General features: G+C 69.1%; 54 protein-coding genes and 1 other RNA gene (1 of these 55 cut by a window edge). 20 read left to right on the forward strand and 35 right to left on the reverse strand.

Annotated features, from left to right (window positions below):
• Together ABF401_RS13755 and ABF401_RS13760 are read left to right on the forward strand one after the other, a co-directional pair.
• The coding region (locus ABF401_RS13755) for a lipoyl synthase (protein WP_353510133.1) at positions 1-807 on the forward strand (807 nt) is incomplete at its 5' end.
• Between the two features lie 5 nt (positions 808-812).
• Positions 813-1,544 (forward strand): DUF4191 domain-containing protein, encoded by a 732-nt coding sequence (locus ABF401_RS13760; protein WP_353510134.1) that lies wholly within the window; start codon positions 813-815, stop codon positions 1,542-1,544.
• 24 nt (positions 1,545-1,568) lie between these two features.
• Here the strand turns inward: ABF401_RS13760 and ABF401_RS13765 are convergent, their stop codons facing one another.
• Entirely contained in the window at positions 1,569-2,051 is a 483-nt protein-coding gene (locus ABF401_RS13765) for an RDD family protein (RefSeq protein WP_353510135.1), read from the reverse strand.
• A 141-nt stretch (positions 2,052-2,192) separates the two neighbouring features.
• Here ABF401_RS13765 and glnA point away from each other — a divergent pair, with 141 nt between their 5' ends.
• A complete protein-coding gene (gene glnA, locus ABF401_RS13770; protein ID WP_353510136.1) occupies positions 2,193-3,617 on the forward strand; it encodes a type I glutamate--ammonia ligase in 1,425 nt (474 codons plus the stop codon).
• A gap of 15 nt (positions 3,618-3,632) precedes the next feature.
• The gene (locus ABF401_RS13775) at positions 3,633-5,072 is read left to right on the forward strand and encodes a carboxylesterase/lipase family protein (RefSeq protein ID WP_353510137.1); all 1,440 of its coding nucleotides are present in this window, start codon (positions 3,633-3,635) and stop codon (positions 5,070-5,072) included.
• Positions 5,073-5,184: 112 nt separating this feature from the next.
• Here ABF401_RS13775 and ABF401_RS13780 read toward each other — a convergent pair whose 3' ends face one another.
• The 3 genes from ABF401_RS13780 to ABF401_RS13790 are packed head-to-tail and all read right to left on the reverse strand — an operon-like array spanning position 5,185 to position 10,854.
• Entirely contained in the window at positions 5,185-6,459 is a 1,275-nt protein-coding gene (locus ABF401_RS13780) for an MFS transporter (protein ID WP_353510138.1), read from the reverse strand.
• Positions 6,456-9,494, reverse strand: coding sequence for a bifunctional [glutamine synthetase] adenylyltransferase/[glutamine synthetase]-adenylyl-L-tyrosine phosphorylase (locus ABF401_RS13785; RefSeq protein ID WP_353510139.1), 3,039 nt, complete (start codon positions 9,492-9,494; stop codon positions 6,456-6,458). Before ABF401_RS13785 ends, ABF401_RS13780 begins: the two co-directional genes overlap by 4 nt.
• Before the next feature lie 22 nt (positions 9,495-9,516).
• Positions 9,517-10,854, reverse strand: coding sequence for a glutamine synthetase family protein (locus tag ABF401_RS13790; RefSeq protein WP_353510140.1), 1,338 nt, complete (start codon positions 10,852-10,854; stop codon positions 9,517-9,519).
• A gap of 74 nt (positions 10,855-10,928) precedes the next feature.
• On the opposite strand from ABF401_RS13790, the gene panB reads away from it, so the two are divergent.
• Positions 10,929-11,798: a 3-methyl-2-oxobutanoate hydroxymethyltransferase gene (gene panB, locus ABF401_RS13795; RefSeq protein ID WP_353510141.1), complete on the forward strand. Its 870-nt coding sequence runs from the start codon at positions 10,929-10,931 to the stop codon at positions 11,796-11,798.
• Between the two features lie 6 nt (positions 11,799-11,804).
• On the opposite strand, the gene ABF401_RS13800 is transcribed toward panB, so the two are convergent.
• Entirely contained in the window at positions 11,805-12,005 is a 201-nt protein-coding gene (locus ABF401_RS13800; protein WP_353510142.1) for a methionine aminopeptidase, read from the reverse strand.
• Between the two features lie 77 nt (positions 12,006-12,082).
• On the opposite strand from ABF401_RS13800, the gene map reads away from it, so the two are divergent.
• On the forward strand, positions 12,083-12,946 hold the full coding sequence (map, locus tag ABF401_RS13805) for a type I methionyl aminopeptidase (protein ID WP_353510143.1): 864 nt from the start codon (positions 12,083-12,085) through the stop codon (positions 12,944-12,946).
• A 52-nt stretch (positions 12,947-12,998) separates the two neighbouring features.
• Positions 12,999-13,760, forward strand: coding sequence for a polyphosphate--glucose phosphotransferase (gene ppgK, locus ABF401_RS13810; protein WP_353510144.1), 762 nt, complete (start codon positions 12,999-13,001; stop codon positions 13,758-13,760).
• A 68-nt stretch (positions 13,761-13,828) separates the two neighbouring features.
• Here the strand turns inward: ppgK and ABF401_RS13815 are convergent, their stop codons facing one another.
• The 3 genes from ABF401_RS13815 to ABF401_RS13825 are packed head-to-tail and all read right to left on the reverse strand — an operon-like array spanning position 13,829 to position 16,882.
• The gene (locus tag ABF401_RS13815) at positions 13,829-15,400 is read right to left on the reverse strand and encodes a hypothetical protein (RefSeq protein WP_353510145.1); all 1,572 of its coding nucleotides are present in this window, start codon (positions 15,398-15,400) and stop codon (positions 13,829-13,831) included.
• Positions 15,376-16,182: an ABC transporter ATP-binding protein gene (locus ABF401_RS13820; protein WP_353510146.1), complete on the reverse strand. Its 807-nt coding sequence runs from the start codon at positions 16,180-16,182 to the stop codon at positions 15,376-15,378. The genes ABF401_RS13815 and ABF401_RS13820 overlap by 25 nt, the downstream gene beginning before the upstream one ends.
• A 43-nt stretch (positions 16,183-16,225) precedes the next feature.
• Complete coding sequence (locus tag ABF401_RS13825; RefSeq protein ID WP_353510147.1) at positions 16,226-16,882, reverse strand: MBL fold metallo-hydrolase; 657 nt, start codon at positions 16,880-16,882, stop codon at positions 16,226-16,228.
• An 80-nt stretch (positions 16,883-16,962) separates the two neighbouring features.
• On the opposite strand from ABF401_RS13825, the gene ABF401_RS13830 reads away from it, so the two are divergent.
• The gene (locus ABF401_RS13830; RefSeq protein WP_353510148.1) at positions 16,963-17,526 is read left to right on the forward strand and encodes a sugar O-acetyltransferase; all 564 of its coding nucleotides are present in this window, start codon (positions 16,963-16,965) and stop codon (positions 17,524-17,526) included.
• On the opposite strand, the gene ABF401_RS13835 is transcribed toward ABF401_RS13830, so the two are convergent.
• The 7 genes from ABF401_RS13835 to ABF401_RS13865 all read right to left on the reverse strand — a co-directional run bounded on the left by ABF401_RS13835 (position 17,523) and on the right by ABF401_RS13865 (position 24,125).
• Positions 17,523-18,071 (reverse strand): nitroreductase family deazaflavin-dependent oxidoreductase, encoded by a 549-nt coding sequence (locus ABF401_RS13835; protein WP_353510200.1) that lies wholly within the window; start codon positions 18,069-18,071, stop codon positions 17,523-17,525. The two genes, ABF401_RS13830 and ABF401_RS13835, sit on opposite strands and share 4 nt — an antisense overlap.
• Before the next feature lie 205 nt (positions 18,072-18,276).
• Positions 18,277-19,242, reverse strand: a complete 966-nt coding sequence (locus ABF401_RS13840; RefSeq protein ID WP_353510149.1) for a sugar kinase — start codon at positions 19,240-19,242, stop codon at positions 18,277-18,279.
• Positions 19,242-19,880, reverse strand: a complete 639-nt coding sequence (locus ABF401_RS13845) for a bifunctional 4-hydroxy-2-oxoglutarate aldolase/2-dehydro-3-deoxy-phosphogluconate aldolase (RefSeq protein ID WP_353510150.1) — start codon at positions 19,878-19,880, stop codon at positions 19,242-19,244. Before ABF401_RS13845 ends, ABF401_RS13840 begins: the two co-directional genes overlap by 1 nt.
• Before the next feature lie 5 nt (positions 19,881-19,885).
• Entirely contained in the window at positions 19,886-21,034 is a 1,149-nt protein-coding gene (gene dgoD / locus ABF401_RS13850; RefSeq protein WP_353510151.1) for a galactonate dehydratase, read from the reverse strand.
• Positions 21,035-21,040: 6 nt separating this feature from the next.
• Entirely contained in the window at positions 21,041-21,856 is an 816-nt protein-coding gene (locus tag ABF401_RS13855; RefSeq protein WP_353510152.1) for a carbohydrate ABC transporter permease, read from the reverse strand.
• A complete protein-coding gene (locus ABF401_RS13860; protein WP_353510153.1) occupies positions 21,856-22,770 on the reverse strand; it encodes a carbohydrate ABC transporter permease in 915 nt (304 codons plus the stop codon). The genes ABF401_RS13855 and ABF401_RS13860 overlap by 1 nt, the downstream gene beginning before the upstream one ends.
• Before the next feature lie 98 nt (positions 22,771-22,868).
• Positions 22,869-24,125: an ABC transporter substrate-binding protein gene (locus ABF401_RS13865; RefSeq protein WP_353510154.1), complete on the reverse strand. Its 1,257-nt coding sequence runs from the start codon at positions 24,123-24,125 to the stop codon at positions 22,869-22,871.
• A gap of 151 nt (positions 24,126-24,276) precedes the next feature.
• On the opposite strand from ABF401_RS13865, the gene ABF401_RS13870 reads away from it, so the two are divergent.
• From ABF401_RS13870 to ABF401_RS13895, 6 genes are all read left to right on the forward strand, one after another.
• The gene (locus tag ABF401_RS13870) at positions 24,277-25,044 is read left to right on the forward strand and encodes a FadR/GntR family transcriptional regulator (protein WP_353510155.1); all 768 of its coding nucleotides are present in this window, start codon (positions 24,277-24,279) and stop codon (positions 25,042-25,044) included.
• A 62-nt stretch (positions 25,045-25,106) separates the two neighbouring features.
• The gene (locus ABF401_RS13875; protein ID WP_353510156.1) at positions 25,107-26,561 is read left to right on the forward strand and encodes a DUF3375 domain-containing protein; all 1,455 of its coding nucleotides are present in this window, start codon (positions 25,107-25,109) and stop codon (positions 26,559-26,561) included.
• Positions 26,558-27,196 carry a DUF4194 domain-containing protein gene (locus ABF401_RS13880; protein WP_353510158.1) on the forward strand — a complete coding sequence of 213 codons (639 nt, stop codon included), beginning with the start codon at positions 26,558-26,560 and terminating at the stop codon, positions 27,194-27,196. The genes ABF401_RS13875 and ABF401_RS13880 overlap by 4 nt, the downstream gene beginning before the upstream one ends.
• Entirely contained in the window at positions 27,189-30,560 is a 3,372-nt protein-coding gene (locus tag ABF401_RS13885; protein WP_353510159.1) for an ATP-binding protein, read from the forward strand. Before ABF401_RS13880 ends, ABF401_RS13885 begins: the two co-directional genes overlap by 8 nt.
• The gene (locus ABF401_RS13890) at positions 30,557-31,795 is read left to right on the forward strand and encodes a Wadjet anti-phage system protein JetD domain-containing protein (RefSeq protein ID WP_353510160.1); all 1,239 of its coding nucleotides are present in this window, start codon (positions 30,557-30,559) and stop codon (positions 31,793-31,795) included. The genes ABF401_RS13885 and ABF401_RS13890 overlap by 4 nt, the downstream gene beginning before the upstream one ends.
• Before the next feature lie 9 nt (positions 31,796-31,804).
• Complete coding sequence (locus ABF401_RS13895) at positions 31,805-32,050, forward strand: DUF8836 family protein (RefSeq protein ID WP_353510161.1); 246 nt, start codon at positions 31,805-31,807, stop codon at positions 32,048-32,050.
• Positions 32,051-32,053: 3 nt separating this feature from the next.
• Here ABF401_RS13895 and ABF401_RS13900 read toward each other — a convergent pair whose 3' ends face one another.
• Positions 32,054-32,665: a TetR/AcrR family transcriptional regulator gene (locus ABF401_RS13900; RefSeq protein ID WP_353510162.1), complete on the reverse strand. Its 612-nt coding sequence runs from the start codon at positions 32,663-32,665 to the stop codon at positions 32,054-32,056.
• Positions 32,666-32,861: 196 nt separating this feature from the next.
• On the opposite strand from ABF401_RS13900, the gene ABF401_RS13905 reads away from it, so the two are divergent.
• The 3 genes from ABF401_RS13905 to ABF401_RS13915 all read left to right on the forward strand — a co-directional run bounded on the left by ABF401_RS13905 (position 32,862) and on the right by ABF401_RS13915 (position 36,827).
• Entirely contained in the window at positions 32,862-34,472 is a 1,611-nt protein-coding gene (locus ABF401_RS13905; protein ID WP_353510163.1) for an MFS transporter, read from the forward strand.
• A gap of 161 nt (positions 34,473-34,633) precedes the next feature.
• The gene (locus tag ABF401_RS13910; protein ID WP_353510164.1) at positions 34,634-36,409 is read left to right on the forward strand and encodes an immune inhibitor A domain-containing protein; all 1,776 of its coding nucleotides are present in this window, start codon (positions 34,634-34,636) and stop codon (positions 36,407-36,409) included.
• Positions 36,410-36,476: 67 nt separating this feature from the next.
• Entirely contained in the window at positions 36,477-36,827 is a 351-nt protein-coding gene (locus ABF401_RS13915; protein ID WP_353510165.1) for a VOC family protein, read from the forward strand.
• A gap of 14 nt (positions 36,828-36,841) precedes the next feature.
• On the opposite strand, the gene ABF401_RS13920 is transcribed toward ABF401_RS13915, so the two are convergent.
• Positions 36,842-37,333, reverse strand: a complete 492-nt coding sequence (locus ABF401_RS13920) for a VOC family protein (RefSeq protein WP_353510166.1) — start codon at positions 37,331-37,333, stop codon at positions 36,842-36,844.
• A 136-nt stretch (positions 37,334-37,469) separates the two neighbouring features.
• Between ABF401_RS13920 and ABF401_RS13925 the strand changes: the two genes are divergently transcribed.
• Complete coding sequence (locus tag ABF401_RS13925) at positions 37,470-38,132, forward strand: VOC family protein (RefSeq protein ID WP_353510167.1); 663 nt, start codon at positions 37,470-37,472, stop codon at positions 38,130-38,132.
• On the opposite strand, the gene eda is transcribed toward ABF401_RS13925, so the two are convergent.
• The 9 genes from eda to ABF401_RS13970 are packed head-to-tail and all read right to left on the reverse strand — an operon-like array spanning position 38,102 to position 47,736.
• The gene (gene eda, locus ABF401_RS13930) at positions 38,102-38,752 is read right to left on the reverse strand and encodes a bifunctional 4-hydroxy-2-oxoglutarate aldolase/2-dehydro-3-deoxy-phosphogluconate aldolase (RefSeq protein WP_353510168.1); all 651 of its coding nucleotides are present in this window, start codon (positions 38,750-38,752) and stop codon (positions 38,102-38,104) included. The two genes, ABF401_RS13925 and eda, sit on opposite strands and share 31 nt — an antisense overlap.
• Positions 38,742-39,971 carry a D-mannonate dehydratase ManD gene (gene manD / locus ABF401_RS13935; protein ID WP_353510169.1) on the reverse strand — a complete coding sequence of 410 codons (1,230 nt, stop codon included), beginning with the start codon at positions 39,969-39,971 and terminating at the stop codon, positions 38,742-38,744. Before manD ends, eda begins: the two co-directional genes overlap by 11 nt.
• Positions 39,968-41,503: a UxaA family hydrolase gene (locus ABF401_RS13940; RefSeq protein WP_353510170.1), complete on the reverse strand. Its 1,536-nt coding sequence runs from the start codon at positions 41,501-41,503 to the stop codon at positions 39,968-39,970. Before ABF401_RS13940 ends, manD begins: the two co-directional genes overlap by 4 nt.
• Complete coding sequence (locus ABF401_RS13945) at positions 41,500-42,459, reverse strand: PfkB family carbohydrate kinase (protein ID WP_353510171.1); 960 nt, start codon at positions 42,457-42,459, stop codon at positions 41,500-41,502. The genes ABF401_RS13940 and ABF401_RS13945 overlap by 4 nt, the downstream gene beginning before the upstream one ends.
• A gap of 37 nt (positions 42,460-42,496) precedes the next feature.
• Complete coding sequence (locus tag ABF401_RS13950; protein WP_353510172.1) at positions 42,497-43,393, reverse strand: ABC transporter permease; 897 nt, start codon at positions 43,391-43,393, stop codon at positions 42,497-42,499.
• Positions 43,390-44,310, reverse strand: a complete 921-nt coding sequence (locus ABF401_RS13955) for an ABC transporter permease (protein WP_353510173.1) — start codon at positions 44,308-44,310, stop codon at positions 43,390-43,392. Before ABF401_RS13955 ends, ABF401_RS13950 begins: the two co-directional genes overlap by 4 nt.
• The gene (locus ABF401_RS13960) at positions 44,307-45,464 is read right to left on the reverse strand and encodes an ABC transporter ATP-binding protein (protein ID WP_353510174.1); all 1,158 of its coding nucleotides are present in this window, start codon (positions 45,462-45,464) and stop codon (positions 44,307-44,309) included. The genes ABF401_RS13955 and ABF401_RS13960 overlap by 4 nt, the downstream gene beginning before the upstream one ends.
• The gene (locus ABF401_RS13965) at positions 45,461-46,690 is read right to left on the reverse strand and encodes an ABC transporter substrate-binding protein (RefSeq protein WP_353510175.1); all 1,230 of its coding nucleotides are present in this window, start codon (positions 46,688-46,690) and stop codon (positions 45,461-45,463) included. Before ABF401_RS13965 ends, ABF401_RS13960 begins: the two co-directional genes overlap by 4 nt.
• 17 nt (positions 46,691-46,707) lie before the next feature.
• A complete protein-coding gene (locus tag ABF401_RS13970) occupies positions 46,708-47,736 on the reverse strand; it encodes a LacI family DNA-binding transcriptional regulator (RefSeq protein WP_353510176.1) in 1,029 nt (342 codons plus the stop codon).
• 264 nt (positions 47,737-48,000) lie between these two features.
• Between ABF401_RS13970 and uxaC the strand changes: the two genes are divergently transcribed.
• Complete coding sequence (uxaC, locus tag ABF401_RS13975) at positions 48,001-49,446, forward strand: glucuronate isomerase (RefSeq protein ID WP_353510177.1); 1,446 nt, start codon at positions 48,001-48,003, stop codon at positions 49,444-49,446.
• Positions 49,447-49,476: 30 nt separating this feature from the next.
• Here the strand turns inward: uxaC and ABF401_RS13980 are convergent, their stop codons facing one another.
• The 9 genes from ABF401_RS13980 to rnpB form a co-directional block, all read right to left on the reverse strand.
• Positions 49,477-49,617 (reverse strand): hypothetical protein, encoded by a 141-nt coding sequence (locus ABF401_RS13980; protein ID WP_353510178.1) that lies wholly within the window; start codon positions 49,615-49,617, stop codon positions 49,477-49,479.
• A 6-nt stretch (positions 49,618-49,623) separates the two neighbouring features.
• Complete coding sequence (locus ABF401_RS13985) at positions 49,624-49,863, reverse strand: hypothetical protein (protein WP_353510179.1); 240 nt, start codon at positions 49,861-49,863, stop codon at positions 49,624-49,626.
• Between the two features lie 38 nt (positions 49,864-49,901).
• Entirely contained in the window at positions 49,902-51,284 is a 1,383-nt protein-coding gene (locus ABF401_RS13990; RefSeq protein ID WP_353510180.1) for a M1 family metallopeptidase, read from the reverse strand.
• Between the two features lie 239 nt (positions 51,285-51,523).
• A complete protein-coding gene (locus tag ABF401_RS13995) occupies positions 51,524-52,129 on the reverse strand; it encodes a response regulator transcription factor (RefSeq protein ID WP_353510181.1) in 606 nt (201 codons plus the stop codon).
• Positions 52,126-53,253: a histidine kinase gene (locus ABF401_RS14000; RefSeq protein WP_353510182.1), complete on the reverse strand. Its 1,128-nt coding sequence runs from the start codon at positions 53,251-53,253 to the stop codon at positions 52,126-52,128. The genes ABF401_RS13995 and ABF401_RS14000 overlap by 4 nt, the downstream gene beginning before the upstream one ends.
• A 13-nt stretch (positions 53,254-53,266) precedes the next feature.
• A complete protein-coding gene (locus tag ABF401_RS14005) occupies positions 53,267-54,097 on the reverse strand; it encodes an ABC transporter permease (RefSeq protein WP_353510183.1) in 831 nt (276 codons plus the stop codon).
• Complete coding sequence (locus tag ABF401_RS14010) at positions 54,094-55,032, reverse strand: ABC transporter ATP-binding protein (RefSeq protein ID WP_353510184.1); 939 nt, start codon at positions 55,030-55,032, stop codon at positions 54,094-54,096. Before ABF401_RS14010 ends, ABF401_RS14005 begins: the two co-directional genes overlap by 4 nt.
• Positions 55,033-55,234: 202 nt before the next feature.
• Positions 55,235-55,924, reverse strand: coding sequence for a DUF981 domain-containing protein (locus ABF401_RS14015; protein ID WP_353510185.1), 690 nt, complete (start codon positions 55,922-55,924; stop codon positions 55,235-55,237).
• A gap of 198 nt (positions 55,925-56,122) precedes the next feature.
• Positions 56,123-56,492: RNase P RNA component class A (gene rnpB / locus ABF401_RS14020), an RNA gene on the reverse strand.
• 169 nt (positions 56,493-56,661) lie between these two features.
• On the opposite strand from rnpB, the gene ABF401_RS14025 reads away from it, so the two are divergent.
• Positions 56,662-56,680, forward strand: the beginning of a protein-coding gene (locus ABF401_RS14025; RefSeq protein ID WP_353510186.1) for a hypothetical protein. Its footprint extends 740 nt past the window's final position; the window shows 19 of its 759 coding nt (coding positions 1-19); its start codon is at positions 56,662-56,664; its stop codon lies beyond the right edge, outside the window.

Raw genomic sequence — 56,680 nt, forward strand, 5'->3', positions numbered from 1 at the left:
TTCCTCATCGGCGGCGACACGTGCACGCGGCGCTGCGACTTCTGTGACATCGCGACCGGTCGGCCGCAGGCCCTCGACCTCGACGAGCCGCGTCGCGTCGCGGAGTCCGTGCAGCGGATGGGCCTGCGCTACTCGACGGTGACGGGCGTGGCGCGCGACGACCAGCCGGACGGCGCAGCTGGGCTGTATGCGGAGACGATCCGACAGATCCACCGGCTCAACCCCAACACCGGGGTCGAGATCCTCCCACCGGACTTCGGTGCGAAGCCCGAGCTCGTCGGCCAGGTCTTCGACGCACGACCCGAGGTCTTCGCGCACAACCTCGAGACGGTGCCCCGGATCTTCAGGCGCATCCGTCCCGCGTTCACCTACGAGAAGTCGCTGCGGGTGCTCACCATGGCCCGGGAGGCGGGGCTCGTCACCAAGTCGAACCTCATCCTCGGGATGGGCGAGACGGACGCCGAGATCGAGTCGGCCATCGGGGACCTGCACGACGCCGGCTGCGACATCCTCACCATCACCCAGTACCTCCGGCCCTCGAAGCTGCACCACCCGATCGACCGCTGGGTCAAGCCAGAGGAGTTCGTCCACTGGTCCGACGTGGCCGAGGACCTGGGTTTCAAGGGCGTCATGGCCGGCCCGCTCGTCCGGTCGTCCTACCGTGCCGGGCGGCTCTGGGCCACCGCGATGCGCAAGTGGGGTCGGCCGATCCCCGAGCACCTGGCGCACCTCGCCGAGGCGGCGGAGTCGCCCGCCCGGCAGGAGGCGGCGTCATTGGTGGCCCGCGCTGCGGGCGCCGTATCCTGATCCGCATGGCACGCAACAAGGACGGCGACACCAAGGCGCCCAAGGAGAAGAAGCAGGGGCGAATCGCCCAGATCCGGGACGTCTACCGGATGACGAAGCGGGCGGACCCGCTCGTCGGGTGGTACATGCTGCTCGCCTTCCTGCTCACGTTCGGCGTCCTGCTCATCGCCGGCCTGTTGCTCGACATGGGCTGGATCTTCGCCATCTTCGGCGTGATGAGCGGCATCCTCGTCGCGACGATCGTCATGAGCCGACGAGCCGAGCGGGCTGCCTATCGCCAGATCGAGGGCCAGACCGGCGCTGCGGGCGCGGCCCTCACGTCGATCCGCCGCGGTTGGTACACCGACCGCGAGCCGGTGGCCGCGGACGTCAACCGTCCCGGTGACGTCACGTCCGCCGCCGTCGTCTACCGCGCCCTCGGCAGAGCCGGGGTCGTGCTCGTCGGCGAGGGACCCACGGGCCGGGTGCAGAAGCTCCTCGGCGCCGAGAAGAAGCGGGTCGAGCGCGTCGCACCGGGCGTCCCGGTCACGCTGATGCGCGTCGGCAACGGCGAGGACGAGGTGCCGATCAACAAGCTCGCCAGCAAGGTGCAGCGGCTCCGCCCCCAGATCACCAAGGACGAGATGTCCGTGGTGAACAAGCGCCTCAAGGCGCTCGGCGGGATGAAGGCCCCGCTCCCCAAGGGCATCGACCCGACGCGCGCCCGCATGGACCGCAAGGCGCTGCGCGGCAAGTAGCCCGCCCCGCCCAAGACGGGATTGTCAGCGGGTGCGGACGATGACCGTGTTGGGAACCTTGTCGTGCAGGCCGCGGCTGTCCCGGTCCCAGATGACCGCCGGAATCGCGAGACAGAGCAGGATGGTTCGGACGAGGGCCTGCACGAACGTGGCCCGTCCTCCGGTGACGTTCCGGACCTGCAGGCCCATGAAACGGTGCCCCATCGTGGTCCCGAGCGTTCCCACGAGCAGAAGGTTCATCAGGGCGAAGATCGCCAGCACGATGAAGTTCTGGCCGCCCGTGGCCGTGCGCTCGGAGAACGGCAGCGGCACCTGGAACAGGCCCCGGGCGATGACGAGCGCGATGACCCAGTCGATGACGATGCCGCACAGGCGTCTCCCGAACCGGGCGATCGATCCCGGACCGTGCTCCGGCAGGCCGAGCCGCTGGCCCGGCCATTCGTGCGCACCGGCGGTTCTCGATCGGGGGCCCTCGAGCCAGGAGCCAACATCCTCGCGGTCAACCACGTGCCCAGCCTAACGATCCGCTCAAAACCGAGCCCAGCGGCATACGGCATGGTCTCGTAACACGCGGGAAACATCCGGGTCATGGACGGGAAATCGGGCCCCGTTACCGTCCTCGACGACAGCACCACTTCAGGAGGTTGGATGTTCAGCTCAGCTGAGGAGGTCCTCGCGTTCATCAAGGACGAGGACGTCAAGTTCGTCGACATTCGGTTCTGCGATCTGCCCGGTGTCATGCAGCACTTCAACGTGCCGGCTGAGTCGGTCGACAAGGAGTTCTTCACCGTCGGACAGATGTTCGACGGTTCGTCGATCCGCGGGTTCCAGGCGATCCACGAGTCGGACATGAAGCTCGTGCCGGACCCTGCCACTGGGTACGTCGACCCCTTCCGCGCCGAGAAGACGCTTGTCATGAACTTCTCGATCGTCGACCCGTTCACCGACGAGCGCTACAGCCGCGACCCGCGCAACATCGCCTTGAAGGCGGAGGAGTACCTGAAGTCGACGGGGATCGCGGACACCGCCTACTTCGGCGCCGAGGCGGAGTTCTACGTCTTCGACGACGTCCGCTTCGAGACGAAGCAGAACGCCGGCTACTACTTCATCGACTCCGTCGAGGCCGCGTGGAACACCGGCCGCGTGGAGGAGGGCGGCAACCGCGGCTACAAGACCCGCTACAAGGGTGGCTATTTCCCCGTCTCCCCCGTCGACCACTTCGCCGACTTCCGCGACCAGGTCTGCATCCGGCTCAAGGACGTGGGCCTCAACGTCGAGCGAAGCCACCATGAGGTGGGCACAGCCGGCCAGATGGAGATCAACTACCGCTTCAACACGCTGCTCCACTCCGGCGACGACATGATGAAGTTCAAGTACGTCGTCAAGAACGAGGCGTGGGCGGCGGGCAAGTCCGCCACCTTCATGCCGAAGCCGCTCTTCGGCGACAACGGCTCCGGCATGCACACCCACCAGTCGCTCTGGAAGGACGGCGAGCCGCTCTTCTACGACGAGCGCGGCTACGGCGGCCTGTCGGACCTGGCCCGGTGGTACATCGGCGGCCTGCTCAAGCACGCGGCGTCGCTGCTCGCCTTCACCAACCCGACGATCAACTCCTACCACCGCCTGGTTCCCGGCTACGAAGCTCCGGTCAACCTCGTCTACTCGGCCCGCAACCGCTCGGCGTGCGTCCGCATCCCGATCACGGGGACGTCACCCAAGGCCAAGCGCATCGAGTTCCGGGTGCCGGACCCGTCGGCCAACCCGTACCTGTCCTTCGCCGCCCAGCTCATGGCGGGGCTCGACGGGATCAAGAACCGCATCGAGCCGCCGGAGCCGATCGACAAGGACCTCTACGAGCTGCCGCCGGAGGAGCACGCGGCGATCGAGCAGGTGCCCGGCTCGCTCCCCGAGGTGCTCAACGCGCTCGAGGCCGACTACGACTACCTCCTCGAGGGTGACGTGTTCACCAAGGACCTGGTCGAGGCGTGGATCGAGTACAAGCGCAAGAACGAGGTCGACCCGATCCGCTTCCGCCCGCACCCGCACGAGTTCGAGATGTACTACGACCTGTGACGAGGTAGCTCTGGATTGACGATCGACGTCCACGTGGCGAGTGGCGTCGTCCGCGGTCACGTGGACGGCGACGTCACCGTGTTTCGTGGCATCCCGTACGCCAACCTGGATGAGCGGTTCGGTGCGCCGAGCCCGGTTCATTCCTGGGACGGCGTGCGGGAGGCCGTGACGTTCGGACCATCACCCCCGCAGTCCGGAAGTTTCGGGATGGACTCGCTCCGTCGGCAGGGCGATGACTGGTTGACGGTCAACGTCTGGTCGCCAGATCTCGCGGGCGGTCTCCCGGTGATGGTCTGGATCCAGGGCGGCGCCTACGCGTTCGGCAGGTCGAGCCTGCCTGAGTACGACGGCAGCAACCTCGCACGAGGCGGGGTCGTGGTTGTGACCTTCAACTACCGAGTGGGACTCGAAGGATTCGGATACGTGGCGGGGACTCTCGCCAACCGCGGCCTGCTGGACCAGGTGGCCGCGCTTGAGTGGGTGCGAGAGAACATCGGAGCGTTCGGCGGAGATCGCGACCGGGTCACCGTGTTCGGCCAGTCCGCGGGCGCGGGATCAGTGGCGGCGCTCATGGTGATGCCGCGAGCCGCCGGGTTGTTCCGCCGTGCCATCGCGCAGAGCATGCCCGGCACCTACTTCACTCCGGCGCTGGCTGCTGACATCACCCGGGCGTGTGCAGAGCAGCTCGGCATCGAGCCCACTGAGCTTCCGGCGACGGATCCCTGGCGGCTGCCTGCCGCGGGGGATGCCGTCCTGGCGACGATGGACCGGTTCGCCGCCCGCTGGGGACTGGCTGCGCACGCGAAGGTCTTGTTCTCGCCGGTCGTGGACGGTGACGTTCTCCCGTGTACGCCATGGAGGGGTCTGGCGGGCCAGGTCGACCTGATGGTCGGACACACCCGCCACGAGCAGCGCCTGCTCAGTCTGGTGAGCGGATTGCTCGGCAAGGTCACCGAGGTCGACGCCACGGAGGCTGCGACGCTGTTCGCACCGGATCCCGAGCGGTATCGCGAGATCTTCCCGGACCCCGAGGACCGGTACGAAGCCGTGCGTTCGGACTGGCTCTTCCGGATGCCGTCCGTGCACCTTGCAGAGGCTCAACGCACCGCAGGCGGCCGGGCACACCTCTACGAACTGACGTGGCCCGCGCCGGGCCTGGAAGGAGCACTCGGCGCCTGCCATGGCCTGGACGTGCCGCTCGTGTTCGGGAACCTCGCGGTAGGCCAGCCCGCAGTGCTGATCGGTGACCCCACGCCTGCAGCAGTGGAGGTGTCCGAGCAGATGCAGCACGCCTGGAGGGCGTTCGCCACGAACGGCGACCCGGGTTGGCCGGCCCATGACAACGGCTTGACCCGACTGTTTGACATCGAACCGAGGGTCACGGCCTATCCAGAGCACCTGTCACGCCAGATCTGGAGCGATCCCCCAGACGCGCTTGACCTGATCGGTGAGTGAGCCGGGGCCCGCGACTGTACCGGTCGGTGCCCCGTCCGCGAACAACTCAGCCGAGTCGGGAAGGACGCAGGGGAACGCCAGCGAGCCCAGCGGCATACGGCATGAGTCGCGCTCAGGCGGCCTGCGACGAGCGGGACGTCGCGTAGGCGTGCTCGACGGTCGCGGTGACGTGCTGGTGCGGCCACCTGAGGCCGAGCAGGACGATCAGGCCGAGGCAGATCGCGGAGCAGATGGCGACACCGACGTACGGGTTGGTGTGCTGGCCGACCCACCCGGCCCCCAGATAGCTGGCACCCGCAGCCGCGACGGCGACCGAGCCGGCGAGACTGAAGATCCGCCCACGCATCGCGGGAGCGGTCGCCAGGGCGAACGTCGCCTGGAGAGGCACCATGAACGCCTGGAGGAGTCCGCTGACGAAGAACAGCGCGACGAGCACGACGAACGGGGGATGGAGCGCGGTGGCCAGGAGCGGCACCGGCATGGCGAGGGCGAGCGGCACGATGGACGCGTTCTGCCGGTGCACGTCGAAGCGGCCGATGACGAGGATGCCCACCACCGCGCCGACGATGGGCGTCGCCATGAGGACGCCTCCCCACCCGTTCTGCCCGGCGATCGGGATGGCGAGTGCCTCCGGCGCCGCGATGCCGAGGCTCGCCACGGCGCTCAGGGCCATGAGCCGGGCGAGCACGGTGTGTCCAGCGAGGTCGCCGATGGCACTCCCCAGGTCGTGGACGAAGCCTCTCACCCCCTTGCCGCGGCTGCCGTCCACGGGTCGGCTCTGGACGACGACCAGGATCACGATGGCCGCGACGACGAACGTGCCGAAGTCGATGAGCAGGCCGACACGAGGGCCAACGAGGGCGACCAGCCCACCACCGAGCGCGAGGCCGAGCGCCTGGTTGACCTGCTCCGCCATGGCGCTCAGGCCGACCGCCCGGGCATAGAGGGGTCGATCGTGCTCGAAGAGGTCGGTGACGAGGACGAGATTCGAGGCGCTGGCTGCCCCGCCGATCAGCTCGAGCAGGAAGAGGACGACGAAGACCCACAGCAGCGATCCCGACGTCATGACGAGCCAGACGAGGGCGAGCACGCACAGCGCCCGCGAGATGTGGCTGATGACGAGGACGGACTTGTAGGGGAAGCGGTCCACGACCGGCCCGAGCAGGCTGCGGCCGAGGAAGGTCGGCACGAAGCTGATCGCGAGCGTCGTGGCGGTCGCCAAGGGTGATCTGGTCCGGTCGAACACCACCGCGGCGATCGTCACCCGCGCCACATAGTCGCCCCACATCGAGAAGGCGTTGGCCAGGAAGATCGGTAGGTAGCCCGGGACCCGGAGCATCTCTGCGTAAGAGGGTGCTCGTCTCTGGGCTCCCCGGCTATGGCTCACGGCACGACGCTACCCCGTGGTGGTGAGTCGTAAAAGTTGAAACTGGCGGCTGTGCGCGACCGACGTGCAACGCGTCGCCAGTGCTCGAGCAGACCGCTGGCCTCGCCGGCGTGCCGACCGATGATCCGGCCCATTCCATCGGCGTTGCGGAGGTCGTCGGGAACGCTGTCGACGGGTCGCCCACGCCACAGGACACCTGCGTTGCGCAGCCGGGCAGCGAGCAGCCACGCCTCTCTCAGGGCCGCCGCGTCGGCGGCCGGGATCAGTCCTGCTGTCTCGAGAGCGGCCAAGGCCGACAGGGTCGCGGTGACCTGGAGGCTCGGTTCCACATGGGCATGCATCAGTTGCTTGAGCTGCACCGTCCACTCGACGTCCGTGAGACCACCACGGCCGAGCTTGATGTGGGTGCCCGGGTCGGCTCCGCGGGGCAGGCGCTCGGACTCCATACGCGCCTTGAGGAGGCGGATGTCGCGCACCTGGCTGTCCTCCAGTCCGCCCTCAGGCCAGCGGAACTGGTTGATCAGCTCGAGGAAGTCGCGGGCCAGGTCGTCGGGCCCCGCCACCGGCGTCGCACGCAGCAACGCCTGGAACTCCCAGGTCAGCGCCCACCGGTCGTAGTAGGTGCGGTAGGCCTCGAGGCTGCGGACGATCGGGCCGTTCTTGCCCTCTGGGCGCAGGTCCGCGTCGAGCGGGAGTGGTGGCTCGGAGGCGCCGGTCGTGAGGAGCCGCTTCAGCTCCTGGACGACGAGGGTCGCCCTGGCCTGCACGCCGGGCTCGTCGGCCGGCTCGTCAGCGGCGTCGTGGGCGCGGTGCACGAACATGACGTCGGCATCCGAGGCGTAGCCGAGCTCGCCCCCGCCGAAGCTGCCCATCCCCACGACGAGCAGGTCGGCACCGAGCGGCACGCCCTCTCGCCGCTCGACCTCGGCCGTCGCCGCCTCGAGGGACACGCCGATCGTCGCCGCGTTGAGGTCGGTCAGGGCGGCGCCGACCTGCCGCACGTCGAGCTCTCCGGCGAGGTCGGCCATGACGATGCGCAGCACCTCGGTGCGCCGGATGGCGCGCACGGCGAGGACGGCGTCGGCCCCGCTCTCACGGCGGCTGGCGGCCGCGCGCATCGTCGCGGTCAGCGCCTCCCGGGACCGCGGTTCAAGGCCACCAACCTCCCCCAGCATCGACACGCTGTCGGGCGAGCCGATGAGGAGGTCGGCGGCATAGCGGCTGCGAGCGAGACTGTGGGCCAAGCGATCCGCCGCGCGTCCCTCGTCGCGGAGCATCTTGAGATACCAGTGCGTCGTCCCGAGCGTGTCGGAGACGCGACGGAAGGAGAGCAAGCCGGCATCGGGATCGGCCTCGTCGGCGAACCAGCCGAGCATGACGGGCAGCAGCTGCCGCTGGATCGCCGCACGGCGACTCACGCCGGTAGTCAGGGCCTCGATGTGGCGCAGCGCCCCGGCCGGGTCCCGGAAGCCGAGGGCGCGCAGTCGCTCGCGCGCTGCCTCGGGCGACAGGCCGACCTCGTCGGGGCTGAGGCGGGCGACGGCGGCGAGCAGCGGCCGGTAGAAGAGCCGCTCATGGATCCGACGGACCTCGCGGGCGACGGCCTGGCGATCGGCGACAACCGCGTCCTCCGGATGCGTCCGGTGCCCCATCGCCCGTCCGAGCCGCCGGAGCTCGGCCGGGTTGTCGGGCATGAGGTGGGTCCGGCGCAGCCGGTGGAGCTGGATCCGGTGCTCGAGGCAGCGCAGGTGCCGGTAGGCGCGGTCGAGGGTGGCTGCGTCGTCGCGGGCGACGTAGCCACCCTTCGCCAGCGCCGACAGGGCCTCGAGCGTCGTGGCCGAGCGCAGCGAGGGATCGGTCCGCCCGTGCACGAGCTGGAGCAGCTGCACGCTGAACTCCACGTCGCGCAGGCCGCCCGGCCCGAGCTTGAGCTGGCGCGCCGCCTCGTTCGCGGGCACGTGCTCCTCGACCCGCCGTCGCATCGCCTGGACGTCCTCGACGAAGTTCTCCCGGCCCGCGGCCTCCCAGACGAGCGGCGAGACGGCCTCCTTGTAGCGCAGGCCAACCTCGCGGTCCCCCGCCGAGACCCACGCCTTGAGCAGCGCCTGGAACTCCCACGTCTTGGCCCACCGCTCGTAGTAGGCCCGGTGGCTGCGGATGGTGCGCACGAGCGGACCCTGCCTGCCCTCCGGACGCAGGGCGGCGTCGACCGGCCACAGCGTCCCCTCCTGGGTGTGTGCCGAGCACGCGCGCATCGTCGCGGAAGCGAGCGCCGTGCCCACCCGGAGGGCCGTCTCCTCGTCGACCCCCTCGGCGGGCTCGGCGACGAAGATGACGTCGACGTCGCTGACGTAGTTCAGCTCGCCACCGCCGGTCTTGCCCATCCCGATGATCGCCAGGCGGCACTGCTCGTGCCCGTCGCCGTACTCCTCGCGAGCGATGGCCAGGGCCGCTTCCAGGGCCGCCTCGGCGAGCTCGGCGAGCGCCTCCCCCACCCTTGGCATGTCGGCGACGGGATCCGTCGACGTGAGGTCGAGGGCCGCGATCCGGAGCAGGCCCCGCCGATAGGCGATGCGAAGCGCGTCGAGTGCCGTGCTGCTCCCGCGGTCCGTCGTCACGGCCGCCACCAGCTCGGCGCGCAGTTCGTCTGCCGTATGCCGCTGGGCTTGGGCCGCGTCCACCCAGTGGCCCGGGTGCCGCACGAGTTCGTCGACGAGGGCTGTCGAGGCCCCGAGCACACCGAGCACCCGATCTCGCCGAGGCCCCTCGGTCAGCAGTTCCTCGACGAACGAGCCAAGGCCTGCCGCCTCGCCCTGTCCCGTCAGGGACTCGAGGACGCGGACGAGTCCGAGCAGCGCCTGATCGGGGTCGGCGGTGTCTCCGATGGCCTGCAGCAGGCTGTCCGGGAACTCCTCGTGGGCGTCACCGGCGCGCAGCGGGGCCAGGGCCGGATCGGCGAGGTGGCCGACGGCCCGGTCGGGATGCGCAAAGCCGAGCCGGGCGAGGGTGCCGGTGGTCGAGGTGGTGCGTGACATCCCGTGCCAGCCGCCCGTCGGCTCAGAGGCGCGGCAGGTAGCGGTCGAGCTCGAAGCGCGACACGTCGTGCCGGTAGTCCTGCCACTCCTGCCGCTTGTTGCGCAGGAAGAAGTCGTAGACGTGCTCGCCGAGGACGTCGGCGACGAGCTCGCTCCGCTGCATCTCCTCGATGGCCGAGCCGAGCGACTCCGGCAGCGGCTTGATGCCCATCGCCCGGCGCTCCGCGTCGGTGAGCTGCCACACGTCGTCCTCGGACTCCGGAGGCAGGTCGTAGCCCTCCTCGATGCCCTTGAGCCCGGCCCCGAGGATGACGGCGTAGGCGAGGTACGGGTTGCATGCCGAGTCGAGCGAGCGCACCTCGATGCGGGTCGACTGGCCCTTGCTCGGCTTGTACATCGGCACCCGCACGAGGGCCGAGCGGTTGTTGTGGCCCCAGGTGAGGTGTGCCGGAGCCTCTCCCCCGCCCCACAGGCGCTTGTACGAGTTGACCCACTGGTTCGTGACCGCGGTGATCTCGGCGCCGTGGGTGATGAGGCCCGCGATGAACTGTCTGGCGATCTTGCTCAGCTGGTAGGGCGCGCCGGCCTCGTAGAACGCGTTGGAGTCGCCCTCGAAGAGCGACAGGTGGGTGTGCATGCCGGACCCGGGATGCTCGGCGAACGGCTTCGGCATGAAGGTCGCGTAGATGCCCTGGGACAGCGCGACCTCCTTGACGACGGTCCGGAAGGTCATGATGTTGTCCGCCGTGCTGAGCGCGTCCGCATAGCGCAGGTCGATCTCGTTCTGGCCGGGCGCGCCCTCATGGTGGCTGAACTCGACCGAGATGCCCATGTTCTCGAGCATCGTGATCGCCGCGCGGCGGAAGTCGTGGCCGGTGCCGTGGGGCACGTGGTCGAAGTAGCCGGCGTCGTCGACCGGGACGGGCCGCCCGTGGGCATCGGGCTCGGGCTTGAGCAGGAAGAACTCGATCTCGGGGTGGGTGTAGAAGGTGAACCCGAGGTTCGCGGCTTTGTCGAGGGCCCGCTGGAGAACGTGCCGCGGGTCGGCGAAGCTCGGCGACCCGTCGGGCATCTGGACCTCGCAGAACATCCGGGCGGTGCCGGGCGGGTCTCCCCGCCATGGCAGGATCTGGAAGGTCGAGGGGTCTGGCTTGGCCAGCATGTCCGCCTCGTAGACGCGGGCGAATCCCTCGATCGCGGAACCGTCGAACCCGATCCCCTCAGCGAACGCACCCTCGAGCTCCGCCGGCGCGACCGCCACGGACTTGAGGGTGCCGAGCACGTCGGTGAACCAGAGCCTGACGAAGCGGATGTCGCGCTCCTCGATGGTGCGCAGCACGAACTCTTCCTGGCGGTTCATGTGTCGATCCTGCCGCATGCCTGTTTCACCGATGTAACGGAACTCCCGGGTGCGACGCCCCGTATGCTCGCGCCATGACCGAGGCCTCCTCCGTCGAGCAGCCGAACCCGTACGGCTCCGGAGCGACGCCTGCCGCCGACGCGCCGCGGCGCGTGCGGATCCCGCACCTGCAGGCGATGAAGTCCGAGGGCCGCCGGTGGGCCATGCTCACCGCCTACGACATGTACTCGGCCCAGATCTTCGACGAGGCCGGAATACCAGCGCTGCTCGTCGGAGACTCCGCCGGCAACAACGTCTACGGCTACGAGACAACCGTGCCCGTCACGGTGGACGAGCTGATCCCGCTCGTGCGCGCGGTGAGCCGCAACAGCAGGCGGGCGCTCGTCATCGCCGACCTCCCGTTCGGTTCCTACGGCGGGTCGCTCGAGCAGGGCTTCGCCACGGCCGTCCGCTTCATGAAGGAGGGGCTGGCCCACGCCGTCAAGCTCGAGGGTGGCACCGCCATGGCCCCGCTCGTCGAGCTGCTCACGACGTCAGGCGTCCCCGTCATGGCGCACGTCGGCTTCACCCCGCAGAGCGAGCACCAGCTCGGCGGCTACCGCGTCCAGGGCCGGGGCGAGTCAGCGGATCGACTCGTCGACGAGGCGCGCGCCCTCGAGGCGGCCGGGGCGTTTGCCGTGGTGCTCGAGATGGTGCCCGCACCGGTGGCCGCCCGCGTGACCGAGGCCCTGGCCATCCCCACCGTCGGCATCGGCGCGGGTCCGCACACCGACGCACAGGTCCTCGTCTGGAGCGACTTCGCCGGCCTGCGGGCGGGGAAGGCGCCCCGGTTCGTCAAGAAGTACGCCGACCTCCGCGGCACGCTCCTCGATGCTGCCAGGGCCTACGCCGCGGACGTCGAGTCAGGTGCCTTCCCCGCCGCGGAGCACTCCTTCGACGCCTGACCCCAATCAGTCGTCCCAGCCGGGCGCGGCGTTGCGGTTCTCCCACTCCTCGTCCTCCTCGTCCCACTTCTCGTTGCGGGCGCGGGCGCTCTCGAGCGCGTGGCGAGCCTCTTCCTCGGTCTCGTAGGGGCCCATGATCCGCTCGCCGATGCTGCGGTTCGCGTCGGTCTCGACCTCACCGGTCCGGACGTTGTACCAGAAGCTCATCGCGCTCTCCCTTCGACGTGTTCGGTGGGCGGGCGTCCGACGCGGGCCACCCGCGCGAACGACCTAGACTCCACCGTATGCCGTTGGCCCGCTCCCGTGTCGCCGCACACCAGTTGACCCCGCGACGACCCGTACCCGCCGCGATCGCCCGTCCGCACTATGTCGACGTGCCTCATCCACGCGAGGACGGTGACCTCCGCATCAAGGATCCCGAGACGATCGAGAGGATGCGGATCGCGGGGCGCATCGCAGCCCAGGCCATGGCGACGGCCGCGGAGCGGATCGCCCCGGGCGTCACGACGGACGAGCTGGACGCCGTCGCGCACGAGTTCCTGCTCGACCACGGCGCCTACCCGTCCCCGCTGGGTTACAAGGCGTTCCCCAAGTCGGTGTGCACGAGCGTCAACGAGGTGATCTGCCACGGCATCCCGGACACGCGGCCGCTCGAGGACGGCGACATCGTCAACATCGACGTGACGGCCTACATCCACGGGGTGCATGGCGACACGGACGCGACCTATCTCGTCGGCGACGTCGACGAGGAGTCGCGCCTGCTCGTCGAGCGGACGCGCGAGGCCATGATGCGGGGCATCAAGGCCGCTCGGCCCGGCCGGGAGCTCAACGTCATCGGGCGCGTCATCGAGAGCTACGCCAGGCGTTTCGGCTATGGCGTCGTGCGCGACTTCACCGGGCACGGCATCGGCCTGGAGTTCCACTCGGGCCTCATCGTCCCCCACTACGACGCCGCGCCGCAGTACAACACCGTCATGGAGCCCGGCATGACGTTCACCATCGAGCCGATGCTCAACCTCGGCACCCACGAGTGGGAGATGTGGGACGACAAGTGGACCGTGGTGACCCGAGACGGCCGGCGCTCGGCACAGTTCGAGCACACCATCGTCATCACCGAGGATGGCAACGAGATCCTCACGCTGCCCTGAGCCTCACCGGGCGGCGGCCCCCACCCACCAACTCTGCGGAGGAAGCGACAGCATGGCGAAGAAGGGCTACCCGCTCGGCATCGACGTCGGCGGCAGCGGCATCAAGGGTGCTCCCGTCGACCTGAAGAAGGGCGAGTTCACGAAGAGCAGGCTCAAGATCGCCACGCCGCAGCCGGCGACGCCGGAGGCCGTTGCCCAGGTCGTCGACGAGATCGTCGACGAGTTCGAGAAGGAGACGGGGGGCTCTCCGATCGGGGTGACGGTGCCCGCCGTCGTCATTCGTGGCACCGTCCTGTCCGCAGCCAACATCGCCCCGTCCTGGATCAACACCGACGCCGAGGCCCTCATCAAGGAGCACACCGGCCGCTCGGTGACGGTCCTCAACGACGCCGATGCCGCCGGGATCGCGGAGCTGCACTACGGCGCCGCCAAGGGCGAGCACGGCCTGGTCATCCTCACGACCCTGGGGACGGGGATCGGCTCGGCCCTCATCCACGACGGCAGACTCATCCCGAACTCCGAGCTGGGCCACCTCGAGATCGACGGCTATGACGCCGAGGACCGGGCCGCCTCGTCGGTCAAGGACAACGAAGGCCTGTCCTGGGACGAGTGGATCGAGCGGCTCCAGCGCTACTACGAGACGATCGAGGCGCTCTTCTCGCCCGACCTCATCGTCGTGGGGGGTGGCGTCTCGAGGGACTCGGACAAGTTCCTGCCCAAGCTGCGGCTGCGCGCGCCCATCGTGCCAGCTGAGCTGCGCAACAAGGCCGGCATCATCGGGGCCGCTCACCGAGCCGTCGACCTCGCGAGCTGACGCGCGGTCCCAGCTCAGCGGCATACGGCATGTTCCGTATGCCGCTGGGCTCGCTCGCGCGTGAGCGCTCAGTCGACCGTGAGGCTGAGAAGCAGGTCGGGGGCGCGTCGCTCGTAGAGCGCCGCGCCGAGGCGCAGTCCCAGCCAGAAGGCGCCCACCCCGACAATGAGGCCGGTGAGCAGTGCCGGCCACGGCGCCCAGCTCGTGCCGCTCCAGGCGAGGAGGCTCAGGGCGAACACCGGCGCCCCGAGCAGCAAGGTGCCCACGCCGGCGACGGACTGCGACAGCATCGTCATCCCGGCCGCCCCGGGCGGGCTCTGGAAGGGGCTCTCGCCCGGCTTGGGAACCGGATAGGGCAGGGCGATGCTCATGATCGAGGAGATGGCGTACCCCGCTCCGAGCAGTGCGGCCGAGAGACCGACGATCGCGGGGAGAAGATCCCACCGACCGCCGAGCCAGGCGCCGACGATGGAGTAGGCGCTGACGAGGGGGACGGCAATGAGCAGGTTGGGCAGCAGCCGGCCGAGCCGGTCCGACCGGCCGCGGACTCCCGAGGCGACATGCATCCAGAAGGCCGTCGACTCGTAGGCAACGGAGTTGTGCTCACTCCAGCCGAGCAGGAACGCGGTGAGCGGACCCATGAGCAGCGGCACCCACGTGACGTCGCTCATGAAGAAGGGGATGAGCAGGGCGAGCGGTGCGAACGGCGTGAGGAACATCGACACCTGGTAGCGCGGGTCCCGGGCGTAGTACGTCAGGGTGCGCGCGGCCACCGCCCACGTCGCGTCGTCCGGGACACGGCCGAGGACGCCGAGGTCGCCGGTCGCCGCCCCCTGTGAGCGAGGTCGGACGACGCCTCGCGGCGACACGACCTGTCGGCGGACCGCCCTGTCCCACAAACGGATCGCGACGGCCAAGCCGCCCGCGGCCAAGGCGAGGCGCAGCACACCGATGGCAAGGTTGCCCGTGGCGACGTCTCCGGGGGCAGCCCAGGCCCAGCCCAGTGGCGTCCACCCGAGCACCGACGCGGCGGTCTCGGCGAAGCCGCCCCAGTCACCGGCCGCACTGCCCGCGAGTGATGCGGCGGGGACGACGACGGCCAGCAGGAACACCGCGAGGATGGCGGTGACGTCCCTGCCCCGCCGGCTGGAGACGGCGCCGGTCGCGAGCGAGGAGACCCAACGGCTGACCGCGACGGCGGTGAGCAGACCGATCGGCACGGCCACGAGGGCAGTGACCGTCGACAACACCGTCTGCGACGACGCGATGATGACCCCGACGCCGAGCACCATGGACGCGATGGCGGGCAGGCCGACGAAGGCGCTGAGGAGGAGGCCGACCGCCAGCTGTCGCGGTGGGATCGAGAAGGTCGCGAACCGACCCGGGTCGAGGGTCGGGTCCGAGCCGAAGGCGAAGATCGGCAGGAGGATCCACAGCACGATCCCGGCCGCGCCGCCGATCGTCACGACGAGTCGGCCCACGTCGGGCTCAGCACGGAGGACGGCAACGCCGACGGCCAGCGCGACGACGACGAAGGCGCCGTAGAGGACGCCGAGGATCATCCCGATGGCCTGGGCACGGCTGCGTCGCAGGGTGTTGCGCAGCAGGTCGAGCTTCAGTCGGACGAGGTGCGCAACCACGCCAGTCCTTCCACCTCGATGTTCCCGCCGACGAGGTCGACGAAGCGCTGCTCGAGGCTGCCGCCGGACCGCACCTCATCCACGGTGCCCTGCGCGAGGACGAGGCCGTCGGAGATGACGGCGACGTGGGAGCAGATGCGCTCGACGAGGTCCATGACATGGCTCGAGAGGATGACGGTGCCGCCCGCGCCGACGAAGTCGGCCAGGATGCCGCGGATCGTCGCCGCGGAGACCGGGTCCACCGCCTCGAACGGCTCGTCGAGGACGAGGACGCGCGGAGCGTGGACGAGGGCGGTCGCGAGAGTGATCTTCTTCGTCATGCCGGCCGAGTAGTCGACGACGAGCTTGCCCTGGGCCTCGGTCAGCCCGAGGGCCCGGAGCAGCTCGTCGGCGCGGGCCGCCGCCACGTCGCGGGACAGCCCGTGGAGCAGGCCGGCGTAGACGATGAGCTGCAGGCCCGTGAGCCGGTCGAACACCCGCAGCCCGTCGGGCAGGATGCCGAGCAGCTGCTTGGCAGCGACCGGGTCCGCCCACACGTCGTGCCCGAGGACGAAGACCTGCCCCGCGTCGGGCCGAAGCAGCCCGGTCGCCATGGACAGGGTGGTCGTCTTGCCCGCGCCGTTCGGACCGACGAGGCCGAAGAAGGACCCACGCGGGACGTCGAGGTCGATCCCCTTGACGGCGACGACGTCGCCGAAGCGTTTGCCGAGGCCACGGATGGCGATGGCCGGTCCGGTGACCGGCGCGCCGTGCGGCGCCGGCAGGTCCACGTGTTCTGTCATCTCTCCCCGAGTCGTTCGACGTGCGTCGTGGTCGGCGCTGGAGTCACCGGAACTCGCCGGACTCGCCGTCGGCCAGGTAGCGCAGGGTCAGGCCATCGACTCCCGAGAACGACTCGATGTGGGTGCAGTACATCTGCTTGCCCTTCTCGGAGAGGAGCGCGTCGTGGATCGGCACGAAGGCCTTGGGCGCGATGCGCGCCACGAAGCCGATCGAGTCGCGGCTGGCGCACCACGGCGCATTCAGCGGGTGGGCCAAGACGTCGACCTCACCCGGCTCGGCGTCGTAGGCATCGCCCGGGTGGAAGAGGGTCGGCTCACCGTCAGCGCGCAGGACCAGGCCGACGTTGGGGATCTGCGGCACCTGGTCGTTGTTGAAGGCGTGCAGCTCCCCCACCGGGGTGACCGTGACGTCGCCCAGCGAGAACTGCTCGTCCCGCCGCGTCGGCGCGGCCTGAAGGCCTTCGGCCCCCAGCTTCTCCGCCGTCAACGGGTCGGTGTGGACGGTCGCCCGGGGATTCGCACGGATCAGGCGTGCGGCGGGCTCGGGGTCGAAGTGGTCGGGATGGTTGTGCGTGACGAGGATCGCGTCGAGGTCGGTCAGGTCCTCGAAGCCGGAGGAGAAGGTGCCGGGGTCGACGAGGATGCGCCGGTCTGCCATCTCGACCAGCAGGCAGGCGTGTCCCAGGTGAGTCACTCGCATAGCTCAAACCTAGGTCATCGGGCCGAGGGCGGAGCGTGCGCCGTCCCGATCCCGAGCGACGTCCTGGCTAGGGTCGTCGAGTGAGTGCCGAGAAGAGCATGTACGAGCGGATGCTGGCCGGCGAGCCGTACATCGCGGACGACCCGGCTTTGGCCCGCGACTCCGAGCGGGCGCAACGGCTGGCGCATCTCATCAACACGTCCGACCCGACCGACCACGAGCGGCAGCGGGCCCTCGTGACGGAGCTGCTCGGCGGGTTCGGCGAGGGCAGCGAGATCCGCCCTCCCCTGCAGTGCGACTACGGCTACCAGACGTCGATCGGGGCCCGGACCTTCGTCAACTGGGGGCTGGTCCTGCTCGACGTGGCGACGGTGACCATCGGGGACGACGTGCAGATCGGCCCGAACGTGCAGCTGCTGACCGCGACCCACCCCCTCGAGCCCGGTTCGCGCAGGGACAAGTGGGAGGCCGCGGAGCCGATCGTCATCGGTGACAACGTCTGGCTCGGCGGCGGCGTCATCGTGTGCCCCGGTGTCAGCATCGGTGCGGACACGGTGGTCGGAGCCGGGTCGGTCGTGACCCGCGACCTGCCCTCCCGCGTGCTCGCGGTGGGGTCGCCGGCCCGGGTGGTCCGGGAGCTCTAGACCGGCCCTGGGTGGGGGTCGGTCGTCCGATCCGGGCGCAGCGCCACGAACGGCCTGGTGCGCACGAACTCCCGGATGGCGGCGCCCGAGCGGAGGTCGTCGAGCCCGAGCACCCGTCCGATGAGCCGCAGCCGCCACGGGTGCCGTCGGCGGAAGGCCTCGCCCACGGCGATCGCCTCGTCCTCGCTGAGGAACCGGTGCTGTGGAACGAACGCCTCCCTCCCGATCTGGACGCGCAGGGCCTTGCGGGCGACGAGGTTCCTGACCCAGTCGGTCCGCGGACCCCACACGGCACAGATCACCGCCTCACGGCTGCTCCTGTCATACGCCAACACCATGGCGACGGCCTCGTGGGGGTTCCCGGTCCTGCGCCCGACGTGGGTCAGCTGGAGGAACGTGTGTCCCAGGACCCAGCCGAAGCCGAAGCGGTACAGCGGCAGCGGCAGCCGGAAGACCAGCAGGGCGAGCCGGCCCGGCCTTCGCCGGAGACCGAGCCAAGGCCTCGTGTGGGAGTCCGGTGGTCGTGCTGGTGCTGCGCCGTTCATGTCGCTCACGCCTCGTCGCTCGCTGTTGCTCTGGGCCCCCACCCAACGCCGGTCTGCGACTCACAACCAGAGGCGTTCGTCCCCCCTCCGACTACTGAGCCCCGGCGCGATCGTCGACGTGGTTCGGACTGAGATCGCGGGACAACTGCGCCGGGGCTCGATTGTCGGCGGACGGCGTTGACCTTCCCGTGTGCCCCATCGGCGATTATCGGAGCGTGTCGCCTGGCCTCACGGTACCGAGCAGGCCGAGCTCGGCCCGTCGCGGCAACCCCTCCCAGTCCCCCACCGTGCTCACTGAGTAGCCGCCGACCAGGACGGCACGGGCCAGGCACTCGGCATCGTCCAGCCCATCGAGCCAGCCTGAGAGGAACCCGGCGCAGAACGCGTCCCCGGCGCCGACGGTGTCGATGGCGGTGACCTGCAGGGCGGGGCAGTCGATCCGCTCCGCTGCGGTCCAGAGAGAGGCTCCGGCTGCACCGCGCTTCACGGCAACACGGTCGACCCCCAGGTCGAGCAGGGCCCGGACCGCGGCCGCTTCATCACCGTCCGCGAGGAGATCCAGCTCATCCTCTGATGCGACGACGAGGTCAGCGTGCACCACGAGGTCACGCAACACGGTGCTCGCCGCGTCGCGGCTCCACAGGTTGGATCGGTAGTTGACGTCGAGGGAGATGTGCGAGCCTGCCTCGGCGGCGGACCGGATCGCCGCCTCACAGGCATCTCGGGCGGCCGGGGACAGAGCCGGCGTGATCCCCGTCCAGTGCAGCAGCCGCGGCGGCTCGGCCAGCGCCGGAAGGAGATCGGCGACCTCCAAGCGGGATCCGGCCGACCCTGCCCGGCGGTACTCCACCCGGGAGACGTCGGCCGTCCGGTGCTCGAGGAACATCAGGCCGGTCGGGGCGCCGCGGGGGGTCCCAGTCTCCCTGACGACATGCCGGACGTCGACATCCTCCGCACGCAGCTCGCGAAGGGCGAGGTCGCCGAAAAGATCGGCACCCAGCCGGCCCACCCAGGCTGCCCGGTGGCCGAGTCTGGCGAGCGCGATGGCCACGTTGGATTCCGCCCCGGCCAGACCTGGCACCATCGGCGATCCGAGCGCGGCCGGACCGGCAGAGCGGAAGGAGACCAGCGCCTCACCGAACGTCAGCACGTCGAGGCGCTCCCTCGCCATCAGGCCCCGCCCGGGTCGCTGAGCGCGACGAAGGCGTGGGCCCGCCCCCGAAGGGCCTTGAGGTCCCCACCGGAAGCGGCGTCACCGACGAGGGGGCCACCGACTCCGACCCCGACGGCCCCCGCGCGGAGGTACTCCTTGGCCGCGACCAGGTCGACGCCGCCGACGGCGAGCAGGGGAATGTCGGGGAACGGGTCACGGATCGCGCGCACGTACCGCGGACCGCCGACCGAGGCCGGAAAGAGCTTGACCACGGTGGCACCCCGCGCGCGGGCCGACAGGATTTCCGTCGGAGACAGTGCTCCGACCACGGAGGGCAGTGAGCGCGATGCCGCCGCTTCCACGGAGTCCGTGACCGCGGGCGTGACGATGAACTGGCCACCGGCTGCGACGACGTCCGCGACGTCAGGCCGCGTCACCACCGTCCCCGCACCGAGCCGGACGCCCGGTTGGGCCTGAGGGCGCAACCGCTCGATGACGCCGAGGGCATCGGGTGTGGTCAACGCGATCTCGACGAACCGGAACCCCGCCTCGAGCAGCACGGCGCCCGCGGCCTCGGCGGCTGCGGCGTCCGCGCCGCGCACGATAGCGATCACGCGAGCCTGCGTGAGGTCGGCGAGGAAGGCGTCATCGGTCATGCCGCTCACCACTCCGCGAACGAGCCGTCGGGGTGGCGCCAGACGGGTCCCCGCCAGGCGTGGCCCTTCCGATCGGCCGCCCGGACCGCGGCCTCGTCGACCTGGATGCCAAGCCCGGGACCGGTGAACCTCTCGATGTGGCCATCGACGAACTCGAGAGGCGCCGCGTCGAGAACGTAGTCGAGCACCTCGGCCCCCTGGTTGTAGTGGATGCCGATGCTCTGCTCCTGGATGAGGTGGTTCGGCGTCGCGAACCCGACCTGGAGGCAGGCCGCGAGCGCGATGGGACCGAGCGGACAATGGGGAGCGAGGAGCGCGTCGAAGGTCTCGGCGAGCGACGCGATCTTGCGCGTCTCGGTGATCCCGCCGGCGTGGGACAGATCCGGTTGGGCCACGGCGATGCCGGCCTGGAGGACCGGCAGGAACTCCTGGCGGCTGAAGAGCCGCTCGCCGGTCGACACCGGCGTGGACGTGGACCGGACGAAGTCGCCGATGAGATGCGAGTTCTCTGGGACGACGGGCTCCTCGAGGAAGAACGGCCGGTACGGCTCGAGGAGCGGAGCGACGCGTTTGGCGGTCGCCAGACTGAACCGGCCGTGGAAGTCGACGGCCACGTCCCGGTCCGCACCGAGGACCTCGCGGGCGGCTTCGACGCGGCGCACGACTCCGTCGATCTCGGCGACCGAGCCGAGGGGGCTCATCCGGCCGCTGGCGTTCATCTTCACTGCCGTCAGGCCTGCCTCGACCTGCTCGCGGATGTGGTCGGCCACCTCTGCCGGCTCGTCACCGCCGACCCAGCCGTACATCCTGATCCGGTCACGGACGGGTCCACCGAGCAGTTGGTGCACGGGCGCGCCGAAGTGCTTGCCGGCGATGTCCCAGAGCGCTTGGTCAATGCCGGAGACGGCGCTGGCGAGGATCGGTCCGCCTCGATAGAACGAGCCCTTCGTCATCACCTGCCAGTGGTCCTCAATGCGGAGCGCGTCCTGCCCGACAACGATCTCGGACAGCTGTTCGATGGCAGTGCGGACCGTCTCGGAGCGCCCTTCGCAGGTCCCCTCGCCCCAGCCGACTATCCCGCTCTCGGTCTCGATCCGTACGAAGAGCCAGCGCGGTGCGACGAGGAAGGTCTCGACCCTCGTGATGGTGGTCATCTGCAATCAGCCCTTGGTTGCGCCGGCTGTGAGGCCGGAGACGACGTACTTCTGCGCGAAGAGCGCGATGACCATGATCGGGACTGTGACAACAGTCGACGCGGCCATCAGCCCGCCCCAGTCGATGCTCGCGTAGCCGACGAAGTCGAAGATCGCCACGGGGAGGGTCTTGGTCTGGGCCCCGGAGAGCACGAGCGCGAACATGAAGTTGTTCCACGAGAAGATGAAGGAAAGGATGCCTGCGGTCGCTATGCCCGGTAGGGACAGGGGCAGCGTGATCCTCCGGAAGGCTCCGATCGGGGTCAGGCCGTCGACGAGGCCGGCCTCCTCCAACTCGTCCGGGAGTCCCTCGAAGTACCCCATCATGATGTAGACGATGAGTGGGAGTGCGACGAACATGTGGCTGAGGATGAGCACCGAGTAGCCGCCGACCATGCGCAGGTTCGAGAAGACGTAGTACCACGGCACCAGCAGGGAGACGCCGGGGATGACACGCGCCATGAGGACGACGAGCGCCGACCGCTTCATGGTGAACCGGGCCATCGAGTAGGCGGCCGGCACTCCGAGGACCAGGGACAGGGCCGTCGACGCGAGGGCGACCCAGAGGCTGTTGACGATGAACTGCACGTAGTTGGCCTGCTTGAGAACCGTCGTGTAGTTCGCCGTCGTCGGGCTGAACACGACCGCCTTGCCCGGGTCGTAGATGTCCACGTTCGTCTTGAACGAGGCTGCCACCATCCAGAGCAGCGGAGCGAGCAGGCCCACGAGGACGAGCACGAGTGCGACGAGACGGAAGACCCTGAAGGGGGTGGAGAGGCGCATCAGCTCACCTCCTTTCGCCGCGAGGTGAGCGCCCACATGGAGCCGACGATGATGAGGAAGAAGATGATGAGCACGGTGGAGGAGATGCCGTACTCGTTGTAGTCGAAGCTCAAGCCGTAGGCGTAGACGTTGAGGGTCTCGACCTCGTGGAACGAGCCGCCGCCCTTGCCCTTGGTGGCATAGAGGATGTCGAACGTCTTCAGTGCATCGATCCCGCGGAGCAAGATCGCGACGATGAGCGTGGGCTTGAGCAGCGGGAGGGTGATGAAGCGGAACCGTTGCCATGCGCTCGCGCCGTCGATGAGGCCCGCCTCCTGGGGCTCGTCGGACAATGACGTGAGGCCGGCGAGCAGGATGAGCACGACCATCGGAGTCCACTGCCAGATGTCGATGAACATCGTCGTCGGCAGGGCGGTCGACTCACCGGCGAGCCACGGCTGCGGCGGGATCCCGAACCACCCGAGGATCGTGTTGGCGAGGCCGATGTTCGGATCGAAGATGAGGCGCCACATCATGCCGACCGCCACCGGCGTGGCGACGAGCGGCATGAGGATGGCGACGCGAACCCACTTCTCGCCTCGGAACGGTCGCCACAGGAGCAGCGCGATCGCCATGCCCAGCACGACCTCGAAGAAGAGAACGACACCGGTGAACGTGATGGTGCGCCAGACGGCCGGCCAGAACCGGTCGGTGTCGGTCAGCACCTCGGCGAAGTTGGCGAAGCCGACGAACTCCTTCGCCGCTCTGACGGAGCCCTCAGCGTCCGTGAGGCTGAGATAGACGGTCCAGCCGAGCGGGAAGATGATGAGGACGGCGACGAAGATCATCGCGGGGCTCGCGAACAGCCACTTGCGGTGGGTGTTCGCCCAACGGACCCAGCCGGTGGTGCCCGAGGACAGCATCTGTGCGGTCATGATGACAGCTCCTGTGCAGTGGTTCCGTGCGAGTGGCCGGGCCAGTGGCGTCAACGGTCGACGCCGTCTGGGGCCCGGCCACCCGAGGAAGGTGCGGCCTACTTCTCCTCGTCCAGGAACTTCTGGAAGGCGGTGTTCGCCGCGTCTGCGGAGGCAGCTGAGTCCTGCCCGGTGATCGCGTCGACGATCGGCTGACCGACGATCTCACGCGCCTGGGCCACCTTCACGACGACCGGACGGTCGTAGGGGACGGCGTCCTTGCCACCCTCCTCCATGGCCGCGACGAGGTCCTTCGGGTAGCTGGAGACAGCCTCGGGGTTGGCCCATACTGACGTGCGCGGCCCGGGCACGCCGGCCTGCTGGTTGGCCAGGGTCTGGGACTGGCTGGTCGCCCACTCGATGAACTTCCACGCATTGTCCTGGTTGTCCGAGGCTTCGTTGACGCCGAGCGCCCACGAGGGGATGCTGTACGGCTTCGAGCCCGCGGGCCCCGCGGGGAAGGGAGCGAAGCCCACCGTGTCGGCCACCTTGGACTTGGCCGGGTCGGTGGCGTTCTTGTACAGCGAGCTCGCTTCGGTGTAGAAGGCGGACTGGCCTTGGGTGAAGATGGCCATCGCCTCGGGCCAGCTCATGTCAGTGCTGACGTTCGCGGGCCCGTAGTCCTTGATCAGGCCGCCGTAGTAGGCATACGCCTCTTTCGCCTCGGGCGTGTTGACCGACGCCTTCCCGGAGTCGTCGACCCAGCTGCCACCGAAGGCGTAGAGGAAGCTCGAGAACTGGGTGACCGCAGTGGACTTCCCGGTCCGCGCGACGAATCCGGCCATGCCCGGGTTCTCTTCCTTGATCTTCTTGGCGGCTGCCTGGAGCTCGTCGAGCGTCTTGGGCGGCGCTGCGATGCCGGCCTTCTCCAGCAGGTCCTTGCGGTAGTAGAGGACCTCCTGCTCCGTGATGATCGGGACGCCGACGACCTTGTCGTCATCCGTCGTCGCGGCCACCGGGCCTGCCTGGAAGTCGGACCAGTTCCAGTCCGTGTTGGCCTTGGTCTTCTCCGTGAGGTCGGCGAGGTAGCCGTTCTTGGCGAAGAGCCTGCCCTCCTGGAGTGGGCGGTACATCATGACGTCGATCTCGTTGGTGCCGGCGTTGAGCTTGACGTTGTACTGGTCGGACAGCTGGTCCTCGCCCAGCTGGGTGACCTCGACCTTGAGGCCGCTCTGCTTCTCGAACTCGGGAATGGCCTTCTTGATGTTGTCGGTCCACACGTGGTTCGCGAGCGTGACACGCACGGTCTGTGACGCCGCGCTGCCATCCCCGTCGCCGCCACCAGAACACGCGGCGAGGCCGAGGGCTGCCACCACGGCCAGAGATGTACCTATTACTGAGTGACGCAACACTGCGGTCTCCGATTTCTGTCGATCTGTGGCGAAAATAAGTCCGCCTAATGTGGGGACATTAGGGCATTAACTAGGGTTTGAACAGGGATGAGCCGCCCTTGAGTATGCTCTATCCATGAGCAGCGAGGCCGAGCGGCCCCCCAACAGCGCTGTCCGTCCCCTTGGGACCGGCCTCCATGCGCACGTGGTGGACGCCCTTGGCACCGCTATCGCTGGCGGCAGGCTCGAGGTCGGCACCCTGCTCTACATCGATGACCTCATGGCCACGTACTCGGTGTCTCGGCCGGTCATCCGTGAGTGCCTGCGGGTCCTGTCCTCGATGGGCCTGGTCGAGTCCCGGCGCCGGGTGGGCACGGTGATCCGGCCCACCACGGCGTGGAACGTCTTCGACCCGCAGGTGATTCGCTGGCGTCTTGCCTCGGACGCCCGTGGCGCCCAACTGCGGTCGCTGACCGAGCTGCGTGTCGCCATCGAGCCGGAGGCGGCCCGGCTCGCGGCGAAGCGAGCGAACCTCTCCGAGGGCAGCGCTCTCGTCGGCCTGGCGGCGAAGATGTGGACGGCCGGCAAGGAGGGCGACCTCGAGACGTTCCTCGCCCTGGACGTCGAGTTCCACCATCTGGTCCTGGCCGGCTCGGGCAACGAGATGTTCCTCAAGCTGAGCGAGCTGGTCGGCGAGGTCCTCAGCGGGCGACATGAGTACGGTCTGATGCCCGGCCACCCGGACGACGAGGCCTTGACCCTGCACGCGGACGTCGCCCAGGCCATCCACCGCCGCGATGAGGTTCTGGCGCGAGAGGCGATGCGCCAGATCACGCTGCAGGCACTCGAGGAGATGAGCGGCATCTGGGCCCAGACCACGGGCCACCCCATCACCGACGCGTAGACGCGAGACGCCCGCCCGCTGTCGGCGGGCTCACCTATGCTCTCGGACCGGAAGGGGGTTTGGTGCTGTCCCATGACGAGCTGAGCCTGCTGCGCGACCGACATCCGGCGTGGCGGCTGCTACGCGCTGTCAATGCGGCGCTCGTCATCGGCTTCCTCGGCCGGACCTTCGTCGAGGACAACGTCCGGGTGCTGACCCAGCGCGAGCTGGTCAGTCGCCTCGATGACGAGCTCTACGCACTACGGGAGCAGCTCGGCGAGGACGCCTACCCGAAGTCGGCCGCCGCGTACGTCACCGACTGGGCAAGTCCCGAGTCCGGCTGGTTGCGCCTGTACTACCTCGAGGGCAGCGACGAGCCCCACGTCGATGCGACACCGTCGCTGGAGAAGGCCGTGGCCTGGGTCGGGACGCTGCAGGAGCGGGCCTTCGTCGGCACCGAGTCGCGGCTGCACACGCTCGTCGGCCTGCTGCAGCAGATCGTCCAGGGCAGTGACACCGACCCGGAGCGCCGGCTCGAGCACCTTCGCGCTGAGCGGTCCCGCCTCGACGAGCAGATCGCCCGGGCGGAGGCAGGTGAGATCGACGTCCTCGACCCGACGGCACAGCGCGACCGCTACCAGCAGTTCGCTAGCACGGCACGGGAGCTGCTCGCGGACTTCCGTGAGGTCGAGGTCAAGTTCCGGGCGCTCGACCGGCAGATGCGCGAGACCATCGCCGGCTGGGACAGGTCCAAGGGCGAGCTGCTCGACCAGCTCCTCGGCGACCGCAACGCGATCTCCGAGTCCGACCAGGGCCGCAGCTTCCAGGCGTTCTACGACTTCCTCCTGTCCGCCGAGCGGCAGGAGGAGCTGGGACACCTGCTCGACGAGGTGCACCGGCTCGAGTCGATCGTCGCCGACGAGCGCGTGCGCCGCATCGACCGCGACTGGCTCACCGCCGCCGACCGCACCCAGGCGACCGTGCGCACCCTGTCCGACCAGCTCCGCCGCTTCCTCGACGACACGGTCTGGCTCGAGAACCGGCGCGTCATCGAGCTGCTCCGGGGGATCGAGAGCGCCTCCGTTGCCTTGCGCGATGCCCGGCCCGACCTCGTCATGGAGCTCGATGCCACCCGCCCCGAGGTCGCCCTGCCGTTCGAGCGCCCGCTCTACGTGCCGCCGGCGCCTCCACGGATCGACAGCACGGTGAGCGAGGCGGCCGACTCAGCCGAGACCGCTGCCCTGTTCACCGTCGACCATGTCGACCACCAGCGCATCGTCAGCCAGATCCGCGCGGCACTGCGGCATCGCGCCCAGGTCAGCCTCGGAGACCTCGTCGACGAGCACCCTCCCGAGCAGGGCCTGGCCGAGCTCATGGCCTACTTCGCCCTCACCGAGGACGGCATCGACCTCGTCATCGACGACGAGGCGCGCCAGCGCGTCGAGTGGCTGGCTGATGACGAGACCAGACGCGAGGCTGACGTCCCGACGCTCCTCTACGTCCGACACGACCAGTCGCCCGCGAAGGACCTGCCATGACCACTCTCGCCGCCCCCGCTGCGGGGCTCCCCGACGACGCGCTCGATCTGTCGCGAGTCATCATCCCGCTCCTGCGCGGCGTCGTCTACCAGGCCGACAACCCAGCCCTCTGGTCGCTCCTGCGCCGGCACCAGGCACGAGTCAAGGACCACATGGCCATCATGGGGCTCGCGCTCGTCATCGACGACGCCGAGGGCTACGCCCATCTGCGGCAGGTGGACTACGACGACGTCGACATTCCCCGGCTCGTCCCGCGCCACCGGCTGTCCTTCCGGGTCAGCCTGTTGCTCGCCCTGCTGCGCAAGCGCCTCGCCGAGTTCGACGCGAGCAGCAGCGACCCCCGGCTCATCCTCACTCGTGACCACATTGCCGAGCTGCTGCGGGTCCATGTGCCGCAGAGCACCAACGAGGTCCGGCTCACCAGCGAGGTCGACGCGCTCCTGACCAAGGTCGAGGCACTCGGGTTCCTCCGTAAGGTCACCGGGCAGGAGCGCACCTATGAGGTCCGCCGGATCCTCAAGGCCTACGTCGACGCGCAGTGGCTCAGCGAGTTCGACGAGCGACTTCGCGAGTACCTCGCCACGGTCGAACGAGGGGCGACCACCGTCGACGACGAGGAGCCTGCACATGGATGAGCTGCCACTCGACGACCAGCTCGGGCCGGCTGGCTACCGCCTCGACCACGTCGAGGTCCTCGGCTGGGGCACCTTCGACCGGGCCGTGTGGCGATTCGACCTCGACGGGCACACGTCCCTGCTCACCGGCGACATCGGGTCGGGCAAGTCCACCCTCGTCGACGCCATCACCACCTTGCTCCTGCCCGCCAACCGGATCTCCTACAACAAGGCGGCCGGTGCGGAGACGCGCGAGCGCAGCCTCCGCTCCTACGTCCTCGGCTACTGGAAGTCCGAGCGCAGTGAGACGACCGGCGTGTCACGGCCCGTCGGTCTCCGCGACCACACGTCGCACTCGGCCATTCTCGCAGTCTTCCGCAACGAGCGGCTCGGCTCGGCCGTCACTCTGGCCCAGGTCTTCTGGCTGCCCGACGACCACGCCGGGCAGCCCAACCGGTTCTACGTCGTCTCCGACCGCGAGCTCGGCATCGTCAGGGACCTCAGCGACTTCGGCACCGACGTGACCGCCCTGAAGAAGCGGCTCAGAGGGGCTGGCATCACACCGCACAACAGCTTCCCCGACTACGAGCGCGCCTTCCGCCGGGCCCTGGGCATCCCGTCGAGCCAAGCGATGGAGCTGTTCCACCAGACCGTCTCGATGAAGTCCGTCGGCAACCTCACCGACTTCGTCCGTGCCCACATGCTCGAGCCCTTCGACGCCGCGGCCGACGTCCGCAAGCTCATCGCCCACTTCGAGGACCTCACCGCCGCCCATGACGCCGTCATCAAGGCGCGCACCCAGCTCGGCATGCTCGACCCCATTGTCGCCGGCTGCGACGAGGTCGACCGGCTGCGGGCAGACCTCACCGAGGCGACCGCCGCCCAACAAGCGCTCCGGTATGCCGCCGCCACCGTCACGCTCGAGCTGCTCGCCGAGGACGTGGCAAGCACGGACGAGGGGCTCGCGGCCGAGCGTCACGCGCACGCGACTGCCCAGCACGACGTAGACACAATGCGCGCAGAGCAGCAAGGGCTGCGCGACGCCCGAGCAGGCCACGCCGGCGGAAGGGTCGGCGCCCTCGAGGAGGCCCGTCAGCGGCATACGGCCGACAAGGAGGTCCGCGCCAAGCGGCACCGCGCGTGGGGGGACGACCTGGCCGCGGCGGGACTGGTGCGGCTGGCCGACCCGGACCAGTTCGGGCGGGTGCGCGCCGAGGCTCTCGAGGCGCAGTCGGCGGTCGAGGACGGGCTGCACCGAGTGGCGGGCGAGCTGACGGAGAAGGCGGTCGCCAAGCATCGCCTCCGCGAAGAGTCCGACGAGATCCGCGCCGAGCTGATCAGCCTCTCCCAGCGTCGTTCGAGCATTCCGCGCGAGCTGCTCGCCCTGCGTGAACGGCTGTGCGGCGAGACGGGCGTCGCGGAGGATCGGTTGCCGTTCGTCGGCGAGCTGATCCAGGTTCACGCCGGGGAGGATCGATGGCGTGGGGCGGCCGAGCGCGTGCTGCGCGGCTTCGCGCTGTCCGTCATCGTCGGTGACGACGACTACGCCCGGGTCGCGGCTTGGGTCGACAGCCACCACCTGGGCACCCGCCTCGTCTACCACCGGGTCCGCGTCGACGAGCGCCACGTGCCCGCGACACCCGTGAGCGGCACACTGGCCGCAAAGCTCGAGCTGCGCCAAGGGCCGTATGCCGCTTGGCTCGGGGCGGAGCTCGCCGCGCGGGCCGCGCACGAGTGCGTCGAGACCATGGAGGACTTCCGGCGGGTGAGCCGCGCCGTCACGGTTCGTGGCCAGGTCAAGTCCGGCAGCCGTCACGAGAAGGACGACCGTCGTCAGGTCGGCGACCGGTCGACGTACGTCCTCGGTTGGGACAACAAGACGAAGCAGGACGCCCTCCTCGAGCGCGGAGCCCGCGTGCAGGAGGAGCTCAACCGGGTCGACGACGCCATCCGCGCCGCCGAGACAGGGCAGCGCGAGCTTCAGTCGCGGCGTGAGGCGCTGACCAGGGCATTGGTCGTCGACGACGTTCGTGAGGTCGACTGGTGGGCCAGCGCTCGGGCGCTCCAAGAGGTCGAGCGCGAGCTCGGACTGCTCATCGAGGCGTCTCGCGAGCTCGCCGCGATCGAGGCACGGATGGAGGACGTCGAGGCCGAGCTCACCAGAGCCGAGCAGCGCCGAACTGAGCACGATCGCGCCATCGGCGGACTCGAGGGACGGCTCCGGGACCTGGACGCACAACTGGCGCGGAACACCGCGACTCTCGAGTCGCTGTCCGACGCCGATGCCCCTGCCATGGAAAGCGCCGCGGCCGTCCTGCGTGGCCGTGGTGTCGGGCGGGTCGACGACATCGCCGGTGTCGTTGAGGAGCTACGAACCGAGCTCGTCGACCAGTCCGCGACGTTGGCGCGTCGGCTGAGCAGCGGCACGTCGCGGACGGAGCGCGCCATGGACGCCTTCCGGCGGGACTACCCCGCGGAGACGACCGACCTGGACGCCAGCATCGAGGCCGCCTCAGAGTTCCGGGAGTTCCGCGATCGCGTTGCCCGGGACGACCTGCCGCGCTTCGAGGCGGACTTCAAGCGGTACCTCAACCAGAACACGATCCGCGAGATCGCCGGCTTCCAGACTCGGCTGACCCAGCAGTCGAAGGAGATCACCGAGCGCATCAGGGTCATCAACGCGTCACTGCGCGACATCGACTACAACACCGACCGGTTCATCCGGCTCGACGCCGTGCCCACCCCGCTCACCGAGGTCCGGGAGTTCCGGGCGCAGCTCCGGGCCTGCACCGAGGGAGCCCTGTTGGGCGGCGTCGCAGACGACCTGTACTCGGAGGAGAAGTTCGAGCAGGTGCGCGAGCTGGTCGCCCGCTTCACGGGACGCGAGGGCTTCGCCGAGCACGACCGGCAGTGGACCGCTCGCGTGACCGACGTGCGCAACTGGTTCGTCTTCAACGCATCTGAGCGGTGGCGCGAGACCGACCAGGAGCACGAGACCTATGCCGACTCCGACGGCAAGTCCGGTGGCCAGAAGGAAAAGCTCGCCTACACGATCCTCGCCGCGTCGCTTGCCTACCAGTTCCGGCTCGATGCGCCAGGTGGCTCCGGCCGGACGTTCCGGTTCGCGGTCATCGACGAGGCCTTCGGCCGCGGTTCCGACGAGTCGACTCGCTTCGCCCTCCGGCTCTTCGCCCGGCTCGGCCTGCAGCTGCTCGTTGTGACGCCACTCCAGAAGGTGCACACCATCGAGCCCTTCGTTCGGCGCGTCGGGTTCGTCGACAACCCCGGCGGCCGCTCGTCGCGGCTGCACAACCTGACGATCGAGGAGTACCAGCAGGAGCGCGCCGGCGCGGCGCTGACTCGGGCCGGTGGGCGCCAGTCATGAGCGGCGCCCGCCGTCCTGTCCCGCCGACAGCGGCGAGCCGACGATGGTCGACGGTCGACGACGTCCGGGCGGCCCTCCAACGGCGGTGGGACCGCGGCGAGCTGCTTGCGACGGTCGTTGGGAACGGGTCCTGGGAGGCGATCCGTGTGCCTCTAGCGATACCGACTGCCCGCGAGCTCGCCAGCGACTTCGGTGCCGTCCAGGAGTGGGCGGTGCAGCTCCACCAAGCCGCCGGCCGTGGGCGCTCCCCCGTGTTCCGGCTCGAGGAGCGGCGTGTCGGGGGACGACTCGTCGGCGCGAACGCCGTGCCCGCGGCCGCGTGGTTCGACCGGCCCGAGCAGGTGTGGCGGCTGCTGGGCGTGGCGAACGAGGTGTCGGCCCTCGCTGGACTGCACGCCGCCTCGGAGTCTGCCCATCCGGCGATAGCAGCCTGGGTGGCCGCGCATCCCCTGCGGGCGCTCAGGCATCAGGCGGCGTGGCCAAAGGTCACGGCGACGGTCCTGTGGCTGGGCTCGAGCGTAGGGACAGCGGCCTACCTCCGCCAGATCGACGTCCCCGGGGTGGACACGAAGTTCATCGAGGGCAACCGGACTCTCCTCGCCGAGCTGCTCGACGTCGTCCTCCCGGGGGCTGCTGACGAATCACGCTCGCCCGGAAGGGACTTCGCGCGACGTTACGGCTTCAGCGACAAGCCTGCGATGACGCGGGTCCGGTCCCTCGACAGGACTCCCCTCTTTGGCGCGATCACCGATGCGGTGGTCCGGGTGGACGAGCTGGCGCGCATCGCGCTGCCGGTTCGACGCGTCATCATCGTCGAGAACGAAGTGACCTTCCTCGCCCTGCCCTTCGTGCCCGGGGCCGTGGCGTTCTTCGGGGCCGGATTCGACGTCTTGCGGCTCGGACGCATCCCCTGGCTGCTGGACCGCGACGTCGTCTACTGGGGCGACCTCGACACCGACGGCTTCGTCATCCTCGACCGGCTGCGTGGCCAGCTGCCGGACGTGCGCAGCGTGCTCATGGACCTCGACACCCTCCGAGCCCATGAGAGCCAGTGGACGACTGACCCGACCCCGTCACGTGCGGTCCTCGAGCGGCTGACGCCCGATGAGGCAGCGGCCTACCGAGTGCTGCGCGACAACGACCTCGGGACCTCGCTCCGGTTGGAGCAGGAGCGCGTGAACTTCGCCCGCATCGCCGCCGCCCTCGAGACTGCGTGGGCGACTCACGTCGGTTAGCGTGAACGCGTGCGAGGTGATCGGGTTGAGGTCGTCATCGATGCCGGAGGCGAGGTGCGAATCTACGAGATCGAGGCGACGCGCAACGGGCGCCGCGTCGAGATCACGACAAGCCGTGGGATTGTTGAAGTTGCCGAGGTCACCCGCGGTGGCACCCCCGTACGCACCGCACGGTTCATGTCGAGTCGCGTCCTGGCCCTCGTCGAGCACCCGGCCAGCGAGCCGCCCATCGGTCAGCAGGTCATCGAGCCGTGATCCTCAGGAACCCAGCAGCGCGCACCAGCTGTCGGTGAGCTCCTCGAGCATCTGCTCGCGGTTGAGCTTCCAGTCCGCCTCGCCCCAGTGCTGCGCCACGTAGTCGAGCTGCGACATGGCGAGGACGCCCCGGAAGCGGCGCTGGTGCGGCTGGAACCGGTTGGCTTGCGCGAGCCCCTCCTCGATGTCGCCGATCGCCTCGGCGAGCCAGCGTTCGACGAGGTCACGCAGCTCGGGGTCGACCGCGGCCGCATCCCGGCCGATCCGGATGATCGAGTGGATCGACGGCCAGCGATCGGCGGTCTGTGTGAGCCAGCTGAGCATGGCTTCCCTACGGCCGTCCCGGACGGCTGCCACGAGGTCCTCGGCGGTGGACCCGTGGTGAGCTGACCGGATCCGCTGGAGACGCTCGTTCAGCCGCTCGTCGATCAGTGCTCTCATCAGGTCGCTGCGCGAGGGGAAGTAGGCATAGAAGGTCGCCCTGGTGGTGCCGGCCGCCGTGGCGATGTCGTCCACGGTCGTGGCGGCATAGCCCCTGCTGCTGAACAGCTCGAGTCCAGCATCGAGCAGCAAGCGGCGGGTCATCTGCTTCTGTGCTTCGCGGAGGCTCACCACGGGGCCAACCCTACGGCGCCGTCGCCCTTCGCGCCGCGTCCCGCCATTCCGGCTATCTTGCATATCGTCCAAACTCTTGACAGGCAGTCAAGCCACCTGTCACCTTGCATGTCCAGGTGACCGGCCTCGCAGCTCTCCACGCTGTCCCGGGACCCGGAACCACCGTGCGGCCCCCGCAATCCACAGGAGTTCAACGATGAACCAGATCCCCCTGCCCCCGCGCGGCTACACCGCGACGGTCGTGGCCGGCTCGTTCGCCGTCTTGTTGGCGCAAGTCGCGTACTCGCTTCCCGGCGCCCTCAATGGCACGTTCCAGCAGGAGTTCCAGACCACCGGCTCGCAGCTGACGTGGATCACCGCCGCCTTCGCCATTCCGATGGTGGTCTTCGAGCTGACCACCGGCGTGATCGGTGACCTGTTCGGTCGCAAGCGACTTCTGCAGGCAGGTGCGGGTCTGACGGTGGTGGGCTCCCTGATCTGCGCAGTGGCCCCCGCGGTCCAGGTCATGTGGCTGGGCCAGGTCGTGGCCGGGCTCGGCGCTGCGATCCTCTATCCCATCTCGCTCGCCATGATCGCCGCGCTCGCCCCGAACAACGACGCCCGCGCCAAGGCGATCGCCATGTGGGCCGGCTTCCTGTCCATCGGTGCGGCAATCTCGCCCCTGATGGGCGGTGCCTTTGCCGCGAGCGGCAACTGGCGCGGCGCCTACGTCGTCGTGATCGTGGCCGCCATCGCTTCGATCCTCATCACCGCCACGGCGACCGACTCCTCGGCCCCCGAGGGCCGCAAGCTCGACCTCCCCGGTCAGGCGACCCTTGCGCTCGGACTCATCGCCGTGCTCTATGCCGCCACCCAGGGCTCCGAATCGGGCTTCGGCTCGCCCACCGTGCTCGCCGCCGTCGTGGCGGGAGTGCTGCTGCTCGCCGCCTTCGTCATCATCGAGCTGCGCACCGAGTCCCCACTGCTGCACCTGCACCTGTTCGCCAACCGCGCCTACGCGGTGGTTGCGATCGCCACCGTCATCGGCATGTTCGCCTTCCTCGCGACCTGCTTCTCGATGAGCATCTGGCTGGGGGCCATCCAGCACCAGAACGCCCTCGTGATCGGGGTGCTGTTCCTGTTCATCCAGGGCCCCGCCTTCGTGCTCGTGCCGGTGGTGTCGCACCTGATCCGCAATGTGCCGGCGCAGTGGATCCTCACCGGCGGCTTCGCGCTGATGGCCATGGGCGGGTTCTGGCCCTCGACCTTCGACGTCCACGACATGAGCTGGACCCGCTTCATCGCTCCCATGCTCATCCTGGGCTGCGGCTTCGCACTCACCGTCGGCTCCATCACCGCGGTCGCGATCAACACGGTCCCCGTGCGGCTCTCGGGCATGGCCAGCGCCACGACGAACCTGCTGCGCGACTTCGGGTTCGCGCTCGGCCCGGTCCTCATCGGCGCGGTTGCCTTCAGCAAGGCAAACGAGTGGATGCTCGAGAAGGTCGGCCCGGCCATCGGCGCCTCAGGCCTCGAGTCGCCCTACTCCGACATTGCGGGTGGCATCGCACACGAGGGCGGCGCGATGGCGATCAACTCGATGCCCGTCGTCCCCGGGGCAGGTCCCGACCTGCCCCCAGTGCCCATGCCGGAACAGCTCCACCAGCTCGCCTTCGAGTCCCTGGGCAGCGCCTACAACACGGCCTTCCTGCTCGCCGGGCTCTGCGCCCTCATCGCCGCGGTCCTGACCCTGGTGGGGCTCATGGGCCACCACGAGTCGTCGGCCGCCGTGGAGAGTGGCGAGTCCGAGGACCTCGTCGCTGTCTGACCGCCCGGTTCGCGTCGCGACTCGCGCGATTTCAGCGGGCACTGCGCAGCGGTTTGTCCTAGTCTCCGGTCAACTGCCCCAAAAAGGCGGCCGCGTCCGTTCCAAACCGGGCGCGCACTGACGTTACAGGTCCTGCAACGGAGCAGGACGGAGGAGTTGAGATGCGGCACACCAGATCCCGAATTCTGTTGGGCGCAGCAGTCGCTGCGGCCACCGCGCTAGTCCCTTCCGTAGCCGCCAACGCGGTCCCGGACGCGGACGCGGAAGACACCGTCGTCCAACGGGTCGATGACCGCCCAGACGACCAGAGCGACGCCCGACGCGCCCTGATGGAGCAGGCCGTCGCCAAGGTCATCAACGGCGAAGCCACCCCTGTGACCAAGGGCAAGGGCAAGGCCGTCCAGGTCTCCCCGGGCCAGTGGGCCCAGTACGGCCTGCAGTCCACCGACAACATCCTGACCTTCCTCATCGAGTTCGGCGACCAGATCGACCCGCGCTTCCCGACAGCCCCGGCCGGACCGGTGCACAACGCGATTCCGGAGCCGGACCGCTCGGTGGACGACACGACGTACTGGGTCGAGGACTTCAGTCGCGACCACTTCCAGGACATGTTCTACGGCGGCGGCGAGTCCATGACGAGCCTCTACCGCGAGATGTCGAGCGGGCGCTACACCGTCAATGGCGACACGTCCGACTGGGTCACCGTGCCGTTCAACGAGGCGAGCTACGGCCAGACGGAGAGCCAGGCCGACATGACCCGCTTCATCCAGGACGGCGCCAACGCCTGGTATGCCCAGCAGAAGGCGAGCGGCAAGTCCGACGCTGAGATCACCCAGTACCTCCAGTCGTTCGACCAGTGGGACCGCTACGACTACAACCGGAACGGCATCTTCAACGAGCCCGACGGCTACATCGACCACTTCCAGGCAGTCCACGCCGGGGAGGGCGAGGAAGCCGGCGCTCCGGAGTGGACCATCTGGTCGCACCGCTGGTCGGTGGGCCAGCGCGCGGCCGGCGGGCCCACCTGGAACCGCAACGGCGGCGTCCAGGTCGGCAACACCGACTTCTGGATCCGGGACTACACGACCGAGCCGGAGAACGGCGGGCTCGGCGTGTTCGCGCACGAGTTCGCCCACGACCTCGGGCTGCCGGACCTCTACGACACGAGCGGCGGCGAGAACGGCACCGGGTTCTGGACCCTCATGAGCTCCGGTTCCTGGATGGGCCACGGTGAGGACACGATCGGCACGACGCCCAACCACATGGGCGCGTGGGAGAAGCTGCAGCTCGGCTGGCTCGACTATGCGACGGTGGCCCACGACCAAGCGGCGACCCTCATGCTCGGCCCGTCGATGCACGCCAACAAGAAGGGCCAGGCGCTCATCGTCACCCTTCCCAAGGACGCCAACGGCCGCGACCGCTACTACATCGCGGAGAACCGGCAGTACGCCGGGTACGACTCGACCCTCAGGGTCGGCCCGTACAACTTCGGCTGGCTCGAGACGAGGCCCAACTGGGTGGAGCACTTCCCCTACCAGGACGGGCTGCTCATCAGCTACTGGAACACTGCGGTGTCGAACAACAACACCAGGACACACCCGGGGACCGGCCGCATCCTGCCGATCGACGCCCGGCCCGGTGCGCTGAGGTGGAGTGACGACACCGTGGCCCGCAACCGGATCCAGTCGTTCGACGCGACCTTCGGCGTCGAGCGGACCGATCCGATCTCTCTGCACCGGGAGACTGGGGCCGACATGACGACGCTGGACGTTCCGGCGCAGGCGCCCGTCACCACCTTCAACGACAGCGACCCCAACCGCTACTACGACGCCGCCAACCCCATGGGTAGCGTCAAGGTCGCCGGGGCCGGCGTCACCATCAAGGTGGTGCAGAGCAACAGCACCGGCAAGATGACCGTCGAGGTCAACGGCGGCTGATCACAACCCACCTCGTCGGCCCGGGCGTCCCACGGGGCGCCCGGGCCGACCTGCGACGAGGAGCAGCATGCAGGGCTCGATCACTCACCTCATCGCTGGCGTCCCGGTCTCAGAGCTCCACGCCGCCATTGACTGGTACACCCGCTTCTTCGGGCGACCGCCGGATCTGCGAGCGGGGGACGAGATCCTCTGGGACATCGACGAGCACGCCACGCTCTTCATCGAGCCGGATCCCGCCCATGCGGGTGCAGGCCGGGTCACCTTCGGCGTCTCCGGACTGGATGCGATCCTCGAGCGCCTCGCCGCGGGGGGCATCGACCACGAACCAGTCGAGACCTACTCCAACGGGGTCCGCCATGTCATGGTCCCGGACCCGGATGGGAACGCATTGGCCTTCGCTGAGTCGCCGACGTCGTGACCGTCGCCGGGGCATCAGACGAAGATGCAGAACGGGTGCCCTTCCGGATCGGCGAAGACGTAGAGAGGCTCGTTCTGGTCCGAGGACCGGTCATAGAGGATCGTCGCGCCGAGTGAGAGTGCGCGATCGCGCTGTCGTGCCAGTGCTGCGGCGTCCGGCACCGTCAGGTCGAGGTGGAGCATCTGCCGCTGCCGGGATGCATCGTCTGCGTCACTCCGGCCGTCCTCGGGCCGCCATTCGGGGCGGACATAGTCGTCGGTCGCCTGGAAGGCGATGCCACGACCGCTCGCCGCGTCGCCTGGACTGGGACGGAGCACGAGCCAGTCCTCGCCACGCGGATCCGGCTCCCCCGGCGCAGGCGGTTCGTCACCTGGACGATAGGCGTAGCCGAGCAGCTGGCGGTAGAACTCTGCGAGCACCCGGGGCTGAGGGCAGTCGAGGACGACCTGCCGAACGACGGGAAACTCATCCTCGCCTTCGGCTTCTGCGCGACCCAAGCTGGTCATCCATCGACCCTATGACCATCGGCCTGGAAGGGTCTTGACGAGCCGCCAGAGCGATTGGTCCACGGAGGCACGTGACTGAGCTCAGCGGCATACGGCATCGTGGTCATCGCAACGGTGCAGCGCTGGGAGGCATGCGATGAGCGAGGCGGGCTGGAAGGCGTTCGTCACCGCGGACGGCGTCGCTGACTGGGTCGTGCTCCATGGCGGCCCGACGGCAGCGTTCCGCACGGCATCGATCCGCGAGGCAGCGCAGCTCGCGGCAGCCATCGCCGAGGTGCCGGGCCTCGACGAGGCCCAGTCCGTCCTGACCGTCACCGACCGGCACGTCTCCGTGCGGCTCACCCGCGACCTCTGGGGACTCGAGCCGGGGCACGTCGACCTGGCTCGGGCGGTCTCGGCCGTCGCCCGCGGGCAAGGTGCCCGTGCTGACCGCGCCGCGGTGCAGGAGGTCCAGTTCGCGATCGCCGCCCAGCCCCAAGCGATCGACGTGCCGTTCTGGCGGGCAGTCCTCGGCTACCGGCCCCTTGCCGACGACGCCGGGACGGACCCGCTTGGGCACAGCTCGACGGTCTGGCTCCAGGAGCTCGACCCGGCCAAGTCCCTGCGGCACGCGATGCACGTGGACGTGTCCGTCGCGCGCGAGCGGGTGGCCGCGCGGGTCGAGGCCGCACTCGCTGCTGGAGGCACCGTCGTCGACCAGTCCGCTCAGCACTGGACCCTGTCCGACCGTGCCGGCAACCGCGTGTGCGTCACCGCCTGGCCGGACGGCTATCCCGACCCGACCAACCCGGCGGCCTGAAAGCCGGCCACCGCGCGGGCCAGGCCCGTGATGCGCCCCCAGTCCCCCGCCGCCATCGCCGACGGCGGCGCCACCCATGACCCACCGACACAGGGAACATTGGGCAGGGCAAGGTACTGCGCAGCGTTGTCCGCGGACACGCCCCCTGTGGGACAGAAGCGGAGCTCGGGCAACGGCCCCGCGATGGACGCGAGGTACGGCGCACCCCCGCTTGCGGCGGCAGGAAAGAACTTCATGAACAGGAGCCCTCGCTCGGCGAGCGCCATCATCTCGGTCACCGTGCTCGCTCCCGGCAGGAGCGGCACCCCTGAGGCCAGTGCCGCGTCGAGCAGCCCGGGGGGCGAGCCGGGCAGGACGATGAACGACGCACCGACCTCGATGACCTCGTCGACGTGCTCGGGCGTGGTGACGCTTCCTGCCCCGACGAGGACGTCGGGTACCTCCGCTGCCACCCGCTCGATCGCCTCGAGCGCTGCCGGGGTCCGGAGGGTCACCTCCATGACGCGGACCCCGCCGGCGGCCAGGGCACGGGCCAGCGGCACGGCGTCTGCTGCGTCGTCGACGACGACGACCGGCACGACGGGACCGACCTCGTAGAGCGGGTGGCCGTCACCAGTCATGGATCGTCCCGTCCCTGAGACGGCTGAAGGGCAGGTAGGCGGTCTGATAGGGGAACCCAGCCGCAGCCTTCTCGTCGAGCTCGACCCCGAGCCCTGGCTCGTCGCCGGGGTGGAGATAGCCATCCCGGAACGTGAACGTCTGTCGGAAGACCTCGTTGGTGCGCTCGTTGTGCGGCATGTACTCCTGGATGCCGAAGTTGTGGATGGCCAGGTCGAGGTGGAGCGCCGCCGCCATCCCGACCGGGGAGATGTCGGTTGCCCCGTGCATTCCCGACTTGACCTGGTACTGGGCGGCGAAGTCGACCAGCTTGCGCATCGGGGTGATCCCGCCAGCGTGGGTCACCGACGAGCGGACGTAGTCGATGAGCTGCTCGCGGATCAGGGTCTGGTAGTCCCAGACGGTGTTGAACACCTCCCCGATTGCCAGGGGTGTGATGGTGTGCTGACGCACCAGCCGCAGGGCCTCCTGGTTCTCCGCGGGGGTGCAGTCCTCCAGCCAGAAGAGGTCGTACGGTTCCAGCGCCTTGCCCAGTCGGGCGGCCTCTATGGGCGTCATCCGGTGGTGGCCGTCGTGCAGGAGCGGTAGCTCCGGGCCGAACTCATTGCGGACCGCCTCGAACACGCCCGGGATGTGTCGAAGGTAAGCCCTTGTGTCCCAGTCCTCTTCGGCCGGGAGCGAGCCGCGCTGGGCCGGTTCGTAGTGGCCGTCACCTTCCCGGCTGGCGGGCGCTGCAGGGACGCCGTAGACGGCGTTGAGGCTGGGCACTGACGTCTGGACCCGGATGGCCCGGAACCCCACGTCAAGGTGGTGGCGGATCGAGTCGAACAGCTGGTGTTGGTCCTGCCCGGAAGCGTGCCCGTAGGCCAGGATCCCCTTCCGCGACGCGCCGCCGAGCAGCTGGTAGAGCGGCATCCCGGCAGCCTTGGCCTTGAGGTCCCACAGAGCCGTGTCGACGGCCGAGATGGCGGACATGGTGACCGGGCCGCGCCGCCAATAGGCGGATCGGTAGAGGAACTGCCACGTGTCCTCGATGTTTCGCGCGTCGCGCCCGAGGAGCAGCGGGACGACGTGGTCTCCGAGGTAGGACGCAACGGACAGCTCTCGCCCGTTGAGAGTCGCATCGCCGAGGCCGGTCAGCCCGTCCTCGGTGGTCACCTTCAGGGTGACGAAGTTGCGGCCCGGGCTCGTGACGAGCACATCTGCGGCGACGATCTTCACAGCACCGCACCGAGCTGCCACGGGACGAACTCCTCGCCGCCCAGACCGAGTTCCTCGCTGAACGTCCGTCGCCCGGACGCCGTGTCGAGCAGGAGGTCGTACACGCGCGCGCCCATCTCCTCGAGCGAGACACCCTCCTCGACGACACCCGAGCAGTCGAGGTCGATGTCGCCTGCCATCCGCATGGCCAGACTGGAGTTGGTGGCGAGCTTGACGGTCGGCACCGGACGACTGCCGAACACCGAGCCTCGGCCGGTGGTGAAACAGATGAGGTTCGCGCCGCCGGCAACCATGCCCGTGACCGACACCGGGTCGTAGCCGGGGGTGTCCATGAAGACGAATCCGGGGCGCGGGATCGGCTCGGCGTACCCGCAGACTGCGGCCAGCGGGCTGTGGCCGCCCTTGGCGACAGCGCCGAGCGACTTCTCGAGAATGGTGGTGATGCCGCCCTCCTTGTTACCGGGTGACGGGTTGCCGTCCAGCGTGGTGCCCTGTGACGTGGTGTACTGCTCCCACCAGTCGATGCGGTCGAGCAGCGCCTGGCCGATCTCGGGCCGGACTGCTCGCTCTGCCAGCATCTGCTCGGCGCCGTACACCTCAGGGGTCTCGCCCAGCACGCTGGTCCCGCCCGCCGCGACGAGCAGATCGCTCGCCACCCCGAGGGCAGGGTTGGCCGTGAGGCCGGAGAACGCGTCCGATCCGCCGCACTGCAGGCCGAGGACGAGGTGCTCGACGCCGACCTCTTCGCGGCCGGTGCCGCACAGGTCGTGAGCCATCCCGCGGACCAACGTCTCGCCCCGGGCGATCGCGGCGGCCGTCCCGCCCGCGTCCTGGATCGTGAACGACTCGACCGGGACCTCGCCCTCGAGGCCCAGGTCGGCCATGAGCGCGCTGACGGCGTTCACCTCGCAGCCCAGGCCGAGGACCACCAGGGCGCCGATGTTTGGGTGACGGGCGTAGCCGCGCAGCGTGCGTTGGAGGACGTCCCAGCCCTCGCCCCGGCTGGCCAGGCCGCATCCGGTCCCATGGGTGAGGGCCACGACCCCGTCGACGCCCTGGTCATGGAGCGCCGCCACCTCGTCCTCGGTGCGGCGCACGACCTGGCGGGCGACCGTCGCGGAGCAGTTGACCGTCGTCAGGACGCCGATGTAGTTGCGGGTGGCGATGGCCCCGGACGGGCGACGGATCCCGGCGAAGGTGCGGCGCAGCTGCTCTGGGACGGTGGGAAGGCCGTGGGGCGAGACGCCGCCAGAGGCGAGCGCCGAAGGTCCCTCAGGCATCGACAGGTTGTGGACGTGGACGTGGTCACCGGCTCGGATGTCAGCAGTTGCCACCCCGATCACGTGGCCGTACTTGCGAACGAAGGTGCCCACAGGGATGTCGTGAAGAGCCACCTTGTGGCCTCCGGGGATGCCGGCGGGGACCGTCAGGGTGTCGCCATCGGGGGCGCCAACGGTCGCACCTGGCTCGAAGCCGTCGCGGGCGATGGCGACGTCGTCGCCTTCGGTCAGCCGTAGCAGGTGGTCACTCATTGGGGTCTCAGCTCCTCAACCGGCCGCGCGGCGGCCAGTGCTGATCGTGTTTCGGTGAAGGTGGGCACTCGGCCGGTGCCGCCCTGCCCACCGACGGACAACGCGGCGGCCGCAGTGGCAAGAGCGACGGCGTCGAGCAGCGGGTCGCCCAAGGCGAGCCGCGCGGCGAGGGTGCCGGCAAGGCAGTCGCCGGCTCCGGTCTGGTCCACGACGACGGGGGCCGGAACGCCGGGCACTGCAGTGACGGACCCGTCGGCCGCCACAACTGCACCATCCGGCCCACACGTGAGAACCACGGCGCCCGGGCCAAGGGCGGCGAATGCGGAGAGGGCCTCATCGAGGCTGGCGTCGGCCGCCAGCCCGAGCAGGTGACGGGCCTCGTCGGGCCACGACGGCGTGACGACGTCGGCGAGTGGTGCGAGCCGCTGCAGCATGCCGGCGGCCGCGGAGGGGGTCGTCAGCCTCGGACGGAAGTTCGGGTCATAGACGAACCTGCGGGCAACCTCGGCCGCCCGGACGACCGCGGCCGACATCGTGTCGGACACAGCGCAGGCGACCCCGCTGGAAAGGACGACGCCGGCGGATTCCAGACAGCGCTCGTCAAGGTCCGTCATGGCAAGCCGGGACGCGGCGCTGCCCTCGCGCACATAGGTGAACTGCCGGGCGCCGAACGGGTCGGCGTGGCTGAGGTACACGCCGTGCTGCCCGGACGCGCGGATGATCGACGACGTGTCGACGCCGAGCTCAGCCACCCGCTGCACCAGCTGGTCGCCGAGCTCGTCGTCGGGCACGCGCGTGACGAGCGCGGCATGGGCACCTGCCGCAGCAGCGGCGGCCGCCGCGTTCAAGGCGTCACCAGAGAATCCGAGGCGCAGGGTGGCGCCATCGATGAGCGGTTCCCGCGACGACAGCTCGACGAGGACCTCACCGAGGACGACGACATCCGGTGCGCTCATGGCCCACCCCACAGCCGTCCGCCCCGGCCGGTGACGCTCACGGTTGGGGCTCCTCCTTGACCTGTGCCACGAGCTGCGTCGGGTTGACGAAGCGGAGGGCGATGACGAGCAGCACCATCATCACTCCCGTGTAGATCACGGCCATCGAGTCGACCGACTGCTGCGCCCGGATGCCGGCAGCATTCATCGAGTTGAAGAGTGCGACGACGAGGGTGTTGGAATCCGGTCCCGCGGTGAGGAAGGTGAGCTCGAACATCCCCACGGTGCGGACCAGGACGAGAATTGACGCAGCGAGGATGCCCGGGACGAGCAGCGGCGCGAGAATCCGCGTGAACACCGAGAGGGTGCGTGCGCCGGACATGCGGGCCGCCTTCTCGATGGTCGGGTCGATCTGCTCGATGAACGGGGTCATCGTGAGGATGACGAAGGGCACACAGGGCACGAGGTTGGCGAGGATGACGCCGGTGATGTTGCCGGCGAGGTTGAACTTGTAGAGCACGGTCGCCAGCGGGATGCCGTAGGTGATCGGGGGCATCATGATCGGCAGCAGGAACGCGAGGTAGACCAGGCGCTTGCCAGGGAAGTTGCGCCGCGCCAGGACATAGCTGGCCGGCACCCCGATGAGCACCGACAGGAGGACCACCGCCGCGGCCACCTCGAGGGTGACGATGACGACCTGGAAGAGGTCGAACTCGGTCCACGCCTGGGTGTACCACTGGGTCGTCCAGCCCTCCGGGAGCCACGTCCCGAACCAGCGGGTGCCGAACGAGTTGACGACAACCGAGCCGACGATGCCCAACAGGAACACCATGAACAGGGCCACGGCGCCCCAGACCAGCCAGGCCCCGGGGCTCGCGACGATGCGACGGCGGCCATCGGTGGCTGGTGGGGTCTCCGGCGCCCTGGTGGTCTGCCGGGTGGTAACGGTGGTCATGCGCCCTTACCTCCTGTGGACCCGACGTAGAAGCGACTGCGCCACAGCAGAACCAGCGCGATGACGGCCAGCTCGACGGCACCCATGATCATGGCGATCGCCGACGCGAACGGGTAGTCGTACTGCTCATACGCTGCTTGGTAGGCGGCGATCGAGATCACCCGGGTCTCGCCGGTCGGGTTGCCGACGATGATCGCGGAGGGGAACACGCTGAAGGCCAGGACAAAGGCGAGGCAGAAGGTGGTCGCGAGCCCGGGAGCGAGCAGCGGCAGGGTGATCCGACGGAACCTGGCTCTCCAGTCGGCTCCGAGGGTGGCGGCCGCGCGTTCGAGACTGGGATCGATGCCGGACAGGTAGGACAGGATCAGCAGGAACGCGAACGGGAATCCGGTGATGACCAGCGAGAAGAACACGCCCCAGTAGTTGTTGATCAGGCGCAGCGGCTCATCGACGAGCCCAGCGCTCGTCAGTGTCCGGTTGAGCCAACCCGCCGGTCCCAGGAAGTTGAGCAGCCCTTGGGCCGTGAGCACGGTACCGAGGGTGATGGGGATGACGAGCAGCGTCGTGACAAGCCTCTTGCCCCGGAAGCGGCCGCGCATGCGGTATGCGATGGGCACCGAGGCCAGCACATTGAAGAGGGCTGCGGGGATCGCCAGGCGAAGGGTCTTCCAGATGGTGTCTCGCTGGAAGGCGTCGGTGAAGAACCGTTGGTAGTCCGCGAACGGACTGCCGCCCTTGGCCGGCTGGAAGGACAGGCCGAGCCCGTAGAGGAAGGGATAGATGAACAGGCCGATGACGAAGACGATCGCTGGCACGAGCAGCAGCAGCTGACTGTCGATGCCGCGCTCCGCGAGTCGGTGACGCGCACTGAGTCGGTGGTGCTGGTCCTGCTGACCGGTGGCGGATGACGCACTCACGACGGACTCCGACTGTCGACCAGTGCGGACGCGTCGGCATCGGAGGCGACCAGCGTCGTCGCCTCCGGTAGTGGCTCGTCGCCCTGCGCGAACACGAGCAGGCGAGCTGGGTCGACCGTGAAGGTGCGAGAGTCCCCCGGCGCGAGGCGGTGTCCGGTGCGGATGTGCAGGCGGAACCCCTCGCGAGTGCGGGCCTCGACTGCCAGTTCCCTCCCTTGGTACTCGACCACTTCGACGTCGGCGTGCAGCTCGTTCACACCGGCACCGTCCGAGGCCACGACGACGTCCTCGGGGCGGACGCCGACGACGACGGTGTCTCCGACGGCGATGTCGGCGACCGGAGTCGCGGTGAGGCGCCGACCTGCCCCCTCGACAACGGCCCTCCGGCCCGAGGCCTCCACGACCCGCATGGACAGCAGGTTCCGGAAGCCCATGAAGTCCGCGACGTGCCAGTTGGCGGGCGTCGTGTGCAGCTCCTCGGGCGCTCCGATCTGCTGGACCTTGCCGTTGCGCAACACGACGAGGCGGTCGGCCATGGACAGGGCCTCCTCCTGGTCGTGGGTCACGTACACCGTGGTAAGCCCCAGGCTCTGGTGCAGACGTCGGATCTCGGTGCGCATCTCGAGGCGGAGCTTGGCGTCGAGGTTGGACAGGGGCTCGTCCATCAGGACGAGCGAGGGCTCGAGGACGACCGCTCGGGCGATTGCGACGCGCTGCTGCTGTCCGCCGGAGAGCTGACCCGGGAGCTTGCCGGCATGCTCGTCGAGCTGGACCAGCCGAACCGCCTCCTCCGTGCGGCGAGCGACCTCCGCCTTGGGGAGGCGGCGCATCTCCAGCCCGAACGAGATGTTCTTGCGAACGCTCATGTGCGGGAACAGGGCGTAGTTCTGGAACACCATGCCGAACCCGCGGCGCTCGGGTGGCAGCGTGTCGACCCGAGTCTGGTCCTGCCAGATGCTGCCCGCGGTGAGCGGAAGCAGCCCGGCCAGACAGTTGAGCGCCGTCGACTTGCCACAGCCGGACGGCCCGAGCAGGGCGATGAACTCGCCCGCCCGGATCGTCAGGTTGAGGTCCTGGAGGGCGTCCTGGCCGCCGAACTTGCGGCCGACGCCCTCCAGTCGGAGCTCAGCGAACTCCTGTGGCTTGCTCGTCACTGTTGCTGCACCTTCGACCCACCGACCTCTCGGTCCCACTTGTCGAAGGCCGCGACCATCGCCTTGTTGTCGAGCGGAACCTCCTTGGGGTTGTTCTCGATGAGGGCGTCGTACTCCGGACGGCCGAACTTGGCGATCGTGTCCTGGCTCTTCTGCGGGGCCATCGACAGCGTCACGTCCTTCACGGCGGGGCCGGGGTAGAAGTAGCCGTCGTCGTAGGCCTTTGCCTGCTGCTCCTTGGTGAGCATGAACTGGATGAGCTGCAGCACGGCGGCCTGCTGGTCGGTCGAAGCACCCTTGGGGATGACGGCGTAGTGGGCGTCAGTCACCCAGTGGAAGCCCTCAAGCGTGCTGACCTTCGCCGACTCGGGCACCGTGCCGAGCGCTCGCGGGTTGATGTCCCAGCCGGTCGTCGATGCGATGACGTTGACCGTGCCGTTGGCGAGGTCCTTCATGGTCTGCGTGGTACCCGTTGGGTAGTTGTTGATGTACTGCCCGAGGTCCTTGAGGTAGGCCCAGGTCTTGTCCCAGCCGTTGATCGGGTCCTTGGGGTCCTTGTCCCCGAGGATGTAGGGCAGTCCCATGAGGAAGGTCCGCCCCGGTCCCGAGTTGGCGGGGCGTGCGTACTCGACCTTGCCGGGATTGGCCTTGGCGTAGGCGAGCAGCTCCTCGGCGCTCTTCGGCGGGTTGGTCACCTTGTCGGGCATGTACTCCAGCAGGGGCCCGGAGGGGTAGTACGTCACCGTGACGCCAAAGTTGCCGGCGAGTTCCTGCATCTTGGCGGCCGGCTCGAGATAGGTGGACATGTTGGAGAGCCGGTCTGCGTGGGTGGGCAGGATCTGCTGCCACAGTCCCTGCTCCGCGCCGGCCGACAGGCCGTCGGTGCCGGTCAGGACCAGCCCGATGTCAACCCGCCCGGCACCCTGCTGCGCCTTGATCTTCCCGACGAGGTCAGGGGCGGGTGCCTTGGAGTAGGTCACCTTGGAGATCACGTCGGAGTGCTGCTTGACGAAGTCGTCGATCATTCCCTGGGTCAGCTGGAGGTTGCCCGCCACGTCGAGCACGTTGAGCACAACCGGCTGGGACGGCTTGTCCGGGACCTCGCCGGTGGGGTTTCCACCCCCTTGCGTCGGCGCGCTCGGGGCTCCGCAGGCTGCCAGGCCGACAGTGAGCAGGCCCGCGACCAGCGCAGTGGTGGGGAAAGTGACGCGCTTGGGGAGGCGCATGTGGAGTGTCCCTTCTTCTAGCGGTGCGCGCTCGGGCGCCCTGCGGACGGGTGTTGCTTCTCTTGGGGGGCAGGCCCGGTGGTCTGCCGAATGAGCAGTTCGGTGGGCAGCTCGTGAATGAACGTGGCCGGTGCGGCCGGGTCGGCCAGGAGCTGGATGAGCAGGTCGACCGATCGGCGGCCGGCCCGCTCCTTCGGGAGGCTCAGCGTGGTGAGCGCAGGATGAACCATGTGCGACATCTGGATGTTGTCGATGCCGACCACGCTCAGGCCGCCCGGGACGTCAATGCCGCGTTGACGCATGGTGTTGAGCAGCCCGAGGGCGATGAGGTCGTTGTAGGCGATGACAGCCGTGACCCCGGCGATGAGCACGCCCTCGGCGGCCTCGGCTCCGCCCTCGAAGGTCGGCGCGAAGTTGCCCAGCTCGACCACCTCGACATTCGACGCGCCGGAGGCTGCCATGAGGCCCCGCAGGCGCTCCCTCGAGGACCAGCTCGAGCGGGGACCGGCGATGAAGCCGATCTGCCGGTGACCCAGCCGGGCAAGGTGTTCGACGACCTGCCGCATCCCATCCGCATTGTCGACGGCGACGGACGGGATGGAGCCGGACTTGCGGTTGACCAGGACGACGGGAGTCAACCCGGCCGCCTCCCGCAGCTCGGACGATCGCATGCGCGGGGAGCACAGAATGATCCCGTCGACCTGCTTGGCCAGGGAGCGGACGAGGCCGAGCTCGGCGCCGGGGTCCTCGTCGGTGTCCGCGACGAAGACCTGGTAGTCGCTCTCGTGGGCCTGACTCTGGATCCCCTTGACGACGGAGGGGAAGAACGGGTTGGCGAGGTCGGGCAGGATCAGCCCGATGTTGCCCGTGCGGCCGGTGATGAGGCCACGGGCTGCCCGGTTCGGCCGGTAGCCGAGATGGTCGGCGATGCGCAGGACCCGCTCCCTGGTGGCCGCGTCGACGATGTCGGGCGTCGACAGCGCCCGTGAGACGGTGGACGGGGACACGCCTGCGGCCTTCGCCACGTCGCGGATGGTGACCGCCATGCCGCGCCTCCCTCGTCATCGAGTCGGTGTTCGTCCTGCAGTCTGAAACCGATTGCAGGACCATGTCAATGGCGTTGGCGAAATTTCTCAGATGGGACAAGAGCAGACGGTGACCTGTGTAAGTCATTGAGCCCCAGTCTGATCAGCACACCATTGCAGGCCGAGTGGTCTTGCGTGGACCGCAACTCGCGTGCAACCCTTTTCATCACCTGCTCCCCCTTGACGCTGTGGAGTGGAGCTCGACGTCGTCAAAGGAGCCGTCTCATGCCGTCCCCGCTCGTCCTGCACCCTGATCGAGCGTTGCCCTCCGACGAGCGACAGCGCCCGATCGCACGGGCGATCTACGAGCAGACGAAGGACCTCCCGTTGGTCTGCATGCACGGCCATGTCGAGGCATCCGTCTTCGCGGACAACTCGCCCTTCCCTGACCCGGCCAGCCTGCTCATCACCCCTGACCACTACGTCACGCGGATGCTCGTCTCGCAGGGCGTCCGCCTGGAGGACCTCGGGGTGGCGAGGAACGACGGGGCCCCGGTGCAGCGGGACCCGAGAGCCATCTGGCGCCTGCTCTGTGAGAACTGGCACCTGTTCCGGGGAACCCCGTCCCGGTACTGGCTCGAGCACGAGCTGGTCGAGGTCTTCGGAGCCACCGAGCAGCCCTCAGCCGAGACCGCGGACAGCCTCTACGACGCTGTCGCCGCGCGCATTGCCGAGCCGGACTTCCGCCCGCAGCAGCTCCTGGACCGGTTCCGCATCGAGGTCCTGTCGACCACCGACCCGGCCACCGCCACGCTGGAGCACCATCAGCGCCTGGCCGAGCAGGGCCTCGGCGATCGCATCATCCCGACCTTCCGCCCTGACGCGGTCGTCCACCTCGACCGGCCGATGTGGCGGCAGAACGTGACGACCCTTGGGGAGCGCGCCGACGAGGACACCTCGACCTATCCCGGTTACCTGGCCGCCCTTCGGCTCCGTCGCCAGGCCTTCATCGAGGCGGGTGGACTCGCGACCGACCACGGCCACCTCACCCCGGACACCACCCCCTTGCCCGAGCCCGAGGCAAGCCAGATCTTCGCTCGCGCCTGGTCAGGCCACGTGTCACCCGAGGATGCCGCCGCGTTCGCCGCGCACATGGTGCACGTCATGGCGGGCATGTCCCGAGACGACGGACTGGTCATGCAGCTGCACCCCGGCGTGCTGCGCAACCACCACGGGCGCACCCACAGCACGTTCGGGGCGGACAAGGGCTTCGACATACCGGTGGCCACTGAGTTCACGCGAGGCCTCCAGCCGCTGTTGGAGGACTACGGTCATGCCCCCGGCTTCCGGATCATCCTCTTCACCGTTGACGAGACGGTGTACAGCCGAGAGCTGGCTCCGATCGCCGGCGCCTACCCGTCGGTCCGCCTGGGCGCCCCGTGGTGGTTCCTCGACAGCCCGGACGGCATGCGCCGCTTCCGCGAACTGGCCACTGAGACAGCGGGTTTCTACAACACCTCCGGCTTCGTCGACGACACTCGCGCCTTCGCCTCCATCCCGGCCAGACATGACCTCGCTCGCCGGATCGATGCCGGCCACCTCGCCCGGCTCGTGGCAGAACACCGTCTCAACGACGACGAGGCGGTCCAGACCGCAGTCGATCTGGCGTACACCCTTCCCAAGCAGTCATATGCCCGGAGCACTACCCTGTCGCCCGCGATGAACGTGTAGTCCCTGCAGCAGGTGGAGCCGACACGCGTGTCAGGCGGCCCGGACGTCGACGGAGGGCACCCGCAGGACCTCGCCGACGGTGGAGAACTGCCCTCGGTCGAAGAGCAGGGGCTCTCCCTCCCCGGCGGAGTCGGCCTGGGCTACCGGAGAACGAGAGGGCTTGAGCCGCAAGGCTATTCAGGCTGGAGGGGCTGGGTCCTCACCGTTGGCCACGGCCTCGACCCAGTCGACGGCGGCGTCGGACAGGTGGAGGCCGTCCGGCCCCTGCTCCCCCACCCACGAGGCATCGCTCGTCGGTTCGCCTCCGACGCCCGTGATCTCCTGGAGAACCTCGGCGGGGAGTGGCTCGCCGTTGTGCTCGGTCAGCCAACGTTGTGTCTCCGGACTGAGCCGGGGCCACCACTGCTCGATCGACATATGCCAAACCTCCCAGGAGTCGTCGGAGCGAAGCCGCCCTAGAGGCCAGGCGGTTTGCCCGGCTGGAAGAGCCACATGTCGAAGAACTGGCGCAGGTCCTGCCCGCTCACCTGCTCTGCGAGGGCGATGAAGTCCGCTGTGGTGACGGTGCCGTACCGATTCTCGGCATACCAGGTGCGCAGCAGGTCGGTGAACCGTGCATCGCCGATCCGTTCGCGCAGCGCCTGCAGCGTCATGCCACCTCGCTGGTAGATCGTGCCGTCGAAGAGGTGCTGGGCATCCCCGGGGTTGCCCGGCGGTGGGTTCCAGAACGAGGTCTGCTGTGCAGGCGTGTTGGCCAGCTGCTTGAACCGCTGGGCCGCGGACTTGCCACCCTGCCGCTCGGTCCAGATCCACTCCGACCACGTCGCGAACCCTTCGTGGAGCCAGATGTCCGGCCACGTGCCGACTGTGACGGCGTCGCCGAACCACATGTGCGACAGCTCGTGGAGCAGGGTGACCTCGTCGGGCGCGTCGTCGAACACCGGCTTGGTCTGGGTCTCCAGCGAGTAGCCGAGCTCGGGAGCATCGTCGACAATCGCACCGACGGTCTCGAAGGGGTAGGACCCGTAGAGGTTCTCGAGGAAGGTCACCATCTCGGGCAGCTTGCGCAGGACCGCGGATGCCGAGGACGCCTGCCTGGGGTCGACGGCGACGTAGGTCGGTATCCCGCTCGGGGTCGTGCCAGTCGTGACGTCGAACCGGCCCAGGGTGATGGTCGCCAGGTAGGGCGCCATCGGGCGGCTCTCACGCCAGGTGAAGGTGGTCCGCCCGTTCGCCGTCCGCTGGCTCTGCAGCGAGCCGTTGCCCACCGCGGTGAGCCCGGACGGGACGGTCATGCGGACCGTGAACGTCGCCTTGTCCCGTGGTGTGTCGTTGGCCGGGTACCAGGCGGGTGAGCCCTGCGGCTCTCCGACGACCGCAGCGCCGTCGGACGTGTAGACCCAGCCCTCACTCGAGCCGTCCGGATCGGTGACCGTCTGAGGCTGGCCGGCGTATGGCACGACCACGGTGAAGGCATCACCGCTGCGCAGGGCGTGCGACGGCGTGATCATGAGCTCCTGGCCGTCCCGCGCGACCGACGCCACGTCCCCGTTGACCCTCACCGTGCCGACGTCGAACCCGCGCAGGTCGAGGTCGAACCGGCTGAGGTCCTGGGTCGCGCGGATCTGGAGCGTGGCCCTGCCGGAGAGCTGGCGGCTCGGCGGGTCGTAGGCGAGGTCGAGGCTGTAGTTCGTGACGTCGATGCCGCCATTGCCCGCGAGCGGGAAGAAGGGGTCTCCGACGCCGGGCGAGCCGATCGTGCCCGCGGCCAGTGCAGGAGCCGCCATCGCCACCAGGGACAGCGCGGCGATGGTGGCGGCCTTGCTTCCTCTCCCCATGCCCACTCCCCTCGCAGTAGGGACGACGCTAGTCCTCGCCAGGAATCCCGAGCAAGAGTGCACCTTCGACGATGACCAGCTGCCCACACCGCAGGCAGAAACGGGCGTATGCCGCTGAGCTGGCTGCCGCTTGCTGGTGCAGTTCGCGAGCGGCTGGCAAGGGGTGAGCGCGAGCCGGCTCAGCGGCATACGACTCGATCTGGTGACGCCGTCCGGGGATGCCGCAGACCGGATGCGGCTCAGAGCCAGCCGCGCTCACGGGCCAGCCGGGCTGCGGCGGTACGGTTGGGTGCAGCCAGCTTGCGCATGGCCTCGGAGAGGTAGTTGCGCACGGTTCCCTCGGAGAGGTGCAGACTGGCCGAGATCTCGGCGTTGCCCATCCCGTCCCCTGCCAGGCGGAGCACCTGACGCTCCCGCTCGGTGAGCGGGTCGGGCTCGCCCCATGCGTCCGCGGCGAGGGCAGGGTCGACTGCCCGTCCCCCGCCGTGGACGGTGCGGATGGCGGCGGCCAGCGTCGACGAGGGAGCGTCCTTGAGCAGGTAGCCGCCGACCCCGGCGTCCAGGGCGCGACGCAGGTAGCCGGAGCGGGCGAACGTGGTGAGGATGACGACCCGGGTCGGTAGGCCGCGGCGCCGAATCTCGGCGGCCAGGTCCAGGCCCGTGCGACCTGGCATCTCGATGTCGGTGACCAGGACGTCCGGGCGAAGTGAGCCCACGAGCCGCAGCGCGTCGTCGCCGTCGACGGCGGTGCCGACGACGTCGAGGTCCGGCTCGAGACCGAGCAGCGTGCCCAGCGCCCCGAGGACCATGCGCTGGTCCTCGGCGAGCAGGACCGAGATGCTCATTGCTCGGCTGTGGCGGTCGGCACCGCCGGGTCGAGAGCCGTGCGGGGCAGCCGCACGAGAACGCGGGTGCCGGGTCTGGCGCTGCCAGCAGGTCCCGTCTGCAGGTCGACCTGCCCGCCCAGGGCAGTGATCCGTTCCCGCATGCCCGACAGGCCGGACCCGTCGCGTCCACTCGCTCCGCGCCCGTCATCGGTGACTTCGAGCTCGACCTCGTCGGCCGTGGCGCAGGCCCGGATGGTGGTCCGGCGGGCATCGGCGTGCCGGACCACGTTGGTCACCGCCTCGCGCATGGCGAGGGCGAGGGCAGCCTCGTGCTCAGCCGGAAGGACCGGCAGATCAAGGGCGGCGTCGGCGTCGACTCCTGCAGCTGCCAACGCGCGCCGCGAGTTGACCAGCTCGGCGCCCAGTCCCTTCGCCCGGTACCCGGCAACGGCGGTGCGTACCTCGCCCAGCGCGGTGCGGGCCGTCTGCTCCACCTCGCGCATCTCCTGACCGGACCGGTCGGGGTCGGCCGGCAAGATCCGAGAGGCGAGCTCGGCCTTCAACACGATCACCGACAGGGTCTGGCCGAGCAGGTCGTGCAGGTCACGTGCAATGCGTTCCCGCTCCGCGATCGTGGCCAGCCGCTCGATCTCCTCGTTCGCCCGCCGCAGTTGCGCCTGGGTGCGGGCGCGTTCGGCGGCGATGATCCCGGATGCCCCGGCCACGAGGACCAGCACGACGATGGGGGCCACAGCGAGGAGTCGCCACGGCATGGGAGTCGAGGAGACCAGGAAGGTCAGTCCGGCGAGCCCGGCCAGCACGGCGACCGTCATGACGGCCCGTCTGATCGGCGACAGACGTCCGGCGAAGGCCGCGGCGTAGACGATGAACACGCCCGCTGCGGCATTGACGAGGGTTCCCACGACTCCGAGCCCAGCCATCGCGGCCAGCAGGACAGTCAGGCGTCGCTGGTCCCGCTCGGCCAGCCCGGCCCGGTAGAGGGGCAGGAAGGCCGCGACCATCACGGCGGTCGCCACCCAGTCCACGGCAGTGGTGTCCGGGTCGAACATCGGCTGGAACACCAGCGCGATGAGGTACACGAGCCACACGTAGGGGGCGTAGCGGGTGATGCGCTCGTTCACCTCGGCCCTCGTCTCATCCGTAGGTGCGTCCCTCGTCGCGCCGGAAACCCCAGGCCGCCACGAGCAGGAACACCACGGTGAACGCCAGCACCGCCCCGGCATGCGCTGCAGGTGAGCCGCCCTCGGAGGCTCCGATCGTACCCAAGGCCAGCTGGACGAAGTGGTACGGCGGCAAGAACGGCGCGACCGACTGCACCAGCTCGGGAAGCTGGGCGATCGGGATCCACAGCCCGGACGCGAACGCCATCGGCAGCCAGGCGAGGTTGAGCACCGCCGGCGCCGAGTTCGGGCCGACCAGGTAGCCGAATGCCAGTCCCATCGCCGAGAACGGCAACGCACCGGCAACGAGCGCCAGCCCCAGGACCACCCACTGGGCCAGTCCGAGGCGGACGCCTCCGAGGAGGGCGCCGAGGGCGAACATGGCCAGCACGATGATGGTGGCGATGGCGAGACTCATCAGCACCTTGGCGACGAAGTACGCCAACGGCGGCATGGGCGCGACCCGCTTGAGCCTCATCCAGCCCTGCCCCCGCTCGACGGCCACCGAGACGCCGAACCCGAACAGCGCCGCTCCGATCACGCCGAACGCTCCGTAGGTGACGAGCATGTAGGTGGTGACCCCTACTCCACCGGCCTGCTCCCCCGCGAAGGCGATCCCGAAGATGACGTAGAACATCAGCGGAAGAGCGATCGTGCTGGCCGCGAAGATCGGTATCCGGACCAGCTTGAGGAACTCCTGCCGGGCCTCGGTGCCATACACCTTGACCGCCCGGCGACGCGAGTAACGCTGTGGCACCGATGAATTCCGCTGGGTCGGTGCGGTCGTTGTGGTCGTGGCGCTCATGCTGCCACCTCCATCCGGTTGGTCAAGGTGAGGAACGCGTCCTCCAGGGTGGGTTCGGTGACCGTCAGTCCGGTGACCGACTGGTCCCGTGCCAGCAGCTGCCGCACCACCGGCTCCGCCTCGCTCACGAGCAGCTCCAGCCGGGAACCGTCGTGCACCGCGTGGTGAACCGCAGCCCACCGGGACGCCTCCGCGGCCGTCACCGTGGACTCCGCGCTGATTCGCCGACCGGGCACGAGGGACTTCACCTGCGACGGGCTGCCCTCGGCGATCACCCGGCCCTGGTTCAGCACGACGATCCGATCGGCCAGGGCGTCGGCCTCCTCAAGGTAGTGCGTGGTCAGGACCACCCCGCGGCCCGAGCCGGCCAGCTCACGCAGGGTCGCCCACAGCGTGCGCCGCGCCTCCGCGTCCAGCCCAGTGGTCGGCTCGTCCACGAACACCAGCCCGGGATCGCCGCACAGCGCGATGGCGAAGAGAACTCGACGTTGCTGGCCGCCGGACAGGGTCCCGAAGAGTCGATTCTCGAGGCCCTGCAGGCCGGCCGCCGTCACTACTGATGCGACGGGGAGCGGCGCCGGGTAGTAGCCGCGGAACGCAGTCAACAGTTCCCGCACACGCAGCGTGTCAGGGACCCCAGACGACTGCAGCATCACGCCGATCCGCTGGCGCGCCGCCAGATCCCGCGGGTCCCTCCCGAACAGGCGCGCCATGCCGCTGGTCGGCCTGCTCAGTCCCGTCAGCATGCTGAGGGCGGTCGTCTTACCGGCGCCGTTCGGGCCCAAGACGGCCAGCAGTTCCCCTGCCCGCACCGTCAGGTCGACATCGACAAGAGCACGGACAGCCGCTGCGCCCGTCCCGAACGTCTTGGACGCTCCGCGAAGCTCGGCCAGGACGACGTCCGGCGAGGCCGTGTCAGTGAGTTGGTCTGTCATGGCACCAACGCTCCCCGACACACCACGCGCCCCGTAGTGCCGTCGATCACCAGATCCAGATGACAAACGTCAGACTCACGGGAGCAACGAGTTGGCTCACCGCGTGAAGCAGGCGCTGGGCCCGGAACGACGAGAGCCCCGGCGTGGCCGGGGCTCCATCGCGTTCAGGTTCTCCGCTGTCATCGTCGACGGGTGGGAGGGATCACCACTTGTACATCGTCCCGTGTTCGATGTTGTAGTACATGCCGATGTGGGTGTAGAAGTTCATCGCGCCGAAGAGCAGGAACACTGCACCGCCCACGACCCAGGCCCAGACGGCCCACCGCAGGAGTTGGTGCCGGTCCGTCAGCAGCGCGATCGCGAAGAGCAGCGCGCCGAGTGCGACGATTCCCCAGAGTCCGCCGAGGAAGAGCGCCTCGAGGATGGGCAGGTGGCCGAAGCGACCGCTGATCGGCTCCTCCGGTGGGGCAGCGCCCAGCTGGAAGCGGACAAAGGTGATTGCGAGGACCGCCATCCCGAGGCCCAGCGCGCCGACGAAGATGCCGACCGGCTTGAGCGCCCTGAGGGCGGTTGCGTTGGCCTCATCCACCTCCCCTGCGAAGAGCGTCCGGTGGCGCCACAGGTACACGGCCGCGAACACCAGAAGCGCGCCGAAGCCAGCGGCCGGTTGGCCGAAGGCGACGTTGGCGTACTCAAAGCCCTCGCCTCCGAAGGGCCAGGTCACCGTGGTGTGCAGGCCCAACGCCAACAGCAGCACGCCGGTGACTCCGAAGAACGCCGCCCAGCCCTCGCTCTCCACGCGTTTGCCACCCGTCAGTTGCGCGAGGAACCACGCAAAGCCCAATAATCCTGCGCCCGCTGTGACTGCAACCAGCTCGTTGTAGACGACCATGCCGTCCGCTCTCCTTCACCCGATGCGGAAACGCGTCCGAATCAGTAGTTGAATGATCAAGTACTTCATCTGTAACGCATCGGCGCCCGGTTCATTCCCGACTCCGGCAAGGCCTCCGTGGCGGCGGAGCAAGACGTCACGCGCTCTCGGCGGGCTGTGTCGCTGCGGTGGCGAGTGCGAGAGTCGTCGAGCGTGGAGTGGATGAGTCGGCCGGTACGCCGGGTTCTGTTCCGCGTCCTCGTTGCCGGTGACGCGGCGACGGCCATCCATCTCGGCCGGCCATTGCTGACCGGCTCCAGCGCCCTACCCGCGCACTCGACCGGGCCGGTCTCGAACGTGCGCTGTCTGGGCTTGCTCCGGGTGGGGTTTACCGAGCCACGCCAGTCACCTGGCGTGCTGGTGGTCTCTTACACCACCGTTTCACCCTTACCTGCACGAAGCAGGCGGTTTGCTTTCTGTGGCACTGTCCCGCGGGTCACCCCGGGTGGCTGTTGGCCACCACCCTGCCCTGTGGAGCCCGGACGTTCCTCGGCAGGATTCCTCCTGACGCGACCGCCTGGCCGACTCATCCGCCCCCAATCATAGATGCCGTATGCCGCTGGGCTCGCACCGCGCCCACCCGACCTCGGCGACCGGCTGAGTCGGCGTGACGCTGATCACAGCGGGGCAGGGGAGTCAACCAGGGACGGGCCTCGTTGGTCTTCTTCGAGACCGTCGATACGCAACCGAACCAGGACATGACCGAGCAACTGCAGA

Origin of the sequence: Intrasporangium sp. (genome assembly GCF_040414665.1) — a bacterium.
Taxonomy (GTDB): domain Bacteria; phylum Actinomycetota; class Actinomycetes; order Actinomycetales; family Dermatophilaceae; genus Intrasporangium.

Bases quoted from the DNA above. Each gene is read 5' to 3' on its own strand.
- ABF401_RS13760 (WP_353510134.1), top strand. From the start codon at position 813: ATGGCACGCAACAAGGACGGCGACACCAAGGCGCCCAAGGAGAAGAAG.
- glnA (WP_353510136.1), top strand. From the start codon at position 2,193: ATGTTCAGCTCAGCTGAGGAGGTCCTCGCGTTCATCAAGGACGAGGAC.
- ABF401_RS13785 (WP_353510139.1), bottom strand. From the start codon at position 9,494: ATGTCACGCACCACCTCGACCACCGGCACCCTCGCCCGGCTCGGCTTT.
- ABF401_RS13790 (WP_353510140.1), bottom strand. From the start codon at position 10,854: ATGAACCGCCAGGAAGAGTTCGTGCTGCGCACCATCGAGGAGCGCGAC.
- panB (WP_353510141.1), top strand. From the start codon at position 10,929: ATGACCGAGGCCTCCTCCGTCGAGCAGCCGAACCCGTACGGCTCCGGA.
- ABF401_RS13800 (WP_353510142.1), bottom strand. From the start codon at position 12,005: ATGAGCTTCTGGTACAACGTCCGGACCGGTGAGGTCGAGACCGACGCG.
- map (WP_353510143.1), top strand. From the start codon at position 12,083: ATGCCGTTGGCCCGCTCCCGTGTCGCCGCACACCAGTTGACCCCGCGA.
- ppgK (WP_353510144.1), top strand. From the start codon at position 12,999: ATGGCGAAGAAGGGCTACCCGCTCGGCATCGACGTCGGCGGCAGCGGC.
- ABF401_RS13820 (WP_353510146.1), bottom strand. From the start codon at position 16,182: ATGACAGAACACGTGGACCTGCCGGCGCCGCACGGCGCGCCGGTCACC.
- ABF401_RS13825 (WP_353510147.1), bottom strand. From the start codon at position 16,882: ATGCGAGTGACTCACCTGGGACACGCCTGCCTGCTGGTCGAGATGGCA.
- ABF401_RS13835 (WP_353510200.1), bottom strand. From the start codon at position 18,071: ATGAACGGCGCAGCACCAGCACGACCACCGGACTCCCACACGAGGCCT.
- ABF401_RS13840 (WP_353510149.1), bottom strand. From the start codon at position 19,242: ATGGCGAGGGAGCGCCTCGACGTGCTGACGTTCGGTGAGGCGCTGGTC.
- ABF401_RS13845 (WP_353510150.1), bottom strand. From the start codon at position 19,880: ATGACCGATGACGCCTTCCTCGCCGACCTCACGCAGGCTCGCGTGATC.
- dgoD (WP_353510151.1), bottom strand. From the start codon at position 21,034: ATGACCACCATCACGAGGGTCGAGACCTTCCTCGTCGCACCGCGCTGG.
- ABF401_RS13855 (WP_353510152.1), bottom strand. From the start codon at position 21,856: ATGCGCCTCTCCACCCCCTTCAGGGTCTTCCGTCTCGTCGCACTCGTG.
- ABF401_RS13860 (WP_353510153.1), bottom strand. From the start codon at position 22,770: ATGACCGCACAGATGCTGTCCTCGGGCACCACCGGCTGGGTCCGTTGG.
- ABF401_RS13870 (WP_353510155.1), top strand. From the start codon at position 24,277: ATGAGCAGCGAGGCCGAGCGGCCCCCCAACAGCGCTGTCCGTCCCCTT.
- ABF401_RS13880 (WP_353510158.1), top strand. From the start codon at position 26,558: ATGACCACTCTCGCCGCCCCCGCTGCGGGGCTCCCCGACGACGCGCTC.
- ABF401_RS13885 (WP_353510159.1), top strand. From the start codon at position 27,189: ATGGATGAGCTGCCACTCGACGACCAGCTCGGGCCGGCTGGCTACCGC.
- ABF401_RS13890 (WP_353510160.1), top strand. From the start codon at position 30,557: ATGAGCGGCGCCCGCCGTCCTGTCCCGCCGACAGCGGCGAGCCGACGA.
- ABF401_RS13905 (WP_353510163.1), top strand. From the start codon at position 32,862: ATGAACCAGATCCCCCTGCCCCCGCGCGGCTACACCGCGACGGTCGTG.
- ABF401_RS13910 (WP_353510164.1), top strand. From the start codon at position 34,634: ATGCGGCACACCAGATCCCGAATTCTGTTGGGCGCAGCAGTCGCTGCG.
- ABF401_RS13915 (WP_353510165.1), top strand. From the start codon at position 36,477: ATGCAGGGCTCGATCACTCACCTCATCGCTGGCGTCCCGGTCTCAGAG.
- ABF401_RS13920 (WP_353510166.1), bottom strand. From the start codon at position 37,333: ATGACCAGCTTGGGTCGCGCAGAAGCCGAAGGCGAGGATGAGTTTCCC.
- ABF401_RS13925 (WP_353510167.1), top strand. From the start codon at position 37,470: ATGAGCGAGGCGGGCTGGAAGGCGTTCGTCACCGCGGACGGCGTCGCT.
- eda (WP_353510168.1), bottom strand. From the start codon at position 38,752: ATGACTGGTGACGGCCACCCGCTCTACGAGGTCGGTCCCGTCGTGCCG.
- ABF401_RS13940 (WP_353510170.1), bottom strand. From the start codon at position 41,503: ATGAGTGACCACCTGCTACGGCTGACCGAAGGCGACGACGTCGCCATC.
- ABF401_RS13945 (WP_353510171.1), bottom strand. From the start codon at position 42,459: ATGAGCGCACCGGATGTCGTCGTCCTCGGTGAGGTCCTCGTCGAGCTG.
- ABF401_RS13950 (WP_353510172.1), bottom strand. From the start codon at position 43,393: ATGACCACCGTTACCACCCGGCAGACCACCAGGGCGCCGGAGACCCCA.
- ABF401_RS13965 (WP_353510175.1), bottom strand. From the start codon at position 46,690: ATGCGCCTCCCCAAGCGCGTCACTTTCCCCACCACTGCGCTGGTCGCG.
- ABF401_RS13970 (WP_353510176.1), bottom strand. From the start codon at position 47,736: ATGGCGGTCACCATCCGCGACGTGGCGAAGGCCGCAGGCGTGTCCCCG.
- uxaC (WP_353510177.1), top strand. From the start codon at position 48,001: ATGCCGTCCCCGCTCGTCCTGCACCCTGATCGAGCGTTGCCCTCCGAC.
- ABF401_RS13985 (WP_353510179.1), bottom strand. From the start codon at position 49,863: ATGTCGATCGAGCAGTGGTGGCCCCGGCTCAGTCCGGAGACACAACGT.
- ABF401_RS13990 (WP_353510180.1), bottom strand. From the start codon at position 51,284: ATGGGGAGAGGAAGCAAGGCCGCCACCATCGCCGCGCTGTCCCTGGTG.
- ABF401_RS13995 (WP_353510181.1), bottom strand. From the start codon at position 52,129: ATGAGCATCTCGGTCCTGCTCGCCGAGGACCAGCGCATGGTCCTCGGG.
- ABF401_RS14005 (WP_353510183.1), bottom strand. From the start codon at position 54,097: ATGAGCGCCACGACCACAACGACCGCACCGACCCAGCGGAATTCATCG.
- ABF401_RS14010 (WP_353510184.1), bottom strand. From the start codon at position 55,032: ATGACAGACCAACTCACTGACACGGCCTCGCCGGACGTCGTCCTGGCC.
- ABF401_RS14015 (WP_353510185.1), bottom strand. From the start codon at position 55,924: ATGGTCGTCTACAACGAGCTGGTTGCAGTCACAGCGGGCGCAGGATTA.